Source organism: Legionella sp. 227, from assembly GCF_043161935.1.
Lineage (GTDB): Bacteria > Pseudomonadota > Gammaproteobacteria > Legionellales > Legionellaceae > Legionella > Legionella sheltonii.
Genome location: NZ_CP171155.1, coordinates 57,672 through 115,342 on the forward strand (window position 1 = coordinate 57,672; position 57,671 = coordinate 115,342).

Consider the following 57,671-nt stretch of genomic DNA (forward strand, 5'->3'; position numbering starts at 1 on the left):
AAATTAGGTGAAAATTTTAGAGAAGTTAGGTGGTCGCAATTTGCGACTACCTCCTGTTTTTCTTGTTCGGTAAGTTCAACCAAATAACCTTCAGGAAATTTTTCTGGATTTCTGCTTACAGCTTCGTTAATTCTTTTAGTTTCTACACCATATAACTGAGCGACATCACTATCTATAATGACATGTTTGTTTCTGATTTCGATTATTTTATCTTCTACGTCTAATTGGCTGATATTCATTATTAAATCCGGGGTTAAAGCTTGATACACCATTATAAGGCGCGCTGAGTTTTTATCCCAGAAAAATTTATAAAAACAGGGGAGATTTAAGTTGGTGTAGGATGTGTTAATATTTGGGGTAGATAACGTACCTTATCTACCCCAAATAGGGTATTATTGAAAAAACACTCATGGAGAAGGCCTTGAATTTCCTGGATGACCAAAATGACAAAAATCGAAAGTTTGGGGTAGATAAGGTTTTTCATCCCTTGGATGTTCATTTTGATACCAATTCTTTGTCGGCCTGGTTGTCATTTTATTTTCAGGTTCATGTCAAAGGCGCACCTGAAAAAACAGTTCAGGCGAAACAAAAAGACTTATCTAAATTTTTAAATTTTTTCCAGGTCGAAGTAGGGCATGACCAGGTGGACAATTGGACACCAGCAGTCAGCAAACAATTTCAACGCTCCTTGTGTAATACCATTTCTGAGAAAACCGGTAAAGGATACAAGGCGACTTCCATAAATCGAACCATGGCAACCATTCGTCATGCAGGCCGATGGCTTTACCAACAAAGACCCTTAATAGCTGGTGATCCGTTATCTGGGGTTAAGGATTTACAAACCGATGCGCCAGAATGGAATGGTTTAAGTTCGAAACAGCTTATGCGTTTAAAAGCAGCCTGTGAGCAGCGTGCCAAAATGTGTACTCGAAAAAATCAAAATGCATTACTGGAGACGGCAGTCTTTTATGTATTGTTAGGAACTGGCTTGCGGGAATCTGAATTGGTCTCATTAAATATACACCAGTATCATTCAAAAGGGTTTCATTCTGTTGTTCGACATAAAAGTAAACGGGTGACTACTAAAATTGCGTTACCGCAAGAAGCCAGAGAACATTTGGATAATTATTTAAAGAGCCGAGTTTCAGAGCCTAACGAACCCTTATTTATAAATAGGGCAGGGAATCGTATTAATACACGGAATATTTTTCGAATATGTCAGCGTGTTTTAAAACAAGTGCTTGCACTTTTACCCGAAAATGAGCGATTTGAATTTACACCCCATAAACTTCGACATACTTTTTTAAAGAAAGTGACCGACAAGCATGGAGTGCATTTTGCGCAAGAGTTGAGTGGGAACGTTTCTATTAAAGAAATTTTTCGATACGCCAAGCCCAGCCAAGAAGAAATGCAGTCAACAATTGAAGATCTTTTTGCATAAAGTGAATGCCCTACTAAAAATTCACTTTACATAATTATGAAATATGACGAATTTTATCGCCATATTTCAGCTAAGTTAACATCTTCACTATCTGGTTGATGCTGTCTTTCCAATTTGTCTACTTGGACTACGAGTGGCAGATTAAAAGATGTACCTGTTATTATACAGCAGCCTTTTGCTAAGTTTGGGATCATACCTTTTGATAATGTATCTAACGTGCTTATAGTATTATCTAGTAAAAATAAATCTTTATCATTTACGAGGCGATGTATAAAAAAATTATGAATCTGAGACATTATTGTTGCGGAAATATCGGCGGGTCGTTGGCTTGATAATGTCAAAAAAACACCAAATTTACGTCCTTCTTTAATTATTTCTTCAAATAATTCCAAACGATAATCTTTCCAGCTTTCTTGTTCACGTGTTGACTGCAGAGATAAGACATTATGGGCTTCATCAATGATTAAATGTAAAGTCTTTTCCGGTGGGCTGTTAACAGTTTTTTTATGAGATTCATAATAGTATTTAGCTAAAAGTAGAGGAATAATTTTTTTAATATCTTGATTGCATTTTCTTAATGATATGATTTTCAAAAAGTGAGTATTATGCTTTTTCGAAGAAACAGATAAAGTTTTTTCCAAGTCTTTTACTGTAGATTCTATTCTTTTTAATAATGGTTGTATGTGCTCAAATTGAAAATGACTTGAAGTTAAATCATTAGTTAACTGTAAATGAACACGAATAATTAGCTCTTTAAAAAAATCAATATTTTCAATCGTTATTTTATCAACATTGGCCTTCATTATTAGTTTATAAGACTCTTCACTACCATTGAAGTGTTGGTTACTATCAGTAATAAAATGTTCCTGAGTAGAGTGCCACGATATTTTATTTAGAAACTCTTCCATATCCTTATTATTAATATTTACCATTGCAGTGAGAAGTAAATCTTTAACTTCCTTTTTTTGGGATGATGCGGAAAATGATTTTTTAAAGGTGTATTTTATATAGGCGAGAAGATTACTATTAGTGTCTTCGTCATAATATTTTTTCCAAGAATTAACTAATCTATCTAGGAAAGGCTTTTGCGTATTTGAGGTTGCTTTAAATAATAAGCCTAATACTTCTGAATCCAATAAATTCTCTGGACTAATGGGAAATTTATTTTTTTCCCTTCCAGTTCCTCGAGTATTTAAATGGTAAACGGTTTTGTCTTTTTCTTGGACCAGCTGATCATTCGTATATTCACCATTGAAATCGATTAATATGAATTGGCTTTTATTTTTAATTTCATTTAATTTTGAATTAAATAAAGTTGTATATAACTTTGCTAAAGTATTCGACTTACCACTTCCGGTATTTCCAAATATACCAATATGTGTGTTGAACAGTTTTTCCCATTGAAGATAGACAGGTATATTTTCTTTTAACATTTTGCCAATAACAAGATCATGATTTGCCATGTCATTATGATAGATTTTAGATATTTCTTCTTCAGAAATAAGAAACACCGGATCTTTAATCATGGGTAAAAATTTAATTCCTTCGGTAAAAATATCTTTTTTAAAGTAACCAATAGGTTTAACTTCTACCTTTCTTATATATGTGATTTTGTTGCTCTCTGCCTCAAATCTAGATTCGTCAAGAAATTCCCCTTCAACAATACAGGCAATATTTATAAACCCCCTTTGAATAATTAAATGTTCTCGAATAGATACACCTTTAAACTTATTCCCTTTATAAAATATAGTATCTTTACTTGATTCATCGAAAATTTTTAAAATTATTTTTATACCGTGCACCGCTATAACCTCACCTACTAAAATGGTCATTATTGTCTCTCTGGGTTATTGGGTTCCAAAGTGAAAACATTGGTATTAAATATTTCAAAATTTAAATTTTCCTTGCAGGAAATAAATTGTATGTTCTTATATCCAAGAAACTTTTTTTCCAGATTCTTTTTTTCTTGATCATTAAAACAGCAAACGAATAACTGCAGTAGATGATTTGATAAAGAACGTTTAATCAAATTAAGTATATGTTCATCAGCAAAAGAAAAACCAAATGAGATAAGTATGGTATGATCCTTTTCAAGTTCATAACTTAAAGCCCTGAGCATTTGATAATAATGTTCCTCAAATACCGTTTCATGAAACTTCCACTTTTCAGGATTAACAATAGGTATTTTTTTGTATTCCTGCCAGAACTGTTGTTCCAAATCATAACTTAAATCATCTAAGCGCATAGAGTTTAAAGATGAAAATTCTGATTTATCAGAAGAAATTATGTCTGTGAATTGATCTAATAGAGGACTCATTTGAGTAACAATTTGGCCTATTTCTGAAAATTTACCTGATGATTGATAATCGACAATTATGCGATCATCTTCTTTCTGCCAATAAGCCGAACCATGTAGATGAATTAGATTTATTTGAGGTACATCGATATAATTTTTCTCAAAAATTCCTGTCTGGCATAAAAATGTATTAAAGTTTTTGGCTTGTAAATATTTTTTTCTAAACCCTCTTGTTCCATCATTTAAGATAAAATCGCGTTGCCCTTGTTTTAATATTTCTTCCGATGAAAGAGCTATACATCCATCATAGTTTGTTGTAAAAATATTACATCTTCGTTTAGGCGATGTGCGTTTATATAAAATACTTAAAATCGTATGGATAAAATTACTATATTGCAGTATTACATTTTGTTTGGAAGTCTCTAAATTATGTATACAAAATTCTAAAACAGGTTTTATACATGATTTAAAATAATACATAAATAGTAAAGTTTTTAGTTTAGGTTGATTTTGGCTTTCAAATTTTTCCGCTAAAGTTTCGATAGTGAATCGGTTACCATTCTCGCCTTCTAACATTAATTCCAAGGTTGGGAATAAGCCATAAGAGGCTCCCGCACCAAGGAGTATATTTATATTTTTATCATAAATATATTCAATGTTTATTTGGCTTTCCATTGTATATCCTTTCACAATTAATTCAGTTGATTATAGCAGGAGATATGGCTAGTTTTAATTATTCAATTAACATTCAATATACTTATATAAACATGTCATGGTTAGTCTCTAATTAATAAGCATATACTTTCAGGAACAACCCCATTAGGGTTGACAAATAACCCCTTTGGGGTCATAATGTCATTATGAAAATAATAAAAAAATTACAAGTTGTGGTTGAAACGGCTGAATATTTAAAGCAAGCAGAATCTTGTATGGATAAGAAAAGCAGAGAGGACTTTGTAAGTCATATTGCTCAAAATCCTACGGAAGGAGATCTCATCCCCGGCACTGGTGGGGCAAGGAAGATTCGTTGGACAACTGATAGTAATCAGGGTAAGAGTGGTGGTGCTCGAGTTATATACTATTATCATAACCAAAAAATACCCATTTTTTTATTTACTGCCTACGGAAAGAGCAAGAAGGAAAATATTTCCGAAAGCGAGAAGAGCATATTAAAAACCATTATTAAATCTATTGTTAAGGTTTATGGGGAGGTTGAACATGAGTGATTTAGGTGAAAGTTTAATTCGCGGCGCCCAAGAAGCTCTTGAGTATGCCAAAGGTAATCAGGAAGGCGCAGTTACACATGAAGTGCTGGTTCCTACTCAAGTAGATGTTATGGCTATTAGAAAGAAAATGCATATGAGCCGACAAAAATTTTGTGAAGAATTCGGGTTCAGTGTTCGAACATTAGAAAAATGGGAGCGGGGTGAACGAACGCCGGAATCATCTGCAAGAGCTTATTTAACTGTTATTGCAAGCAACCCTACCGCTGTTATTAACGCGTTACATAAAACAAGTTGCGACAGAGGATAGGGCATAAGAAGCCGCCACCTATTGATCTATTATAAACCCGATCTTGACTTGGTAATGCATTTGCATTGCGATATATTATATGAGGTATTTAGGAGAGAAATTGTGGCCAACCTATTACACATTGAATCTACTTTAACAGATAGATATCAAATTATTATTCCTGATACTGTTCAGCCTGATGGGCATGTATTCCTTTCGAAAATGGAAGAAAATCAAGATGCCTACTATAGATAATTTTCTGGATTCTATAGCTGAAGATATAAGAAATAACCCCCAGCATTTAACTTCAATAAATAAAACATTATTCAATCGAATTGAATCATTTCTGAATGGTGTTGAATTTGATTTGAATGAAATGTTATTAGATGAGGAAGAAAAAGAATAACCAAAGATTGAGGATAAAACCTTTGGAAAGCCTCTATGAATAATCCACTCATCATTAGTGATTGGATTATACTGGCACATCCTCTTTTTATAAATCAAATTGCTTCTCTGGTAGAAGAAGTAAGGGAGTTAAAGTCAAAAGATCCATAAATTATCGTTCAAAATCAGCAACCAAAAAATTAGCCGCTATTTTCATTTGATCAGGACTTACGAAAAACTCATTAAAACAGAAGGATTTTTTAGTTCATTGATAAGATAATTTTTTAAGAGGTTTTTTTTTATTTGATAGACAGTTTGTGCCGTTTGGTAAGCAATTTTTTTCAAATTAACCCAGACATAAATAGCGCAGGCGATGTGATTTCGTTGTATGCGTTGCTTGCGGCACTGACATTTATCAATACCAGTAAGCTGCTTCACTTCGCGATGAAATTGTTCCACATACCATCGTATGGCACAAATTTTCTTCGTGTCATTAGCGCAAGTTTGTGACGTATCATTAGTAGCAATAAGATCTGTTCTATTAGAAGAAATAGCAACAGAAAACAACTTCATCTGTAAATGCTCAGGCATCCCTTTAAGCCTAATGAGCTTGCCGTGTCTTAATTCATCTTCGCTCCATTCAAAGCTACGCAATGGCTGGTAGGTTTCATCAGACCCCTTGAGTTTAGCTAATCGATTTTTTCTCATGGGGCAATAGAATATTTTGTTATGATCATTGATAAACAACATCAGCGTGCTGGTAGCATACCAGGTATCCATTAACACCGTTTTAAACGGTAATTTCTTGTGGTAAACAATATTATTAAGCATGTCTTTCACATGGTCTGCTTTACCTTTCCCGTCTTTTTCCGGGTCAAAAATTCTAAAATCGATAACCCAAAATTGCTCGGTCTGTGGGTTAACGTAGATGCAGTTAACCAGTCCTATTCCGCGAATAACGCCATGGGCATTACCACTGTACTGCCAACGTACTGATTCGATATGGCGGGAATGGCTTTTATCTAGAACCGTATCATCGAATACAATAAATCCTTCCTCACTTGCCACAAGCTCAGCCTTAACTTGTAACCAAACGTCACTGGCTGTTAATCGCTCTCTTTCTAGGTACAATTTTACCAAATCATGGCTTACATCAGATACATGCTCCGCATAATTGGTGAGCGTATAATTGACTTGGCTACTTAGCAAATATTGGCAATATTCTAATCGGCCAAATGACTTTCTTGGGCGGGCTATGGCTGCGCTCTGTCGGAAAAAATATACGCCATCTTAGATAAATAAAACTACATTGCAAATGATCTTTTCGACATCCTCTCCTTGAGAATTCTCTTGTTTTTCTTTGATCTATTGGCCTAATAGGTGGGGTTTTTCGTAAGTCCTGTTGATGCTTAAGTGGCACTGAAGTTTTAAAAAAATCAATAACGTAACCACTTGATTAATATATAAATTATCTGATTATCCTGATAATCAGACCTAAGGATATTTCCGTCCAACGTGTACAACGTCGAAATTATGTCTTATTTTTAGATAACGTTGGAACATATATATGAAAGTACAAAAAATTAAACTGAATTCTTATGATGTCACATGGATCGTTGATAATAATCATTTACCAATCAAAACAATTATGTGAGTTCTTGCTAATGTTAGACGTAATTACCGTATAATTAATATGGTGTCAGTTAAGGGGTAAAAATGAATGAAGAACAGCGAAACTGTGTATTAATGGATGAGCATTGGCTTATGTTTGATGCGTTACATAGTTATGAAGGCTACAAAGAACTGCGAATTGAAGCGGATAAATTAGGTGTTTCAATAAAAACAGCCATTATAGACAGGCTGGGAACAGAGAAAAACCAGACTGTATTACTTGTTGAGTAATAAATAATCTGCCCGATCCATAGCAATGATAATGAATCCGCTATATCTTAATGGGCTTGTGCTCCTGTCGGCTGTGGTTCCTTTTGAAAAGTCCAAATCAAGCCTAGTAGAATAATCCCCATCCAAGTTATTGATTTGATCCATGAGGCATAATAATAAAGCTGTATGAATTGTTGAGGCTGATTTAGATGGGGAATTACATTAGGGGCTGAAAATAAACTGATATTGTTACTTATAATAACTGGTGCTGTAAAAAGGAAAAACCCTTTTAAAATAAACTCATAATTCTTCATTTTAACAGAAGTAAAAATAATCAAAACAAGAGCAGGCGCTAGAAGCAAAGCAAACCTTGGCCAGTAAAAAATATGGGTTATTGGGGTAAATAAATCGCTATAAGAGGAAAATACCCCTGATTTTAAAGCGGTTTCAAAAGAAAGCGACAAATAAGACAAAACCAACAGTAAAAACGATAAGTAGTATATTGGTGTTTTTAGATTTATGCGCATTATAACAGTTCCCTTTTTTGATCATGGTGTGAGTGCTTTAGCTCATCGTTTATTCTTTAGGGTATAGTGTTCTTCCAGAAATGGTCGCTATTGCTTCTATAGGAATCGCATGTTCCTCATCATTAGAACAATTTAAGCTGATAATTTTAGCCATAGCAGTTGCTGTATCGTAATCAGGTCTAATATGTGTATCTGACGATGCGATACATGTTGTGTTTCCAATAAATAATTTAAAACGTCTTTGGCTTTGTTTTTCTGAAGCGTAAAACGGTTTTAGAGTAACTCCTGATAACACTGTCCCAGATAAAACTGTTTTTTCCTTATGAGCCGTATCAGATGGAAGCTTAAATTGTTTTGTTACTATAATATGCGCCGTTTTACCTGCTTCAACATAAATTCTATTGGGTTTTACTGATGAAATAGAATGGGTATTTTTTTCTTTGTTTTTTATTAAAAGGAGTTCAGGAGGCATTGGGCCGATAATTTTTAGTTCTGGTGAAGCCCAATAGATGGCTTTATTATTGTCCAAAAGTTTGTAAGGCAAAAACACCACATCATGTTCCCCCATATTCCAAAAAACACCACAAAATAGATGCTTATCACCTACTGTAGAGCGGTTTAATAAATTACCTTTGCTGTCTGTAAAGCGATCGCAATAATGGTTATTTTGGTTCTTTGGCACTTTTAATGGTGAATACGCTAATTGAATTTCACCATTGGCACCCATAAGAAACAATTGACGCGAAGCAGTCGCATAAAAATCATAACTTAATTTAGCGATGAATGGAGATAGGAACAATACCAAGATCCCTAGCTTTATACCCAAACGCTGCGATGATTTTTCATTGAAAATAGAAAATAGAATGCACCACGTAAGCACAAGGCCTAGCAAAATGATAAAGACGTTTGTAAATGTTAAGAACACTATCAATACCTCTCTTGTAAAAATTATCTATGCAAATGGTTACTATTTTATCATATTGATTTTTTATAGCATTTAATCTTATTAATTAACTCATTTTTATTGAGCGTATCTATTTTATGCATGATGCTCTCAGGACTATGCTCTTGATCGAGCAATTGTTTAGCCCATAGCATAAACACATCATCCTCGGTGAGAATCTTAAAAAGCATATCGTTTTTTTCATCGAGCAATACTTCAACAGCACAAGCTACTAGCCATTTTGATGGCGTTGTTTCTCCACCAGCCATGCCTTTAATAGCCATAGGAGAATAGCTTTTATCCTTATCAAATAAAGTCTTCGCTTTGTGGTGCAATTTTTCAGAACGATTAACAACGGCTTGTAATTCTGAAAAAATAGATTTTATTTGATTGCTAAAATCCTGCTTTTTATATTCGGCAAGATTTACCCGATTCAGTAACGTTAACGCTTGTTCTTTGCTGGAACCTGAAAGCTTCCCTACTACAACTTTAATTTGCTGTATCATACTACTAACCATGGGTTCAAAGATGTTTAACTCCACTTTTTGTTCGTCACAAATAATTTCAATCTGCTCCAAAACATCGATAAATTCATAAGGCAATCGAAAGCGCAAATCGAGCAACGTGCTTGTTGGTGAAGGATGCAAGTGCTGATGAATGGCCTTAAGATTCTGCATGAACTGTTTTAACTCAATCGTTTGATTAATTGAAAGATTATCCCAACCATCAAATAAATCCGGCTCATTCATATGAAAAGAACCATAAATGTTCTTCCCATCCGTTGATTTGACGTAAACCCTTGAGGGTCTACGCAAATTTTGTTTCACTTCGAATCGCAATAATTTTTTCATTAATAAGCCTCTAATAAAATAAGTGATGAACTGTTGCAGTATTGAAATGCACAATCTTTTGCATCATTTAGTCGCGTGTACGTTTTGTTTGTTGCCAAATCGATGTAATATTTTTTACCAGCTTGTTTGTAATCGTATTTAGAACGAAACGCAAACACGGATGTATTGATGAATCCTCCCAACAAATAAGTTCTCATTGTTGGGGTTATTGCTGTTGTATCCTGTTTTGTCGCATCAAAATAGTGACTTAATAAATGGTGTTCATTTAATTCATGAAGGTTTTTTAGTTTTTGTAATCGGTGGCCATGATAATGCATGAAATAAGGAACACCGGAAATATTTATTTTTCTGGCACGTGTAGTGTACTGGTTATAGTAATTTGTTCTTCGCAAATAATAATAAGGTTTAAAAGCACGCAATACAGGCACTGTTGTATTTTGTCCGTACAGGTAAACGAGCTTATTGAATTGAGCATCAAGAGTGGCTTTTTGAGTTCGTGCACCCAATAATTTATTTTTTATTGTCTCTAAAGAATAGATCATCGACTCAATACCCTGCTGATTCATCTCAGGAATATCCCCCAGAGAAAGTTCTACCTGATAATCTAAACGCTCCAACCGCCTTAGTGCATTGCACAGCTGGGGGTAATGAACAAGAGTATTTAATTCCAAATAAGTGCCGATGGCTTCTTTAATGGACAACCTATTCCAGTAAGAATAAGAAATATCCTGATTTCTGGTAGATGAAGATGTAAGCATTAACGCTCTCAATAAATCGTTTAAAGAAAAGGCCAGCTCAAGTGGTGCATTGGTTTGATTTAGATGAATCATAATTACCTCGTTTTCTTTTATTGTCCTAATGACACTACTTAGTTTATTTACAAGAACCAAATTTGTCAACAAATAAAATCCATAAAATAGATAAATTAAAAACATCTATTATATTGACTGTTTTGTTATGGTCTGCCATACTATAGATGTTCACTTAGGAACATAATAGATAAAATAAGGAATAAATCATGATTAAACACCCTCTTCAAATCGGTTCCATTCTCTATGCTTCTTGGGGTTACGAGCAAACTAACATTGACTTTTATCAGGTCATTGAGCTAATTGGAACTTCCACTGTGGTACTCAGAGAAATTGCTCAAGAAAAAGTCACTGACAGCAACGATGCTTTTTGCGGAAAAACAAAAGCCAAACCTAATTGTTTTATTGATGAACCATTTCGAAAAAGAGCAAACGCGCAAGGCATAGTACGCATGAACTCCTTCTCGCATGCAAGTCTTTGGGATGGCGCCCCTCTTTATTATTCTTCTTATCATTAGACTTCGAAAATGCTCCCTGCATAAGCAGGGAGTTACCACTAATTAACTGTTTAATAAAAAATTGGAGATTTTGATGAGCAATATATCAACAGCCGGAACAAATAGTTTAATACAAGAAATCAGCATCGTTTGGTCTATAGATGATGTGTTGGATGTGAGGCCACTACTCAGCAAAGAGCAAGCAAGTATCGTATTACAACACCTTAAAAAAAATCATGATGCCACAATAGGCATTAATTGGGATGTCATAGAAATCGTTTCAGACGATTTATTCTTAAAGCCGATTAGAGTGATTAAAACACTTCGTTATAAAGAACACGAAATAGAAATTAGTTATCAAGAATCCGATGAACGCTATATAGCGGATATTCGCATCGATGATTGTGATGGCCATACCGTCCAAGGATTTTGTGGTTTAAAAACTGAATCAGAGGCCGTTTCTGTAGCTCAAGCCTTTATTGATGGGTTGCACTATACCGAAGAAGAGGAATTCAATTAAGTAGGCTAGATTTTTTCTAGCCTACTCGCTATTAGGAGGGAACACAATGGATTATTTAAATTTATGGCACCAATTAGTGGATGTACCAATAAACGATGATGATGAAATTTAAGAAGATTTCCTTCATTTTGAAAAAGGAACGAATAAATTCGAACTCTGGAAATGGTTTGATAAAAAATTACCTAAAGGAATCGCACATGAGTTATTTAAGAAGTTATAACTATTTAATTGCTATAAATAGGCTTTTTGCCCTCACCCTATTCATGGGGGCTTCTTTATCCTTTCCTGCTCATTCAGGGCCTTCTAAATCATTTAGAGTAGCTCATACCCATGGGAAGACGAAACCGCAGCGAATATCGCCCACGGTAAAACATTCTAAATTTTTAACTGGGTTAGCTGCAGGCTCTATTTTATTTTCGCAGAAGGGACATCCGTTCTCTTACAATAAGCCGGATTTTGAGTCACCTGATGGCGAGCTGTATAGTGAATACGAGCGCAATAATCAATTATTGACTCAAGGTGGCTTGCCTCAGGATAAGCGATTAACACTAGAGCGCAGAAATCAACAGATAAAAAACAGATTAATTGCGTTAGCTGAAAAAAGATACATGAGCGCATTCACTCTTCAATTGGTTCCACTCAAAGAAAAGGTAATTGAATCAAAAATTGAAAAATCGTATAACCCTAACGAAAAACCGGATATTCAAGTAAAACGCAAACAGCTCCTTTATGAGCTCAGGTTTTCAGATGAAAGCCCAAAACCAATAAGTGATTTTGATGTGGTGAATATTAATGAAATGAAACCCAATAACACACATCCCTATCAATTTACCTATTCAGAAACGTGGGGAGATAACGCCATTAAAGTAAATTTGAGAGATAAAAAGGATAAAAAGCTCGTATTAGAATTATCCCACGCCTACTACGTTCCAAATGCAGCAAGAAAAGACATTTTTGAATCCATGCGAGAAAAATTTGTCAGTTATTTCTTATATGTATGGCCGTTTCTATTCCTGCCGTTACTGCTGAATTTTTTTTTTAAAACTAAATAATAAATTATAACTATAAGGAGTTATATAAATGATGATCGAACTATTAATTGGTATCGCTGTTATCTTGTTAATTTTTATTTTGACAGGTCTGTTTATTGTCAAACAGCAAGAAGTTGCACTTATTGAACGCTTAGGGAAATATCACTCTATTGCACATGCGGGGCTTAATTTTAAAATACCCTTTATTGACTGGATTGCCGGTAAGTTATCGTTACGAATTCAACAATTAGATGTCAAAGTCGAAACCAAGACAAAAGATAACGTGATTGTCCAAATTCAAGTTTCCGTGCAATATCGCATCAAAGATGGCGGAGTTTATGATGCTTACTATAAATTGGAAGATCCTACGCAACAAATTACAGCCTATGTCCTTGATCTAGTTCGTTCTGAAACGCCAACAATGATCTTGGATGATATTTTTGAAAAAAAAGACAGCATTGCTAATGCCGTTAAAAGCCACTTAACCGACACAATGCAAGACTTTGGATTTGAAATTATCAAAGCATTAGTAACGAACATAGAGTTAGAAGCCAAAGTAAAAAATGCAATGAATGAAATTAACGAACAACAACGATTGCAAGTTGCCGCTCAAGCCAAGGGAGAAGCAGAAAAAATATTGATGGTCAAAAAGGCAGAGGCAGAAGCAGAAAGCAAGCGATTACAAGGTGAAGGAACAGCCAATCAACGAAAAGCAATTATCAATGGGCTAAGCCATTCTGTAGAAGATTTCCAAAAGTCCGTACCGGGGGTATCGTCTGCAGAGATAATGAACTTGGTATTGATTACTCAATATTTTGATACATTAAAAGAAATAGGGTCACATAACAAATCCAGTACGATCTTATTGCCGCAGTTACCGAATGATATCGCATCGCAATTGCAGCAAAGTATTATAACTGGCAATGTAGCTAGCGCAGACATAAAAAATTAATAACGGAGTTATTGGGGTTGTGCTCTATAACCCCAATAACAAAAGGTATTAGGTGTTCCCATCAAGTGTTATCGAATTGGTTTATTGAGATTATCTATTCCAACAACCATAAACCATCTTGTTCCCAATACTCAGAAAATCCCATTTTTGAAAAGGGTATAGAAGGATGATTTTGCATAAGATGAAACAATTGTTTGCGCCAATGATTGCCTGGCGAGCTGTTTTTTAATAATGCATGAATAATATAAGCTTGAAGATAGAAAGGGCTTTCGTTATGTTCAAAAGATATTGTTATTTCTGAAACCTTGGGTTTATTGACGAAAAACCGATTCCATAAGCGAGAATGGTGAGCACATAAATTTCTGGTATAAGTCAGTGAGCGCATCCATGATTTGATGATCTCACTATATTGTCCAAGAGTATCACCAATTTCTTTTCTTACAGTACGATCTTTAATATTGGCATAGAGCTTGGACACTGTACCAAAAGAAATGCATTCCATGACCATCCAGTTTGGTGGGTGTTCTGGATGATTATATTTAGCATAATACGTTTTAATAAAGTCTTCGTGTGAACGTTTCAGATGTGATTTAACCTCCTCCAAAAACATTTGATGTTGCTCAGCCGAAGAAAATAAATCCATGCTTAGATACCAATGTGCGCCATATTTCAAACTCATGGCATTTGATATAGCGGTACGAAAAGAAACCTCTATTCGCTCTAGGGCATCGATAACTAATAAGCGCAGCTCCCTATCAAATGCATACAAATTTAAAAGATCCGAAAATCGCGTGTTGGGTTTAAATTGGTGAGAGCTTGTCGCAGAGCTAATGAGAAAAGGTTTAAAATAAATCATCAAACGATAGTAACCAATGGTCGTCAAATACTGACTAGCTTCTTGTTCATTATCCAGCAACAGCCCTTTTTGCCGTAAGTGATGTATTTGTTCTGGTATGGAAAGAGGTGGTTTATTAAAAACCATTTTTGAATGCATAAAATAAATAACCCGCCCTGGTCCGCATTGTTAAGAGGCGTGGCGGGTATGGTTAATTATATTATAACCCGATTGCACTCAAAATCAAATAAGATTGATTGTCATTAATGTAATTTTAACAGAATGTGCAACGTAACTGAATCACCGTACACGCCAATTACCCATAAGAATGTTATAATTAACCGATCGTTAAAAGTCCTCATTTAAAGATTTTTGATTTAGGAATTATGGAGTAAGCAATGGATGTGAGTGTAAAAGAGTTTTTGATAACGCTATATATAGTAGGTGGATTAATTACCCTAAGTTATTCTATCCACAGCTTTCTCAATTTTCAACGCTTAAAATTATATTACAATAATAATTTGCTGCTAAAAAGGCCTGATATTAAACGCTATTTGATTCTTAAACCCCTCCTTTGACCATATTTTTTTGTTATCGAAAAAAGCCCCTTAGAGCGATTTTCCGAACTATTTTTTAAACATTATGGTGACGAGAGGCATACTTATTTTAGAAGCCAGGGGCTTAAAAATTTTTTAAATGACCTATTCAAAGGAAAAAATCATTATAAAAACGATCAAATACACACACCTTGCTGGCCAATTGACAAAAACTCTCAAGATTGGATTGAGCATGAGCGATTTTTTAAAGGCAATAATTTTCTATGCGCATATTATCTATATAAAAATACAGGATGAATACCTTGTGCGAGTCACTTGGGAACAAGAAAGCCCCCTCACCCTGTTGCATCTATAAGCAGGTTTGAGCTAGATCAAGGTCAAAGGCTTAGCGCGTCTGAATTTATAACAAGAACGCAACAAATCAATTCCGATGAAGCTAATAAATTACATCGTGGAATGAAATAGCATCGTCATATAATAACAAAAAGCGTCAATTTAAAAGATGTATTTTGTTGACAAAATTACTGGTTTTTGCCATAATGTATTTGTTCACTTAGGAACATAATAGAAAACATTAAGGATCAAAAATGACAACAATCATTACTTCAAAACTAGTTAGCGATCAGCAACGCCTTTCTTTTTTGCCTAAACATTTTGGCACCATGATGATAAGGGCAGAACAAGCAATCTACAACACATTAAAAGTGATATGCTCTTCTTACGAAGGCGGCTATTGGCATTTTTACGAATTGAGCAATCGTGGTTTTTATTTAGCTCCCGACATGGACGAGCCACTTCCCATATATGTGGAAGGCAACGGCTATGATGGTGAAGTGAGTGCAGATGCTGCTGGAATTATTACAACCCTATGTGTTCTTAATCAACTGTGTTGGAAAACTAAATCGGATAAAACAATCCATCAATATTATTTGTTGCGGGATTACATCGAATACCACAAAGAAGCTACTGACATTTATGCCGCGATTGATTAAGCAGATAAAACAGGCCGTAAACTTAAATTACGGCCTTTACATAAGGGGCGGTTCTATGAATATTATAGAAAAAATTACTCAGGCCATTTTTGAAGATGACGAAGATCCGAACAAACAATCTGAATACTTAATTGAAACCTATTTAAACAGCACCAATCAAATAGAAATTGATGCTATTTTTGTATGTTTATGCTAAAAACCCTAATCGGTAATTGTTCAGCATAATTTGCAGTATTCGCGTTAAGCTTCACCACAAAAACTAAGCTTGGGCTGTTTGTACTTACATTACGTGATATTTAAAGTCCGTACACATTGATTGACACTCTCACCAGCTTGATTGGATTCAAGAGCATGCCTTTTCTGATCTAATAGCTCCAAGCTGGCTTTTCATGTTAACTATCTATTCCAATAATCAAATGAATTAAATTGGTTACTCGTATGTATATTGCTAAAGCTGGTATGATGATTAATATGATGATGCATGGAGTGATTGTAATTAAAACCAAATGGATTCCCTCCCGCATCATAGGAACCAATCATAGGCAGGCCAGTGACAGGATTTACTCTAAAAGTATCTTGTGAATGGTTATTAAATAATTGCTGCTGATTAATGGAAGAATGGTCGCCCTGATTTACACTATGACCTTTAATCATGTAAGGTAAAATATGCCGTTTAAAATATTCATTTTCCATGTAATTAAAATGTTCATTTTTTGATGCAATGGCTTTTTGATATTCAAGATAACCTGGTGGTGGTTCTAATACAAAATCTTTAATTCGGATGAGTAATTGTATTAATTTTTTTATACGATCAATTATCGCATCCTTTTGAAAAAATAGTTTCATTTTTTTATCCTATTTAGATAACTAATTTATTCCTTCACAAACGCGCAAAGGCTCGCGCTCTTTATTTATTCCATAATCCATCATTCTAACTATACTAATAGTAGTACTTCACAAGGATTGTGCCTAGTTGTATTTTCTGATTCTACACACACCACGCAATGTGATTGCTTAAAAAACGTGCACATAACCATATGATTTATATTGAAATAATTCAATACCATTAAAAAACGAGTAATTTAAAGTAAAACACTCATGTATACAATTGTATACATGAAACCCTTGTAAATCAATGGATATCAACTTAAAAATACAGTTGTATACATAAATGATACTATTGTATACTTGTTTTGATTCAATAAATGAGCCTCTCTATGAAAGAAAATGATGTCATTACCTTACGTATTTCAGAATATGAGCGCGAGTACTTAAATAAAATTGCACATCAATTTGAGTTACAAAAACGAGGCTCATCAGACGCATCACCTGCAAAAGCATTAAAATTTCTTTTAGAATTTTGTTTACATAATGAGATTTCACCGCAGAGAAAAAATGAAAATCCATTACAAGATATAAGAAAAATGATTGAACAAATTCATGCATCCATACCCCATTTGATGTATCACAATCATTATCAAAGTTTAGTTATTTCATCCAATATTAATGACGACTCTTTGAAAGAAATAAAACAAAAAACCATCGAATATTTAAACGATAATTTCTCAGGATTTCAGAATAATACTTATAAAGAAGTTCGGTTTAAAATGAACGGAATTGGACTTAAAACAGTCCCTATAGAAGAAGGTGAATCGTTATGGAAATAACTATTGATATTGGCGCAGATACCCTTCATTCGTTGAATAAAATAGCAAAAATGAATAACAACGAATTAAATGTGACTGCAGCAGAAATGCTGTCATTTGGCGCACGTATTTATCTACAATCTTTAGAAAAAAAGACAGATGAATCAACCCAATTATTACTCGAAAATAGTGTTCGCTCCATACAAATTATTACTGAAATTTTATACAGTGTATATAACAAAGATTTGTCTAAAATCGGTGCTTATGATGCAGAAACTGCATTAGCCATGATTGAACGGATGATTCCAAATTTGTTAAAAGGTATTTCTTAAATCTCTCGCTCCATTTCTCGATTAGACTGTGATTTATTAAAAGTACGAGTATTTTCTACAAACTCTTTGTTGTACACACGGTCTTTAATTCCATTAATTAATCCTTGATTGAGTGTTATAAACTCATTATCACTTTGTGCATTAAGTTTGCGTTCTTGCTTTATCAAAGACTGAATTTGTGTATCCCGATTTATTTTTTTTAGCTCCGATTCCTTGTTTTCTAAAGCGCATTGTTTTTTAAATTCCTCGAAACTCAGACATCGGTTTAATTGTTTTTTTAGCTCATCCTTTCCTTCCTTAACAAGAACATCATTTAAATCGGTATTTTCTTTCTTAGGAATCATAATGGATACATGGATACCAGAATCATGTAATCTCTGAGCTGCTTTTATAATCGTATTGGTTTGTTCATTTTTTGCGTATTTATAAGTGTCTTTTCCATCATTATCCAAGCAAATAACCACCTGTTTGGGTGTATTTTTTGGATCAATATTTGAAAAATTTGCTTTACCCAATACAGCATATACACGCGCATGTTCATTGGCTTGAAGTATACTTAATCCTGTCTCAACCCCTTCAGTAAAATAGGCCATATCGCCTTTACCATGGTGATTTAAGTTGACAAAATAATTACTGATTGAACCAAACGTTTGTTTCACAGGCTCACACGACTTATCTTTATGTGCAGAATGAAGATCTAATTTTGTTATCTGAGCATGATGTATATTACCCTGTTCATCTTTACTAAAAGCCAATAACGCGGGAACATGCTTTTGCCCATCATGGGTCTTGGTGTATACCGAATTACAAAACCTTAGATCAGCATGCTCATAATGAGCCAATCCGCGATGGATGATTAAATATTTTTCAGCGATTGTGCCTTTAATAGGTTGTGATTGTTGAAATAGCTTTTGGGCTAATTGACGTTTCCCTTCTTTTACTGACATCTCTTTTTTCTCATTCAATTTTTGTGGTGCTTTACGCTCATATTCAGGGATGTAATGGATGTATTGCGCCGCATGCTCCAAAGTTTCTTTAAAGCCGGATAAACCCTTTTCACGTTCAATGAGATGAAATAAGTTACCGGACTCCCCTGTCTCAAAATGGTGCCAAAGACCTGAATCAAGATCAATTTTCAAACTGCCTTTGGCTCCATATCGATATTCAGACTGCGTTGATAATCGATGATTAGGCTCGCCAAAAAGGCTTTTAACTAAAGAATCAGATACGTTCAATAATCCTTTATACAGTTCATCCGCATTAATAGACGGCTTTTGAGCAGACTCATATTTTTTTGCGGGTCGAGAATCGTTTCTCTGCTCCTTAGCTTCGTCCAGAATGTGTTCTTGAGCACGATCCATTAACTGAGTACTGATTCTTTGCTGTTTCTGTTGCTTCAATCGATAATCCTCTTCGGTCAATACAGCAGAGGTTTTATCCGCATCGCGTTGTTTCAGGGGATCTTCAAGTCTTTTAACCAATCCATCAAAATTATCGGTATAAAAAGTTGCTTGATGGCTGGCACGAGTTGCATCAATTTCATGAGATCGATGGGTGGTTACAACAAGACGGTCCTCCAATTCCAAGGCAATCATGAACTTGGATGTAGCACCCTGACTTGAATAAGCCGTATTCGTATAGGAATAATCCCAATGAAGATCTGATTGTTTTTTTAAATTAAGCGTGACCTGATTTTTACTGTTGCTTAAGCCTACTGTTTCACCAAAAACCTGTGTGACCGTATATTCTTCATTGGCAATAATGCCGCGAACGTCATCATTTCGTTTTAACCGAATCCGATCCCCTGAGGCTAAAGGCCGTTCGTGCAATTTATAAAAGGAAGGCATTGTTTTGGGTAAAATAGAAGCACTGATTGTAAACGCAACCTGCGACTCATCAACACAGAACAATTTATTTGCTTCACTATCAATGGCTTTGACGGTGAAATACTCGTCCTTTTTAGCCACTGAATAGTTTTTACCAAACCGAATGACATCGCCTGGTTCAAAAGAATGTGCTTGTATCTGGTCGGCCTGATCCAGGCTGATTGGAAATAAGCGCTTACACAATATATCTTGACTGTGTAGTTGATGTTGCTTGCGCAAACCATCGCGTAGTAACACTTCAATGGGTGTTCTATCCTCATGCGCATGAGCAACTATTAGCGTATTTTTTTGACACTCATGGGTTCGGCTGAGAAAATCATCAGCGATAGCACGATAAATGGATTTATAGTCCTTCTTTCCTTCCTCATCAGTACAATTAATTTCAACCAGTGATGAATGATTCAATCCCTGTATCGATGTTTTTCGCTGCACATACTCTTCAGGATCGATGTTTTTTATGAGTTCAAAAGCCTTGCTAATTTCTCTACGTGATGCAAACTCCGCTGCTTTTTTTAATTCAGGGTTCGGATTTTGACGCACAATCTCCGTCATAAACGCTGTTTTTTGCGATTGGCTTTTGATAGTGAGCTCGTGAGGAATTCCTGAAGCTAGAGATTGCAACTGCGTAATATCCCCTGTAAACACCATTCGAGATTGAGCGTCAATGCACTTTTGCTGTAAGGCATGGTACTTCTCATTATCAATCATGGAACTCTCATCCACAATGACTAAGTGACTGGCACCCAACCCACCGTCATTGCGTAAAAAACTATCCACGGTTTGTGCCTGGATACCATTTGCATTGAGCTCTTCTACGGCTTTATGCGTCGGTGCAAGTCCAAGGACTTGAAATTGATTGTTTTCAGCAATGTCCTTCACATGCCGCATCATTGTGGTCTTACCAACACCTGCAAGCCCTTGAATGGATACAAACCGGTCGGAAGTGCTCACCACCAACGTGATGGCATCTTTTTGCCCTTGTGTTAAGGTTTCAGGTAAAGACAAAAGCCTTTGCGATGACAACTCAATGGGCTGTACCGTATTCTGCTCTTGGTAATTAGCGCGAAGAATCGCCTCTTCAATATGTAACGCCTCTTTGGTCGTCCAATAGGTATCCATATACACCAGCGACTCGGCCATTCGCGATTTAAGTAATGGGGCAATGTCTTCAAAATCGGCCTCTCCTAATGCATGCATCAACGCATGAGTCATTAAATCACTGTGTTTAAAGGCTGCATTGCGTTCTGTGCATTTCGCAAGCGCATACGTGAGCGCTGTAGCCGCAATGCCCTCTTTGTCTTCCGATTTAAGCTCAAGATGATGAATTAACGAGTTGATTTCTCGCGCCAAAGCCTTATTGGCATAGGCTATATCACGGTAGACTAAATCGGGCTTTTTTTGTTGCACATCATAAGCAGTCCATTTCAATTGCACACTCTCTAAAAAGCGCTGTGCTTTTTGTTCATCATCCGTAAATAAAAGCACCTGTTGTGCGTTTTCACCAATTTCTCCGATGAGATTACGATTGAGCTGGTACGGTCTTGCCGCTATAAACACTTGTGTGGTGTCTGGTTTTATCTCATGCGGTTTTTTACAATAATCATAATCAAAATGATGTTCGGACAACGCTTTATTAGTCAAAAATAAGGTGTTGGACTCATGGCGAACATAAATTCCCTCTTCAGTAATTTTTGACACAACAAACGAACTCTTAGGCGCATATTTAACGCGCTGATGAACTAGGGATTGTTCATTAATTAACCGCTCACCAACAGCGACTTCCAGTATTTTTTCTCGTGATACACGAAAGTCTTCTTTGGTGTTATAAGAAAACAGACTTGTCTTGCCTTGGGCATTTTCTAAATGCAGCCCATTGGTATCAACTTCACACACCTTATAGTGCTTCGGTATTCGCCCTTCATTATAAAACGTAATTTTATCACCCACTTTATAAGAGTGAGCGTATCCTTTTTCCGTTTGTGTCAAGGAAACTGTCGTCAAAACAGAGACCTTTTTCATAAATCTTGATAACTGACCCTGTTGCACCAGCCCTTCTCGTATCTGGCACGTTATGGCCTCTTTTTGTTTGTTATTCAAGGCAACCAGCGCACTTTTTTGCTGTTGTTCTGGAGTCAATTGAAGCCAAGCGGTACTCATGGATTCATTAACTTGTTTTCCAATCGAGAGCTTGAGCTCCCCTTTGATAGGCGCTGTTAACGATTTATACGAATGAATGCCCTGCTCTTTTAAAATCTTAATAGGATTTCCTGCACTAAAGCCTAAGGTTCCTGCCGAGTTATTCAATAAAATGAGTTTGCTTCTGTGTGCTTGAGTAATATCGCTTAACGCAGATAAATCATCAAAAGAAAGTTTTTGTGCATCATGGACAATCACCAAATCTTGCTTTTTTCTCAAAAACGGTGACGATTTGATGTGTTTCCCATAATGATATTGAAACCCAGACACCGTATGTACAATATCGTCTTTAAACAAATTTTTAATCCTGGAAATAAATCCTGTATCCAAATGCTTGATATCTGCTCGAAGTTGCTGCGTTTTTAGGCTACCAGGGTGAAGTACATAAGAATTGAGAAAATGCGCTTCTGCAAGATGCACCATGTCTTGAATCAGCTCTTTCTCGCACCGAAAACCGGCTACATCAATGATTTGAATGCGTTCGTTATTTTTAAATACTGAAGATGTGAGCCCGTGATTTGGTACGGACAACGAAAAACTTACTTTTAACTCGTTGGTAGTTTTTGCAATAAACTCCTTCTCGCGGGCAAGAAGAGGCGCCGTTGTATAATATTCCAAGGGTTTCCCCTGGAGTGTCCTTGCCGCCAAAAGCGATTCAATTTCCCGCTCAATGTCCTCATGCCCCACAAGACCTGCTGAAAAAGTCATGGCCTGGCGTACCAAAGCCCCATGCTGGATTTGCGTAGAATATTCGGACAAATGAGCTAGCGCATCATTCACGGCTTTTTGCGCATCAGGGCTTAAAGGTGTAGTGTGAGTGCTTTTAACCGCTCCTCGTCCGTTATTTAATTTGGAATCCTGGATTATCGCCCTCAAATCAATACCAAGCTCTTTAATTTCGTCTACCCACTGCTGATGCAGCGTTTGACTGTTTATTTCAGTTTTGGGGTTGCGCGTTGATAAATTAGATTTTTCAGCAGCCTTCGCACTACTTGTGCCACGTTCCTTCATATCATCAAGAATCTGTACGCGCCTTTTGGACGTAGCAGTAATAGCCTCATCACTAATACCTACAACCTCAAAATTACCGTACCTGTCTTTAATGCGAATATCGTAGCCCAGCTCCTTAACTTTTTTCGCTAAAGAGGACATGTATACCAATCCCAAATAATGTTGATTAGAATAAATTAATTCACGAAAACCATGATCCAGATGTTCTTTATCATTTTTTGCTCGTGACGATAAAGAACGCCATAATCCATCCGAACGTTCGGTCATGTTGAGTATGGGTACATGCGTGTGCAAATCGGGATCTAATTCACGAGAGGTTGTATGGACAAACATGGCTGCTACTAAATTACGGGTTTTTTCAAAGGTGGTTTCGCCATTAAATGTAATGCGTGCTTCTGCTGCCAGCTGCTCAATCCGACCAAAGGTAATGTTCACGGCTTCTTGATGGGCTTGAAGCAAGCGCGCGTCCTGCCCCACCAGGGCTAAAATGGATACAGACTTAGGCGCTGATAAAGTCACATCGGTTCCAGGACGATGCAGACGTTCTCCTTTATCAATAATACCCAGCAATTGCCCACTGGGTAATTGTCCGTCTAGTAACTGCAAAAATTGCGAAGGCTCAATTTGACCGGACAGCTGTAACTTTTGTGCACCATTCCCTATCCATCGTGACAGACTATTAAGCGAATCTCGATCGCTTAAATAATAATTATCTTGATTGGTGTAATAATGCACCGCGTCTTTAGCTGCACTTATTTTATTTAAGGTCAACATAATACCTCCCTGGATGACTTAAAAAATTTCTTTTATAACAATGGACGCCTCACGCAACTCAATAGCATCGGTGTCGTTTTTGTTAGCTGCAGCTTGGTCTTTGGGTTCCGCATAAAGTGATTCAGGAGGTACTAAATCCTTATCCGATACCTCATGCGCCAATGTTTCAAATTGATGGATTTTTTTAACGTCGTCATTTCTTTGAGGGTTATTCTGCACCATTAACGCGCGGTGATTTACTTTTTCCAATGCATCAAAATTGATGGTTCGCTCAATAAGCGGTACGCAAATTTCTTTACGCTCAATGTATTTGTTTTTCAAGCGGGTAATGGGATGGTTTCCTACCAAACGAACATAGCATTCCATGTCATCAAGAGTCATAATATCGCCCTCTTCGACCGTATTTCGCTTGGTGCGTTGCGAACCCACCGTATTACCATCACGAACAGAATCAGGACCATAAGACTGACTTTCTTTCATTTCATTAATCACTTGTGGACCTAAGTCCTCGGAAACCCACTTAGCCACTTTCGATTTTGGACTCCTAAAATAAATGGATGTATTGAGTAGATCCGCAATGGCTCCGGCCTCATGGGTTCCATAGATAAAATCTAATTGCGCAATGGATTGAATGCCAATGGCAACACACCCTCCAAATTTACGAATGTCTGCCAGAGTGTCTGAAATGGTTTCTAAACGATGCAGGCTTGCTAATTCATCCATGACAAGCCATATACGCCCTTTATTATTAGCCACCAAGGATTGCACCCCTTGCATAGCTAGTCCTAACCACAGAGAAATTAAAGGCTTTATCTCTTTATGGTATTTGGAGCGTGAGGTAATAAATAACCACCCTTTATTGTATTTTTTAGAATCGGTTGTATTTTCAATCCATTCTTTAATCGAAAAGTCTTCTTTACCCGACTTCTCAAGTCCCTCAAGAAAGCGAAGCGCCTTGGTATAGGTTGCCAACACGGATTTAATGGAAATGGCCGTTTTTTCAATTTCCTTACTCACCAGATTTTCAGATTCAGTCCCTTTGAGAATGTTCCTGATTTCCTCCAATGAGGTGGTGAGTAATAACTGCAGAAGAAACACCGGATCTTTTTCTACATAATCCCTGATTTTCCACGCCATCGAGGTAAAAATGGTTCTTGCTGAGTCAACCCAAAACGGATCGCTACCTTGAACTGATTTAGGAATTAAATACGTGGCAAAGGAACCAAACTCCAACGGATTGGCGCATTCTCGCCACATTTTCCAATTGGCACATAATTCTGAAATGGGATTGAGTTCAACATCAATGCGCTCATCAAAGAAATAAGGTTTGATGGTACATTCTTTATCATAAATGATTGCCGGCTCGCCCAGCGCCCTAATTTGCTCCAACAGCATCATCATGGCTTGCGTTTTTCCAGCCCCCGTTGTGCCATGAAACAACATCCCTTGTTTTTCAGAATACTTAGGCATAGGTAGGCGATTCAAAAGTTTAATTTCTGAAGCACCACGTTGTGATTCATTGACCGATTTGATGGTTTCTTTAGGCGAAGACGCTAAGCGCGTACCAGAAACAAATTGATCTTTGGTGTATTTTTCACCTAACTTAATAAAGAAACGGGAAAACAACTGCGTAATCAACAAATACACCGCTCCACCAAAAAATAAAGAAACTTGCGCTTTTCTCCAAAGAGCGTCCTGTGCCTGCTGCACGGATGCTTGAATAAGGGGACTTTTTTGATAAAAAAGCGCTGTAATTTTACTCCCATTCAGATTGGTCCATAACACATACTCCCCATAATGGAATTTAACCAAGAACCTTGAAATGTGGTTAAGCACCACCAGCTTCAATTCAGACGATGCATAAAACGCCATAATCAGCGAAAAAAGCACGACAAAACCTAAGACAGCCCAGTGAAAAATACGTTGACTTACCTGAATCATCATTTTTGTTTTATAGTCAAAAATCTGACCGCCACTCATAAATTGCCACATATTTTGCAAGGAGCTTTGTTTCATGATTTTAAATCCATCGGTTTGACCACTCTTCTTGAAGAAGCCAATGCACTGGGCGCACACGTAAGCGCGAGTTTTTGCTTATTCATAACGCCCTTCCTTAAACCCGCGATCATTGTCTACATAATCTTTTTTTTGTTTTGCTTGGCGATTCGCTAAATCCGCTTCAGATGCCTTAATCTCCTGTTGGGTACTGCTCTCTTGGTGTTGATAGGCCTTCGATAAATCCTCTCGATTATCCATACGCAGATCGTGCGCTTGCTGGATGGTGTTGTCTTGCACCTGGCTTAAATGTCTCTCTTGCGATTTATTTAAAACGCCTCCAGCACCATCCTGATGAGCTTGGTTGATGAGTGCTTTTTGATGAGCAGTCATCGAAGCACGTTGCGCTTCAAATTGACTTCTCACTTGATCAGATGATGAGTGGATCATACGGCTTACTTGCGCTGTTACTGCCGATTGCCCTTGGGAAGATCTCATAAACTGATCAGCCAACTGTTGTTGCGTGTCTAAGCTCGAAGCGTCTGTCCCCATCAATGCTTTTTCAGCTTGCACCCCATGATGCTGCACCGCCCAATCGTGAAACGCTTGATCCAATACTCTATCCATCCCGTCGGAGTGCTCTTTCACACGATTAGCCATGTGCTGATAATGTTCTCCCTTACTGTATTCTGCTGAGGCCATATCGGATAAAGCATGTCCTTGAGATAGGTTGGCTGCGATTTGTTCCGATTTCGACAAGTTAAACGAATCATTGGCATCCATGTGGTGCGTCTTAGCTGTAGACTCCATGTGGTTCAATGCGCTAGAGAATGATTGACCTTCACTGGAGTTAAAAAAGGCTTGAACCGAGTTAGAAGCAGACAAACCTGTTTTCAAACTCGTGCTCGCCTCCCCAGAAATACCCGTTACTGCGTGGGCGAACGATCCAAATACCCCTTTGCGTGTATCAATCCTGGCCGAAACCGCCGCATCCCACGACACTTGTCCTGATTTGTCATGATGCTGATTGTATTGGTTAACCGCGTCTTGCATTTGACGAACATCTTGATTCAACGCATTACTGAGCGTTCTATTAATACCCGTTCCTTCCCGTACCTCACTGGCATCGCTTTCATTAAATTGAGAGAGTCCACTCAAGGCTTGTTGATAATGAGAGTCTGCACTGGTTCGATGCGATTGGGCATTCTGGAACGATTGGCTTGCACTGTCTTGCAATGAGGCACTGATTCGGTCGGATGCGTGTAATCGCGTTGCCATCTGACTCATTGCAGACTGTGCATTAATCACGCGCGACCCATCCAATCCTTGCGAAAGCAAGGCACCATTATCCGTTTGAACAGTAGCCCGCCCTTCCATATGCTGATAATTGGTATCCCATTTATTCGCATGCGTGTTGTTGTAGTTCATGTTCCAACCACTGTAAGACGCCATGGAGATATTTCCTTGCGTGGCCGATTGAGCCTCTCCTGTAGATAACGATTGCGCCATTCCTCCTAGATGTTGAGACGCAGCACTTAATAAATTAGGTAAGCCTTTGGCAATAAAAAGGGAAATCACTGGAACACTAATAGCCAAGCCCCCTGCCGTATACGCAAAGCTACTTTGAATACTGGCGATGGAATCAATGGTTGAAAAAGTAACCCCACCATTTTTAGAACCAAATAAAGTCAGTGTGGTAGAGGAAGCTAAGGACACAAAAAAATGAATAATGATAAACATCGGAGGCCAAGACCATAAAAACACTTGGGTTTGCATGTAGATCATGTATACCCCATGCATGGCGGGAACCAGCGCTAACAACATCACTAAAGGAAAAATACACAGAGTCAACATCCAAAAGACGGTCATATAATAAGGAAGCCGATACCCTGCAAGCCAAAAACTGTTCGCTTCAGCCACATGCATTTTTTGCAAACTGGAACTGTTGGTGTAATTCATCAGCTCCGCATCCGCACCAGCAAAAGCAAAGGCATCAAGGGCTGATTCTCGGGTGGCATTGATTAAAATATTTTGTGTGAGTACTTGGGCTGCATCTTTGGACACGTTCATAAAATAGGAATGAGCTGCCGCCAAACCATCACTAAACTTCTCCTTGTCGCCCTTGGTCATAATATTGGATAAATGAACGAGTTGTTTTTCTATTCCCTCATTAAGTTCTGGTTTTAAACGTGCTGCAGCCTCAATACAGCTCAAATTAGACCCATCATGAAATAAGACACGATAAATGGGAGATGGATGCTCAAAATATAGCCGAATTAAATCAGAACTGTTCTTCATCTCATTGGGTGCAATTTGCTGACTCCCCAAAAGTTTGGCTGAAAAAATGCATTGCCTAATGTAGGTGGATAAATCACGAGAGAGCTCAGGCGACAAAGACAAATTAGAACTGGTGGACGCTAAGAAGGTACGTGAACCAAACAACATGCCAGTTCGGGTGTAATCTAAATCCTGCGGCATATGAAACACGTCACTAAATACTTGAGTAATCCCATACCCAATGCCACTAATAAGTGCCGCAGGAAGACCAACGCCTAAAGGAACATGATCTACGGTTAGTGCAGGTCCCGCTGAATCCGCTGTTTGCATGTCAATGATAGCTACCGGCGTTTTGATTCCTAAAATACAGAACAAAAAGACAAACGTGCACAAAACATAACGACTAATGGCTTGAATCCTTTTACCACTCACGTATTGAAACCCGACAATGCCTACCGCAAGAATACTCACTATGTCCTGAGCCGATTTGTAGGTTGACGTGCCAAGCAGCGTGACCATGGCATCCAGTACTGTTTTTAGATACTCTCCATTTTGAGGCGTATAAATGGTTAAAAGACTCATTGCGCGTCTCCATAATAGGCTGTTCTTAAAGTGGGTGTTAATGCACTTAATGCTTGTTTGACGTTGTTGCGAATTAATTCATTCGTCTGTAACGCTGCATTAAACCGCTCACGGCTCTCCGTACTAAAACGTGCTACAAACTGTTGTGCTAGTTGCAGGTTTTTGTATAACCGCTCTTCATTGTGAGCACCCAGTTCTTTTCCTGAGAGAGAGGCACGAATAATATCGAGGGAATTGGAAAGGTATTGTGCTAAAAGGTCCGTTGCCACACTTTGAGCCAACTCATAACTGCCTTGAATACCCGTGTTTTGTTGCGCATTGGCAGAAATAAGATTAAAAACGGCAGGTTGTGTTAATTCAATCAGTCCCTTTTGCTTATCGGATAACTCTTTGCCCATTTTAATGTTGTCATAAATTCCCTGCAGTAATTCCTGGACTTGAGCCACCAAAGCTTTTTTGGCACTGATTTCTTGTGTGCTTGTGGCATCAATGGATAAGCAATGCGACTGTGGCCCTGTATCAGTACAGTGGTAACTAGGTAACTTTCCTCCATACAACAAGGCCTTAATAAAATCTTGATTGGTTGCAAGTGAGGGGTAAGTCATTAACGCCCCTTTCGCGTTAAAGACAATGGTTCCTGAAATGGACATGTACACTTCGGCTAATTTAGGATCTTGTGCAATAAACTGATTAATTTGTAAGGAGTCCCAAACAATATTGGTGTTAATTAACACACGGTCTTTGTATTCAGGATTATTTTTAGCCTCAGCTAATATGGAATCGGCTTCACCACCTGTGGAACATTTCTGACGTGCCATGGCCCAATCCGTAAAGGTTCCTTTGTGGCGACCTAAATCTTCGCAAAGACGCTGTTGTGCCGCCCTATTTCGCGGCCACACCGCAGCACTTAAATTTTCACCCATTTCACAGGAATTAAAATTGGTGCCATTAATTTCATTCGCCAGTTTTTGCATAAACTGCATCGCATGTGCAATTTCAGGCAATTCTGTTTCTAAGGCCAGGTTTAATGCGTAGCCTGCTCCTCCTGATAAAATATTTTGCATGAACTTCACAATCTGATCCGACTTGATGAAGGAAAAACCGCCTGCGAAGAGATCGATACCGCCACAACCAGAACGCATCCCAGGCACATCCACATGCGCAAGGCGGATGGTACGTACTTGATTACGGGCATATACAGAACCAAGAGCCGCGAAACCCGCCGCTTGTGTTTGATAGGCATGCGATCCCGTCACATTGGCATCAAACCCCAAATTATTAAAAAAATGGGATAAATCAGATTCTGCATTCGCAAAGAGCTGACTGGTCCCTAACAACAAAAAAGCGGCAACGGTTTTTTTAAACATAGTCATCTCGCGAAGTTGTGAATCTACTCATCATGAAATTTTTCCTCCAAATGCGTCATCAGTTCATCCACGCGGTTTGCAAGTTGTGCAGGCTCTGCCTCACCAAACAACACGGCATACGCTTGATTGGTAGGACGATTCACGAGATACAGGGCTGGCACTACGGGCTTGTATTCACCAGACACATATAGGGTTTGAAACAGTTCGGGTGTTAAATTGGCTGAATCAAATCCATCCAAAGACTCTCCATCCAAACTGTAAGCCTCTACAGGGATATGAAAACTGGATGCAAAATCACGAAGTATGGGCGCAAATTGATGACAATGAGGGCATGTGGAGCGGTATATAAAAATAAAGTAATGTTGTTCCGAAAGCGCATTGATTCTTTTGTTCTTGGTACGCGCCATTTCCTGTTGCTCTTGTTTTTTATTTAAGAGCTGGGTTAATTCATTCAGTGCTACATTCGCAAACGCCTCTGTGCTGAGAAGGAATAGCACGATTAAAAAGAACCTTTTTTTCATTCATTCACTCCTTCATAACTAAACCGTTTAAACTGCGTCATCACATCAAAAATGCGCTCTCTCAACTCTTCTAAAGATAAAAACCCATAAGACACTGGCGACATCTTGTTACTCTTTAAATCCACAAAATAAAGAGCGGGCATGTACTTCGCCTCAAGTGCTACTTGTTTTTGAACCATTTCCAGAGGAATTGATTTAGGATTAGGAAGTCCATCAATGAGTTGGCCATCCGTACTGACTGAAATCATGGAAAAACCATATTCTTTAATAAAGGGAAGCAAATGCATGACCATTTTTTGTGAAATGGAGCTCGTGCCACGATAAAATAAGATAAAGCCGAAACGCGCACTGCTTTCATGAATGACTTTGTTGATTAATACTTTTTGTGCATCATTGCGTACTGCAATCGCTGAGTTATCGGTTGGAAAATTAAGCGTGCTATCCAATTCAGGATGGACTAATAAGACTTGTTGCCAATAGCGTACAAATTGCTGGTTATTTTTTGAATAATCCATCTGCGCCTTCATGTATTCATGTGTTGAATCAAATGAAGGAGAGAGCAACGCCTCGGCCAACTTATTCAGTGTGGCCTGACGTTTATCCATTAAGCGCTCATAAGGGGATTTCGCAACGGTTGCAGGTCGTGGCTGCACTATTTTTTTAATCGGTTTGGGCGCCTCTTCAACGCTATACCAATGAAATCCTTTTGCATGCTCCTGCACAATGTCTGCATGAAGCGATGCCACGAACAGTCCCCATACTATCAGCATCAACAGGCGGCTCATAATTCACCTGCCTTTTTTTGCATTCGCAGAGCTACTTCATCAATGGATTTTTTAGGATCTTGAGATTTGATCTTTAGATCGCCTGCAATCCCTGCCGCTTTATTGGGTGTCCCATGACCAAAAGGATAGATGGGCTCAACAAAATCAACCCGACCCAAATCCATCTTCTGCAGTTCCGCAACACTCATTCCTGAACAGGTTGGATGCTCTGCATCACCCAAACCATGACCATTAATTTGTATAAGGCGAGCCTCCTGGATAATTCGCGCCATTTTGCTTGGAAAGACGCAGTAAGAGCGTTTGTGTTCTAAACAAACCCCAGCCACTTTTTCACTACAAAACTCACCTAGATAATGCGCAACATAATTTAACTTAGCTTTTCCTAGCGCTTTGTCTTCCTCACGACAATGAACTAAGTCAATGTCTTTTCCCCATCCTTTATCATGACAGCAATCAATAATATCTAAGGGCCATATTTTGCATTGCACTGCCTGTCCGCCAAAAAGAGATGCATTGGACTGTTGACTTAATTCATGCCCCGCTTCCCCCACAACCGCTAAAGAAGAAACGCTTTGCCCAAAATCACTGTTTTGGGTTTGGGAATGCTCTGTACAGTCACCATCGGCACAAAATAAGTCTTTAATGCATTCGATAGGTGCTTCACACACATTTTCCTGACAGCTGTACGTTTGCTTATACAGGGCACAAGCCTGCTTATCAAAACGAGCACACTCAGAGCCTGTTTGAAAACACCCTTTGTTTTTCTGTACGATGCATTCATCAGCGGCGCTACTGGAACAGGAGTACGTCAGTTCGTTTGCCCAACAAGCGCGTGATACAGGAAGGCCATCAATTACTTTAGGTGATTGAGTATCCGTGCATTGTTCTTTTTTTACTCGACACAGCGAGCCCTTATTTTCAAAGCTCGTGCAATTACTGTCCCAATACTCTTGGCTAATATAGGGTTTGGAGTGTGCTGTGACCGTCAAAGCAACTTGAATGGGATAGATTCGGCCCCATCCTTTATTAATATAAAAGGTCAACAACCCATTATTAGCGCACGTTGGGGTGCCAATCACCTGAACCCAATAAGCATTCGCACCATTATTTCGTATCGAATGAATAGTGGCACTCATTCCATCACAAGGATGCTTCATCCGAATGGGATAAGGAACCGAGCCCGCCACGGCATTAGTGATTGCTCCAGTCACCAAATTCACACTAATCACTCCGGTCCATTTTTTAGCGACCGAAAACGAAAAATCAGCGCGTTGCACCACTTTTTCAGAATCCACCAGCACCTTAAGGTGCTTGGTGCACGTTTGATCGGGTAATAAACGAGAGCTAAAGCATTGTTCTTCATGCGTCTTCATCGTGCAGACAGGCTTTTGATTTGAGCATTGAACGCGATCATTGGAAAGACCGTGCGTAATCGCATAACTTTCATCCTGAATCAATTGGGATTGAGCCAATACGGAATTGGCAAGATTGAGTTCAAATTGGTTTGTTCCAAAATGATCAATGACTGTTTGGGCACCAGGATCATTTTTAATCGCCGCTTGAGCTTGACTGGATAAATCCGTTTGTTCCTTTTGAACCCCTTGATAATACCCTTCTTGTTCAGGGTGCTCTGTGTACTGTTCAAAAAGAGCATGGGGATCAAACCCGTGCATGGCATCTTTAGGTTGGGCGTTTAACGATTTGGCGTAATTATTAAAGGTTTTAAAATCCGTTCCTGTTTGATTCGCAAAACATCCCATAGAGAGTAATGTCATAAACACAACCCACTTAGACATGAGCGTTCTCCAAAAGCGCCTGCGCCACCTCGTTTGCACTGTCACCTTTCTGTGCAATGAGTTGTAAACTGTTTTTTATAGATGCATTGCCATACACCACATCATAAGTCTGTTCGGGACAAAGTAATTGCTGTCCACAGGAGCTCGGCCTTTTGCTCACAACAAGTGCAGGCACCGCAGTGATATGAAACTGTTCAAACCATAGAGGATCAATCGATACCCCATTAAACGCCCATTTGGACTCCTTGGCCTTAGCATGAAGCTTGGAAAACGCTGTTATGGTTTTTTTAAAATCCCCCTCAATCAGACCATTAATCACAACTGGAATTTTATAAGAAGCCGCCTCATTGCTCAGTGAAAACAACAAGGGCTCTGGCATGGAAAAAGAAACAAATAATACGGCTCCATCAACCGTTTGGCCTTTTTGAGCAACGGGCACTTCTTGACGTGAACGTTCAATAATCTGATCAATCAAGGTCTTATTTTGGGCACTTGATTGATTGGATGTCGCATTCCAATGAGCCAACGTGACCTGGCTTACTGAATCCTGCGCAGCCTTCCCCATTGTCGATGCCGCATTAATAAAATCATTCACATTGGCATGGCTTGCCGTGACTAAAAACAGGCTACTTAAAAAAATTCCAAATGCATTCATGATTCATCCCCATCATTTAAAGAAAACAACAGTTTCTTTTCTTCCAAATCAAAAACCCAAAATTGTCTCCATCACCTGGATAGGTGTGCCCTGCTTCCCACCCAATCACCGATTGCCCAAACGGATGGCATTGACGCGCTTCAGGCAAAGTATTCACCAACTGATAACGATAACGGTCTTTGGGCATAATGCTCGATGCATAGGTATGACATACAGCAGGCCAATCTTGGCCTATTGAATCGCGAATCGCAGGTGTCGGTGGTCGATGCAATTTAAAGTCAACGCGTTCTGCAAGTAAGGCTGCGGTACTTATAGGACTTGCTTGATGCGCAACAAACCCCGTTAATGGATACGTAGAGCCTTGGGCACCTTGACACCAAAAAAGACTGTTCACGGCAGTGCCTGCAAGTGCTTTGGTCGCATCAAAGGCACAAGAAGCTCTTGCAGGCGGGGAGGTAAATAAAACGGCTTCAGGATTTAGAACAAAGGCCAGTTCTGAATCATTCCAAGTGGGGTCTAACTCCGACGGATATAAGATGTCAAAATCTTCAGTTTCCATACACCCTAAGGACGTTAACACTTGCAACCAATAGACCAGAGGGTATTTGTACCAATGAACGTAATAAAACGCACCGCGTCCATCCGTCTCCGGCATTTGTGAGCCCCCGAACCCTTTTTTAGTGACATTCAGTTGCACTCCTAAATTGACCATGCACCATGGTTTAGGAGTTACATCAACCAAGGCCGCTGGTTCCCAATAACCAATAGTGACGCCTAAGCGTTCTCCAATGGGTGTAGGGCATAAACACAAAGGATTACCTGGATTTTTTGTATCAGGATAACTGCTTTTAACCACCTCACTACTGCCAATGGTGAGTGGAAACAAACAATTCCAGCAGACATCGGTAATTGGATTGACGAAGTGCCCTTTACACTGCGAGGCATAGATGCCGCTAAGCGGGCTCAGTAAAAAAAGCAGTGCTATTAGGGAAATGAATCGACGCATCATAGTAATCCACCAATAATTTGCAGACGATTGCGTCTTCTCATTGCAAAGCTTAAGAAAAAAACAACACCCAAAATAATTAATGAATGATTCAATGCTCTTAGCGATTCGGCATGCTGGATTAAGAGTGCTGGGAGCAAAATCCAGGTCATATGGACTAAAATTTCTATATAAAAAGTAACCTTATTCCAATCAAAGATTCGGTATTGATGGTTTGCTGTTCCCTCACAAAATGAAAGGCAGGAAGACAGGGATAAATAAATTCCAATCACAACACCCGCTACAGCTAAGTAAGCAGGCCATGAGTTTACGTTTAATTCATGAAGTAACTCATGAGGATGTTGAGAAAAAATGAAGGTGAGAATTAATCCAATAAACAGATGATAAATCCCATACACGCTAAGCGAACCAATGCCTTTGGTTATTTTAATCACTGTTTTTTTATTCATAGTACCTACTCCTATTTGTGTAGCTCGTGTTGCCCAATTTCTTGAATACGCCAAACCAATCCCTTCTGGCTGACTATTGAAGGCACATGCTTTAAGTGAAAATAACGACTCAAGCGCCCTTCCAAATCAAAATAAATCGAACCCAAAGCTTCAGAGGCTTCCTTAACATCCCCTCCGGTTAAAATAAATTTCACCTGATCAAAATGCTTATAATGCGCTTTGGCCCAGGCAAGTTGCTTCGGATCATCAGCATCGAAGAAAAACAGCGTTTTAGAAAAGGACACGCGTTCAAAAGGATTAAGGTGTGCCCCTTTCTTCGCAATCATCGCCCCATCATGGGTATAAAGCGTATGATTCACGACGATACTTGGATCTAATTCATGCGTTTTAGGAGTGTTCGTCGTAGGTAAATGAAGAGGTTTTGGTCTTCTCACGTGCTCCTCTACTCGCGCCACCATGTGTTGCTGATGCTGTTTCAGGGCGCCTGTTTGCTCTAAGCGATGCAGCTTCGCCATGATGACCTGGCGGATGTCCTGCTCAATAACAGGAAAAAGCTGGCCGTAATTGCCTAAGTTTTTGGCATATGCCGGAGCTCCGTTCATTAAGAGTGCTGCAATCAAACCCGCTACTTTCTTCATAATGCACCCAACTGTTCCAAGGTTGCTGCAATCACCTCATCCGTCACATCGAAGGGTCCACTGGAGATCACTGTTGCGGTGATTAAGGTCACATGATGAGAAGCCCCATACTGAGACAAGGTCTGAGGCAACAACGACGAATACTGCTTTAACACCCTCTTTTGTTCTTGTTCTGATAAGTTACTTTGGCTCAATAAAACTGCCGGCTGATTCAGTAAGCGCTGCATATCCACTACAGCAATCGGTGTGGTCTTGTGCATGCTCCATAACACCATGCCAGACAAAACCAAACCCGCTAGAATTAAGAGTTGGGCTTTATAATTACGCAGCATCGGCAAGACCTCCCTCTACCAACACACTTTTGGATAAACCATAATGTTTGTTGGCTACCAACATGGCTGCATGAATATACGAGCGCCCTTGTGCGATATAATCCATTACTGCCTGATAATCGCGACCATCGGAAGACAATAGGACCCGTGTAAACGGATCAACAAAAAGTCGATTAAACGAAGAAATACCGTCTGCACGAATCAGAACTTGTGAAAATCCAGCCTCCTTCGCTTTAGGAAATGAAGAAAGTAATTTAAATTCAAAATCAGAAAACGTGTTATGTTCTTGTTGGTGTTTGGCCAGCGAATCTGCATCTTGAAGAAAAATGAGTTTGATTGCAGAATTTTCCCAAGCAGCACGTGCTTCAGGAAAGGCGTAATAATCATCGATACCTTGCGTAATCGTCACAAAAGAAGCATTATGCCGCCGTCCTGTACGAAAACCTCGGTTAATGAAATTAACTGCAATTTGATCACCAGAGAATAAGGACCAGGCTTCATCAATGATGCACATTTTTTGACGGCTGCGATCAGAATTAAACATACGGCCTTGAAACTGAGACAAAATAGACAGTAATACAGGCGCACGAATGTGTTCATCGTCCTCAATTTCTTTTAAATCCACGACAATAATGCGTGCATCAGGCGCTAATTTAGATGGCGCATTAAAGACCGTCCCATGCTCTGAATGAGTACAATAAGGATCAAGATTTTTCGCCAGAATTTTTCCTGTAGGGTATTTTTCTCGGTCGTTCTGATGCAATTCCAGAAGCTTAGACTGCACATGATCAATTAAAGTGGTTTGTTGATGCTCAAAAAACGCCTGCAGTATTGCCTCTCGTAACGTTCCTCGGGAATCATCACTGGCCCCATCCTTAGAGCACGCTAATAATTGAAATAAAGAAAGAATATGCTGTATTTCTTTGCCAATGTTGGTGACATGGGTAAAGGGGTTCATTGCCAAATTGGAGTATTCCAGATAAACACCACCTAAGGCATGGCATAACTTCTTATAACTTCCCCCTACATCGACAATAAAGAGATCCCCTCCGTTAAACAGCACGTTGAGCATTAGCATTTGAATGAAAAAACTTTTACCTCCACCGGACGTGCCGGTCACAGAAATGTTGTAATTCGTGCCCAACTTACCCGAGAACGGATCGATACAGGAAAATTGGTTGCGTAGTGTCGGCAATAAAATGCCCCGCCCAGTCCCCGCCCAATCCGAAAGAATGGGCATGTATTGAGTCGCATTCCATGAGGAAATAGGCCACATCATCGTGGGTAGCTGAAATCCCTTTTGGAGATGATTCGTAAATAAAAAAGGGAGGGTTGCCAAAAAATAGGGGGATTGCATCCTACGGCTTAAAGCAAGCTTAATACCATTGTAGGCAAAGCATGTACGCGCCGCTTCTATATCGCGGGCATATTCGGAGCGTCTGGAAAATAGCACGACGTTATACAGCATCTTACAAGAGCGGGTCTTTCCGGAAGCCAAATCATCACGAAAATGACGCCATTCACGCGCTTTTTTTTCGGTACCTGCAACATGCAGCGCATAATCGCCCTTCGCTTTTTTATCCAAATCACTGGTCTTGCGATTCGCACGCCCCTGCGCTTTGTTTTGCTCGTCAACCAGGTAGGTAACAGAAATAATGTGATTACAGGGAATGCTTTGCTCTGGGTGAAAAATATTGGCGCTGTTATTAATATTGTCCCAAAGATGGTATTCACCTGGCAAGCCATCAATGGTCATCACGGAAGCCACGGTTTCAAAAGCCACTCCTTGATTATTAACCCCACTAAAAAGCAGGCCTTCTTTGGCTACCTCTATATCAAAATCACGGCCAACCACCTGATGTTTAATTAATTGTGTCGGATCATAAGAAGAGGATTTTGGGTAAATATTATCGGGTTCATGAGCCAGATAAAAATGAAGTAAGCGTAATAACTCTTCAGCATTACAGGTTCTAAAACCAATTTTGGCTGATATGAGCGAGGCTTCAAAAGCAATACGAAATTGAGCAAAGTGGGCTTTAACGTCTTCCTCGTTTTTTCCATTGATTTTATCAACTACGACATAACATTCGGTTTGTGTAATCCTAGGATTGACATTGGTATTGGTTTTAAATCCATGAACTGCGGCCTCACCATAAAACGAACGAAGGCTTTTACCCATCACACTTAACTGCTCAAAATCGTGAGTCATGAACTGATTTGAAAAAGCATCCAGCTCAGGTCCCACTTGATTGTGTTTGACTAAGATGAGCTGTAAGCTAAATTCATCAGAAACCTTCGTTCTTAAAATCGAATCCAACTGCTCTGCAATTTTTTCATTCGCGCCGGTTAACGGTGTGATGCGATACAATAAGCCTGAGTTCCAGCGATTAATAAATAAGTGCGATTCCTCATCATAATAATGATAAGGAAGTTCCTTACAAAAAAGAGGGTATTGGTGATCGCCAACATTTAAGGCATTTTGGGAAGACGACTCCTCCTCCCCTTCAACCAAATAGTCATCGATTGAATCCCTAAAACCCTGGACGTATTTTTTTAGTGTTGCGAACATAGGTAATCCTAAAAAAGTTCCGTTTCATTTATTTTGAGTAGGTGCTGCAGCCTACACATTGCTCTTGTTGCACGTATTGCCCATCCGGTGTAAATCGCCGTGCATCCACCATACGATTCACCTGCTCCATGCTTTGGCACCCACCACGCTCGACAAAAGGACAGCGAACATCTTGATGATCAAAAATGGATCGTGAACACCCCGTAAGCGTCACTGCCGAACAACAACAGAGCAAAACAAGCCATGCTTTAACCATGTACGTCTCCTGTAGGATTAACGGTTGAAAAGAGGGGTTGATTGGGCATCCCATTCTGATTTAAAAATTGCTGTGCCGTTTGCGTATCGGATTGAAACGGGGATTGCGGCGTTGAAGGCTCTCCACTCCTACTCTCCCCTGCTTCACCACCTGCTCGGCTAATGGTTGTTGTAATCGCAGCTTCATTTTGAGCCGATTGATTATCAATGGATTTACCCGATTCAAAGGATTGGTGCGCCCTATCAATCCAAAAACCTTTAGTAAACATGATGGACACACGTCTTCCTGCACGCGCCACCACCAGAGGGTGATAAATATCGGCGATTTTCATAATGTAATCGGAGATTTTATTGGCCGGATTACTTACCGCTCCTCCTGCTGCTGATTGCATGAGGGTGGAGGCCTGACCATAAGTCGTAATGGTGCCCGCACCTGGATTAATGGTCTGAGCCGTATTGAGGTTTTTAAGCCCATCCCCAAAGCCTGCTAAAATCCCTGCAGCCGCACTGTATTCTAAAAGAGGTTTGGTTTTTAAAATGGACGTACCGCGTAAGTCTTGCATCGCATCCAAGTCATACACTGCCCCATACACCTTTTGCTCAAAACTTAAATTAGGTTTCGCACACGAGAGGGTTTCAAGGTGCATCACTACCGCATCATCAGACAAATCACCATACGTAGAGACAATAGCCAGACAGCCATTAAGGCGTGAATGACGGTTGTTGGGCATAATTCCATTAGAATCCAAGCGAATCAGTGCCGTTCCCATATTTTTAGCACCATTAATCCCAGCATCCCCTTTTGCCCCGCTGAGTAAAAATCCTTCAGCATGGGTTCCTGCCCATACGTAATTATCTGGTGTACGCTCTTCTTTTTGCTGACGGCGGTAATTAAAATGAACCGTTTCAAGGCCTGCTTTGCCATAATAAGCTTTTTCATCCAAAATCCGTTGTTTATGACGGGCCTCTATTTCTTCACGCGTAGGCGGTCTTGCGACCACCGCCGCTAAACTGGTTTGTGAATTTTTAAGAAGCGCCACCTGTAGTTTTCCGTTGATTTCTTTATTTTCAAGCGCAAGCTGCTCTAATTGTTTTTGCATGGCGCTTAATAAAGCTTGGTTTTCGGAAACCAGATCGTCTGATTTATTAGGTGTGCTCTTTTTATTTTTTTCTACCAAGGCTTTGAGTGCATCAATTTGGCGTTGTTGTTTTTCAAGTACGGCCTCATCACTTAATTTACTAAAGGCGCTGTCTAATACCCCATCAAACACAGGCTTTTTATTTGCAGGAAGCCTAGATTGTGGCTTTGACGAATAAAAATAGAATCCATAACACAGTCCACCAAGCAGTAGAAAAACCAAGCCATTACGAAGCTGCTCCATTTTGGCACTTTGATTAAGATTGGCTTTTTTACTTTTATTCATTAACTTTTTAAACGGTTTCATCATGACACGCTTCCTTATTACCCGATGTTGGATTGTTCACGGTAAATGCCATAAAAATAGGCGGTTTGACTGGGTTGCAACATTTTTTCGGACAACTCCATCGTTATCAGTTTGGAGTGTTCGAATAATGTTGGCGTTAATTCCATGGGTTTACTGGATTGATTTTCGATGCGATATACATAGCCCGAAGACTCTTTGCCTCGGTATTGTTTCACCAGGGTTACTTTTAACTGTTTATTTAGACGGAAAGTTGCGGGTTTAATCCCCACTTCTTGAAAACCAGAAGGTGTGGTTCCCTCCATAAGCGCTGTCATTAAATCACTTTGTTGGTATTGGCTCTGCTCTTGCACCTTAGCATAATCAAACCCTTTTAATTTTTTAGATACCAATTTAATGGTCTTACCTAAATCCTCAGTGGGAGATACAGTGGCTGAGAAATGATGATTCAGATTTGTTGTGAAATAGACGGTTAACGGAATATGCGCTAAGGGCTTTAAAACCACAGCACCATCTAAATCATTCTCAGATTCTTTGCTTTGCTCTACAATAAAGGAGTGCTCAGGGAAGCTGACTTTAACTATTCGTTCACCTTCTACATCAATGCGATTAAAGTTAAGCGAAGACAAAGACAGCGTAAATCGCTCTCCTTCTTCAAATTTAAGCGTGGCTGCCGTATTGCCTGCATGCAGTGAGGTAGCAAACACGCTACTTAACACGAGGATTTGAAGTGCGTTCATTGACGGATCTCCTTAATAGTCTTAGGCCACATCATCCCGTTAAAGTGCGCAAACTGGACTAAATACACTTTCTTTTGTGGTTTCACTTCAAGACCATGACTGGTTCGATTTAACGTTCCATCTACCTTGGCTTGCAGAGTGGATTCATCAATGTGAATGTTCTTTTCATAAAACACGGAACTAATATTTTTTTCTTTCACCACTAAAGACTCTGAGTCCAGAATGGTTTTGAATGCCTCTTGATGAGACGCAGGAATTAAATGGACTAATGAAGCAAATCGAGCTGCTACCGTGTCTGGATTGTAGGTTAATCGTAATTGAAGGACCTTTTTAGTCATGTCTTTAATATAAGAAGGTGAAAAGGAGGAGTTACTCAAGAAGTAACCATCCTCAGTACAGATGGGCAACCAATGAGTTTCTTTGTTATTAACAACATGAACACAAAGCCCACCCAAAATGAACACCGCAATGGTGGATGTGACTGCCCAAGCCAATGTCAGATGAAGCAATACTTTATTTTTTGAAAGCACATTGTCACGAAATACACGATTCATAAACTCACCCCACGTAGATTCGATGCGCGGAATTAGGGAATGACCTAAAAATAAGCGTCGTCATGGCATGCGGTAAGGACCAATAAATAATGCCTAATAAAACCCGTAAAGGCAGCCCACCAAACTGAACATGCATGATTAAACTTAAAACGGCCCCAATCACAAAAAGCTGCGGTGCATAACCAATTAGTAATCCAATACCCGTGAGCAAATACACGGGTAATCCAGTGGTCAAAGGAATCCCTGCTATGCGTGGTTCCTCTGACAACATAAATGTGGAATAGTTATGCGACATAACTTAAACCCCAATGCGTGAAGATCATGAGTAAAGGCAATCCCACAAACACCCAAGGACTTTTGGTTTTCATCCAGGTAACGCCCGCCACCAGCGTTTCTCCTGCATACAAATACCCAGGCAAATCCGAATTCTTACCGAAGGTTGCACTGACGTCGCTTTTGACCCCACTCAAATAATTTTGACCTTCTGCATGACCTATATTGGTAAGGCATAAAACAATAAGCCAACTTAATACCAGCAAGGGCAGAGACCACCTCATAAATTCATAGAGCTTGATACTGCTCTTTCTGATTACTGCACTTACATTCATAATGCTCTCCTTTAGTTTGATGAACGCTGATTGAGTGAATCTAATTCGTGAATTAAATGATTGATTTTTTGTGTAAAAGGTCGTGTCATTGATGAGAAATAAGGACAATCGTTATAATTAGATGCAACGCGTGCTAATGTTCTATTCGCAAAATCGAGATTATCCCGTGCAAGTTCCATGCGTTCGCCTCGAATTAAGGAGGCAGACTGCTCCACCATGCTTCCTGAATAACCTACATCGATTGTGCAATACTCTTTGAGGTTGGCTTTTGCCAATTGGCTCAAACTAGCTCCCAAAAATTGGCACTCTGAAGCCAACTCCTCTTTATCCAGAGAGGCCGAAAACACGGCTCCCGATAAAAGCAAGGTGCTTAGGAATACTGATGATTTTTTAAGCTTCATTTGTTTCATTTTTAATAAATCTCCTTTTTTTGGGTAAAGAAATCCCCTGAGACTAAATTAATGCTCATTTTTTATTCTTTCCTACTTAATGAATAATATTTTTTTGTAGCTTTAAAAGGATTGCTTATCCATCCATAGCAACTCCTTTATTGGGCGTATTCTTGCGTAATAATTGATTGTTTTTTTGCATTTCCATTAGAAGGCGTGACAGAATTTGGTTTGTAGAATTAATCTCATTGAATAGCATTACAAACTCCGCTGTTTTTGCTATATCAGGAAGCTCTGTGTTCATTGAAAGCAAAAGAGCATAAAGACCGCCACCTTTAAGAATCTTGTTAAAAGTGTCGACTCCTCTCTGAGCAGTCATTTTATTATAAGTTAAGGAGAAGAGATGAGTCTTCCGATTGTTTTCCAGCGTTGATTCAGTCTCAGCAAAAGCAGCCCCATTCATGACTATTAGCACTGTGGATAGCATGAGTGTTTTTATTATATTCATTAGTGATCCCTTTTATATCCTGGTTATAAACCAAACCAACAACTTTAATTCGATGCTTTTTCGATTCTGTGTATAAGTATTAGCATGCTGTGTTCCTTTTATTAGTTAATGAATTGAATGCTCTTTTTTTTGTGAATCAATCTCGAATCGAAGCGCTTCACATGCCAATCGTGCCTCCATCGCAATGTGCCATAAATCGCATTCATGAATTTCCTGGTAGGCCAGAGCCAAAGACTCAGAGCAGGCGTTTAAAAGACAGTACAGCTCTTCCTTTGTAAACAGTTTTAAACATGGAATTTGTTTCATCATGCAACCCCCAATAACTGGCGTATTTTTGCAAGATGTGTTGTTGCAATGTCTTTTGATTGGGGCTTTGCGAGCAACACCTGCTCTTTAATTTCCGGGATCTGGTGACCTTGTCTCATTAAATGACATACCTGTTCATATGCCTCCTTAAATACCGAAAAAGAATGACCTTCATTATCAATTTCCAAAAATTTAACCCCTAATCGTTTAGCAGTAAATTTAACAATTGCGTGACTCCAGTTTGGGTTCGCTGAATAGGCGCTGTTTAAAACCTCTCTATGCGCCTGAGCAGCAGAAGGCAGGCGCAAATCACTGTAGAAACCAAGGCACAAAGCACGAAACTGAAGGCAGTTGGGTGGAAATTCACAAAACTTATCACTTTTACTCATGGTCATTAATCGCTCCACACCACTGTCTAATGCTTTTGGAGTTAAATCTTTAAGTGCAGCGAACCAAACACCCGTATCCTTTTCCCCATGCTTACTAATAAAAAGCTGTCCGTAGATTGCAGTCAGTCTCATCCAGAGCCTGGACAAGTGTTCCTTCGATAAATGCACCGGAGTTGAGTTCATCGCCGGAGTTGCCCCAGAGTGATTCGATTGAAATGCCATGCTGCTCGCTGACTCTCTGGAGTGGTGTTTGGTGAAGAGTGCTTTGATTGGTACCACGCTCATTGTAATGACTCCTTAATTGTCCTTGTGCCTTTTGTTGTTTGTTTTGAGTATATTGGGCATCCCTTTCCAGCCAGTTAATGAATACTGGATTAAAATCCGCCCATTGAGTGTTTTGCTTCTTGTTGTGTTTGATGAAAGCCTGAATTTCGTGAAAATCGGTGACTTTAGTTAGCCCCATGGAAAATGCTATTTCGATGGTTTTTGCGTTTGGGTAAAAGTTGTCATCAATTTGTTTTTTTCTGCGACAAAAATCATTATTCGCAATGTCAGTTTGTTTGTTTGAGTTAGTTATATTAAATATATTAATATTCTTTGCAGAGTTCTTTAGTGTGTTAGCTTCTCTGTTAACTTCTACGTTAGATTTTGCCTCTAAATCTCCTTCTCTATCAGAATCTATAAGGGATTTAGGTGAATTAAGATCTGTGTTAAATTCTTTCCTTCTAATCAATTGATCATAGATCTTAGGAACCTCTGGGAATATAAATTTTAAATTTTGCCCTTCAGTTATAACTTGAAAGTATTCACCACACTCATGTTCTATAGACTTTATGAAATTTCTGATGGTTTGCTTAGATGGAACACCACTGTTGATTCGACCTGGAGCGGTTTTAATCTCTAAGGATCTTGATAGATCACGATAACTAATGTCAGATACAATTCCTGTAAAAGGATTTGCAAGATTTAATAGCTCATAAATAATTAATCTAGGACCATAGGGCAATAATTGAAACTTTTTTTCTATTTGTTTCCTAGCATTAATGTATAACTCAACATCAAACTTCATCAACAAATCCTTTTATTTATCTAATTTATTTAGATAAGACTATCACTCAATGGTAAAAATTACAATAATTTTTTTACCAATAAGGTAAATTTATAATGATTTGTTACACCTTATATGCTATGACGCATTGTATTTTGATGTTTTTTATACTATTTTTTTGGTAAATTCTTACGAAGATTTATTAACCATTTTGGTATATCATAGAATAAACATGCACCTGACTGAATTATTTAAATATGAGCAATCCTGTAATAGACAATGTTTCATCCCCCGAGTCTCGGGGCAAGAGAATAAGATTCATACGCGAGCATCTCCTGTCTTTTACACGAGAAGATTTTTGTCGCGATTCTAATTTTACTGCTCAATCATTAAAGGGATGGGAATTGGCCTGGGGAGGAGGTTTATCCCAGCAGGGAGCTGTAAAAATCGTTAAACGAGCTAAAGAGTTAAATATTTATTGCACAGAATCATGGTTAATGCATGGCATTGGTAAAAATGCCACAATAATCACAAAAGATCTAGATATCCAAGAGGCTGACGAAAGCCACATAGCTAAAGAATTACTCCTATTCAGAGAACTACAACACTCTATTGACACCGTTATAAAAGATGATGGCATGATCCCTTTCTTATACCCTGGGAATTATGTTGGCGGTATAATAGTCAACAATATTGAGAGTGCCATTGGCAAAGATTGTATTATTATTGCGGACAATGATGAAGTATTTGTCAGGATCTTAAGACATGGACAAGAACCAGCTCGCTATGACTTAGTTTGTTTAAATGAAAAAACTACATTAGTGAAAAAAGAAATAAAAAATACCGCCATTAAATTTGCTGCCCCAATTGTATGGATCCGCAGAATATTTCGAGAAAATAATTACTAATGAAAGCTTACAAAAAAGATATTTTGCCACATCAAGAATTTTATATAGTCAGATTTACTAAAAGCTCCAATCTACCTTATGCTCTTTTCATTCATGGTGGCCCAGGTCTCAATTGTGGAACCATAGAGTATCTTATTGATCATCATAATTTATTTAATTCTCTGCAGTGCAATATTATTCTATATGATCAACGAAATTGCGGTAAATCTAATAAAATTAAAAAGCTAGTATTACAGCAAGATAATATAAATGATTTGCAAAAAATAATTCTATACCTTGATGACCATTTTAATCTTAACATCAATGCTTTGATTGGACATAGCTATGGTGCAAAACTTCTTTTTGATTACTACAAAAGTTATGAGTCTACCATCCCTGGTGTTTTTGTTTCTACCGCTCAATCAATACTAACACCTCGTTTGAATAATTTAATGCTAGACCTATCCTATCTGAAAAAAAGTAATTTAGAGCTATATAACAAAATATTAAATGAAATTAATAATCTTGACCTTAATAAAATCTGGGAACTATCAGAACAATTAACTCCAGTTTTCCAAGAAAATATAGAGAGACCTTATTTATATTGGGCCAATTTAGAATATTATGATTTGGTCCAAAATGTCCAAAAAAACATCAACTTACCATTAGATATGAACACATTTATCAGTGTAAGAAAAGATCTTTATTCAAAAGAAGCGAATTTTTCTGTTAATATTAATGAGCTTAAAATCCGTAAATTATGGATAAATGGTTTTCACGATTTTGTCATGAACGGACACCAAATAGCATTGGCGAACAATCATGAAATTATAACTTTCAATAAATCTTCTCACTACCCACATCTAGAAGAGAATGATCGTTTTAGTGAGCTTTTAAATGAATTTATTAAATAGCTCTAAGGCAATCATCTTATTGTTTTCTATATTAATATCCACTGTTGTTCACGCACAATCTAAAATTAAAATATGTTTAACCGGTAGGATTGTTGAAAATTTAAAATCATATGGTCAGTCTTTTTTAAATGCAGCATATCTTGCCAAAGAAGAAAATGATCCCTCTAACAAAGTTGTGATTAAGAGCTATTTTTATAATAACAGACCATTAGAGCCAATGCATATTTATAATCAAATGGTAAATGACTCTTGCTCTGCAATTATTGGGTTTGAATATCTATCAGACTTGTTATTAGCTGTAAAAGAACAGAAAAATGACACCATACCTATTTTTACTTCCTACGCTAGCACCACCAACTCTGATCAACTACCTAAGAATATTTTCATCTTTATGCCAAGCTATAATTACCAAGCTGACAAAATGATGAGCTACTTACATGAGCGCTATAAAAATATAAACAACGTGTTGCTTATAACGGAAATTAACCGTGATGAGATGCTAAAGTATAAGGAAGTGTATTCCAGCATTCTAAAAAATGAACACGTACAATATTCTACATTCGATTTTCTAGAAAATGACAGCGATATAGAGGGAAAATTGAGATTTTTTTTGAATGAACGAAAATATCAATATGTTTTTTTATTGTCAGGTGCAATAGCATCAGCAAAAATTGCCAATATTATGAATAACCATAGCACTGTTTTTATTGGCACAGAAAACTTTGGTTCTTCAGTTAGTCAAACATTTTTTATGCGACTAAATGATAAAGTAATTCACTCTCATTTTATCCGCAATTTGGATTTTATACAGCCCTATGATGCTTTAACTAAATTTGAAAATATTTATATTCAAAAATTCCATGAAAAACCCACTGTATTGGCAGCATACACTTATGATTCGATGAAGATTATTTTGAAAGCATTGAATAGAACCGGTATCGTCAATACAAACAGCATATTAAGTACTGATTATATTGGCATTACCGGGGCTTATTTACATAATGGTCAATTTCATCGATCGACCAATTACGTTATTTTATCAGTTAATAGCAATGGATATGCTTATGAAAAATAAAAGCTCTTCAATCAAAGCAATTTTTATCAAGAAAATGGCCTATTCTGCTCTAATCCAATTTATTATTTTTGGATTTATACTCATGCTTGCAAAAGATTATTTTCATAATCAGATGAGTGTTTTTTCCAGAAATTTAATTATTAATGACTCATTTACCACTGATGAAATTGGTAGGTATCTGCTGCTTAATAATAAGGATGCTCTCGATTTAGTACTATACAATTTAGGTAATGAACGCAAACTAGACTCAATAACATTTGTTCCTTTAAAAAATAAAATAGAAGATGTAGGTACTTGCGAAGAAAACAGCAAAAGCAATTACCTTCTATGCAAAAAAGATAATGGGCAAATTTCTGGTATAACATTAATTAAAAATGATGAAAAGATATTGGGCTCGGTGGTTGCAAGTAAGCAATATAATTCTATCTATACTTTGCCAGTGTCCTATGGTCTTTTGTTAATTTTATTGATCGTACTTGGAATATTTCTTTTTAATTTCTTATTTCTATTCCTTTCTATGAGAAAAAAAATAGCAAACAATACCGAATACTTGCTTGATTTTATTTCATCACATCAAACTAATAATGCTGTTGATTTTGCAAAAGTTGAAATTAATGAATATAGACAAATTGCTAATAAATTTATTGATGAACATCGAGAAATAATCAATTTACAGAAAGAAAAAGCCTATTACGAGGTAAGAAAAAATATTGCTGAGCTTGTTGCTCACGATATCCGATCACCATTAGCGGCAATAAACACCGCAGTATCTGATGTAACATCGATTCCTGAAAATAAACGCATTATGATCAGAAATGCAGCTAAAAGAATCAATGATATTGCTAATAACCTACTCTTACAATCAAAAAATAATTTGCTTGACTGTAAAAGTAGCGAAATATATATGAATAATTCTCCAGAATTAATATTTGTAGTTTTAGATAATATCGTTGCAGAAAAAAGATATGAATATTACGCAACCAAAATCCAAATCAACTTACTTGGGTCTGACCACTCATATAATTGTTTTTCTAAGATACACCCTGATTCTTTTAAGCGCGTTCTATCCAATCTCATTAATAATGGTATTGAGGCAGTTAATTCTAATGGCTCTATTATTATCTCTCTAACATGCAATACTACGCATGTCGAAATTATTATTGAAGATAATGGCTGCGGCATTCCTCCCGATATCTTGCCAAAGGTTACAGAGCAAGGATTTAGCTTTAATAAGAAAACTGGTGCTGGTTTTGGTTTATCTTATGCTAAACAATATTTAGAGCAGATCAATGGTTCAATGTATATTCACTCTGAAGAAAAAGTTGGGACAAAAATTCATATCACTCTAATTCGGTCTAACCCCCCTAGTTGGTTCTGTGACTCAATGAATATTAGGTATGGTACTAATATTGTCGTATTAGATGACGATATATCCATCCATGACGCATGGAATGAACGGTTTTCAAATATTTCACACGTTAAAATGTTTCATTTTTATAACGCGATCGACTTAGGTCAGTATAAAGTTGATCCAGAAACTCCAATATTATATTTAGTGGATTATGAGTTGCTCGCTGATGTTAAAAATGGTTTAGATGTGATTGAAGAGCTTAATTTAAATGGTAAAGCTATTTTAGTTACAAGTTGCTTTGAAGATATTGCTATACGAAATCGATGTGAAAATATTGGCGTTAAAATCATACCAAAATCTTATGTACCTTATATTAAAATTATTGAGACTCCAGAGAAAGAACTTATAAATACGGTGGTTTTTATTGATGATGATGAAATGATGCGAATGACTTGGATCTTTGCGGCTGAAGAGGCTGGACAAAGTATTTCAACCTATTCGTCATTTGATGAGTTCGTAAATGAAATAAATAATTATTGTAAGAATACTCTTATTTATATTGATTCAGATCTAGGAAACAATGTTAGAGGCGAGGATTGCGCAAAACTCCTTTTTGATAAGGGGTTTATTGACGTTCATCTTGCCACTGGCCATTCGCGAGATCGATTTCGCCAAGTGCCATGGATTAAAACAATTGTTGGTAAAGAACCACCTTTTCAATTTGCACACGGGAATTTAACATGAACTCTACGGATAAAGATAAATTAAAACACGATTTTTTAAACTCAATTGTTATCATCAACAACATGACAAAATCTGCTTCGAGTTTCATGAATACAATTTCACAGTCAATGGATACCGTTGATATTAACCAAAAGCAGATGGAAAAATTTTTATATTCCATGAGCGCTATACGTGAGCAGACTTCAAAGATTGAAAATTATTTTCTATCTCTTTTTAATGAATAATTGTGACAAATTATCTCTCTGCTAGATATGAGGAATATGAAACCACCCTTCCCCAATCTATAGAATCAGTTAAATGATCTTTGGTAATACTATAGTAGTAATTGTTATCTAGCTTTTGCGCATCAAATAAATAGTTAATCCACTCAGCTATTGGTTTTTTATATTCTTTTTCTGATAACAAGAACAATATTTTCTCTTTTTTTACAACAGCAGCCACAGTTTGTTCAGGTAGCTCATATCCCTGCATTAAATCTAATTGCTCAGATAGCTCTTTTGCATGTCTAATGATAAGCCATGTAGGTTTGGCGTCTTTATCAAGAAATAAAAAACTACCTGAGTTATCAACTAGATAATACTCAACAGCCTGTGCTTGTATTAGAACACTAGCAAATAATTGTTGATATAATTCATTATCAAATAAATCATTAATGGAGTTTTCATACGCATTAACTATATTTTTTGTTAACTCTCTGAAATAGCGCTTAGTTAGGTCATCCACAGCTAATGTAATTTCTGGATATAGATTTTCACTTGTCTTGAGTATAAATTTATCAATTAAACCGTTATTGAAAGCTTTTATCGCAGTATCTTTATCTGCTTCAGCCGTTAGCATAATTTTAAATATTTTTTTCTCTTTAATTTTTTTGCAAAATTCAATTCCGTTAATAGCGGGCATTTGATAGTCCACAACTAACAATGGTGCATGCTCAAACCTTGCTTTACTATAAATCAGATTTAACATTTTACTAACATCAAAGCCAATAAATCGATCATTAGTAGTATCTAAATTAACATCATTCATTAATTTGAAAATTGATTGGGTGACATCTTGACTATCGTTATCAATAAGATGAAAAGCCATATCTGAGCTTGTAAGTGTTAGTATATTAAGCTTTTCGCCAAATTCTAAATCTAACGCATCCAAAAATGCTCGGTTATCATCTAAAAAAATGACTTTTATCGGATGATAAAAACAGGTAGGTCTTGCATCAATAATAGTCATATAATAATTCCTCTACATTACAGCCACAATTGCATCACCCATGATAAGTCGCCAATATTCCAGACCTTTAATTATAATGTATTGGCTGTTACGAAAAAATACTTAACATGGATGTCGCTTTGTATAATAAATGATTCTTCAAATTTTTTCCTCCCCAATTTCGTATTTAATCACTTAAGTTATAGTGGTTTATCTTTTTGCGATTAAGTTAGAATCCTTCCTTGTTAATTTTCTTCCTCATAAATCTACACCATCCATAACCGTGATTTACAGAATATATTATATTTTTATTATTAATAATCAATGAGTTAGCTAAATTATCCCCCGGGGACAATTTATTAAATCGATAATCCATGGCAGTGGTCCCGTGAAATTTAAAGTGCCATTTAAAAACAGATCTGGATTAAATTTAATAAAATTTAAACGACCTAAAACAAAAAAACATCACCCTAAAGATAATTAACCCCATCATAAAATCAGGATGGAACCCTATTAATTAACTTTTCAAATAATTGATTCTCTATCCACCTAGTACAGTTATTGTTTTAACATTTAAAAAGCTTGTTTAAATTAGGAATAAATTTATTAGAGACATGAATCTATTCCATCAAAATAATGAGTTAATAAAATACCGTAAAAGAAATAGGGCTATTGTTAAATAGGTTACTGAAAAATATTAAACGATACAGCCATTTATCTTGATAATAAAACGCATAGTTATAAAAAAAGGGATTTGTGCACTAAGTAGAAGAACCAATCTCAGCCCCGCCACTACCGATCAATACCCGCCAAACAATATATTCTTCACTATGGGTAAAGACAGATACAACAGATTACCTCTATACGTAGGCCAATATTACTAACAAATATTGCTTAATAACCAATACTCTTAACATGAATTAATCATATACACTGACGTAAGTGCGCAAACAGTATAATTCTTTAATTGTAAATAAAGTTATTCATTTTAAAATTAAAAATGATATCTAAAGCATAAAAAAATAACATTATCTTATATCCATTCCTGAATTTAGCATATTATCAAAATCCATCAATAAATTATTCGTCAAAATTCAAAAAGTATAGTTTCATGTAACTTTGACAATATTGCTCAGCTATCAAGATAATCACATCCTATTTCAGAGTAGGGCAGTGAATACAAATAACAAATAAACCCAAAGAAACTTCAGAATATTTTTTGACAAAATTCGCAATACGAGTTGCCAATCAAAATTTTAAAGCTCCTAGGGTAAAAATCTAGCCGCCAAAAATCCAGTATCCCCCAGCAGTTTCCGGTATTGGTATTAGGAAGTATGGATAAAAGTTAAAAGCGCATCCCATAAAGCTACACCATAACCATATAACTACACCATAACACCCCATAAAACTACACATAAAATTTTAAGACCAATTAATCCCCATATTACTACACAGAAAAACTCATAAACCTACACAATCATTCCCAAATAAATACACAATAATCATTTCTTAAATACTTTAAAATCAATAAGTTATTGTGATTTCATTTAATGAACCTATGAATAGAAGAAAAAAGATATATATTTTCTTTTTTAAAAATTTAAATAATAGTACAAATTACCGCTTGCAAATTCATTTCAATAAAGTTAGTCTAAAACAAATAGTACAGAGCACCTTATTGTAAAAGGGGGATGGATGAAAGTAATTACAACAGCCGGGAACAAAGGAGGGATTGGCAAATCAACTATTGCTCTCACTCTTGCACAATATCTAGCTAAATGTAAAAACATGAAAGGGGCATTTATTGATTTAGACCCGCAAGGCAACTCTTCATCTAGCTTAATTCCAACTACAAGAGATCCAGCTCACCCAACTGGCTACATGCCAAAAGCACATCCAGAGTGGGATCCGAATAACTTACCAGAAGATGATCCGCATTGGGATGGTGTTAGTAGTATTGCAGATATATTCATAGGTAAATCTATTTATCCATATCCAACATGGGTTGACAATTTACATTGTTTTCCTTCTTTTGCTTCATTACTGGAAGATGCACAACGTGTTCTAAAAGTTGATGTAAAAGAAAAAGTTATAAATCGTCTTAAAGAATTTACCGAAATGCTGTCAACCCACAGTGATTACCAATTTGTTATTATTGATACGAATCCACAGTTTGGCCCACTAACAATGGCAGGGTTGCGAGCAGCAACTCATGGACTATTGCCAACTGAACTAGAACAATATGGTATTAATGGAACCATAGGTATGATCCAAGCAATTTCACAAGAGCAACTTAGAAGAGTAAAAGATGACACAATCAAAATAGCGGGAATTTTACCTAACCAAGTTCGTAAAACAGCAGTACATACTAAGTTCCTTAATGACTTGCGTTCGATAGAGAAATCAGAAGAATGGTTGTTACCTCCGATCGCCCAAAGAACTATTTATTCAGAATTAGTAGTAGAAGATGCAAAACCTAATTGTGTATTTAACCTACCGCAAACACATCTAGCTAGAATTGAGAGTGAAAAATGGTGTTCTTATGTATATGACAGGGTATTTCATAATGTATACAACAAAATAGAAGAAAAGGAGGCTTCTTATGGTTAGTAAATTCAAACTAAATCCAGTCAAAACCGGAGAGACAAAGGAAGCCATATCAAGAACACTGGCGATTGCCAATGATTATGCCGGGGAACTGTCAATAGAAGTATTATCCTTAGATAAAATAGAACTTGATCCAGAAAACAATCGTGAACTAGCACTCACTCTTCATGATGCTATGAATGGAATAGATCCTTCTGATCCTGACTATGCAAAAAAGAAAAATGATTGGAAGTCACTTGAATCATTAGCAAAAACTATACTAGATGATCAGTTAATTAACCCCATATTTGTATACAGGTTTGGGAACAAATGTCGTTTAATCGCTGGTGAACGTAGAACCTTGGCCTCAGCGATTGCTGGTAAAAAGGAAATTATAGCAAGAATTGCAAGTCAACGACCTGTTGGTACAAAGTTAAGAGTTCTACAGTGGATTGAGAATAATGAGCGTGTTGACTTATCTCTGGCTGAAAGAGTTGCGAGTATTGAGGCTATTGTTAAAGAGTATTTAAACGAAAATAAAGAAAAAAGTGATAGCGAGAAAATAACATCAAAAGTATTAAGTGATTTAACGGGAATGTCTATAACACAATCTCGAAGATATATCCTGATTTTGCAAGCTAGTCCAGAGATAAAGCAGGCGATTGCTGAAGGAAAAATAGAGAATGTAAAATTAATTGAATTAATTATTTCAGTTGAAAACGCAGAACATCAACAAGTTCTCTTAAAGGCAGCCATAGAAAATCTATCCTTTGATGCAATTGTTAAGCTAAAAAAAGAACTTGAATTTTCGTTAGTTACAAAAAAAGAAATAAGAGGACGTAAACAATTAAATGTTAGTTTAGGTAAGGTAAAACCCAATATTGCCAAAATTATCTTTGATGCCTTAGTTTCAAGCAACATTCTACACGAGAGCATCGTCGAGCAAATGAATATGTTAAGCAATAATGTCCAATGGAATAATGGTAAATCAGTTGAGGAGTGCTTTAAAAAAATAATTCCTCTAATTGCTCAGGAAGTGTGATTAAAATGAATAAACTGAAACTCAATAATAATGAAGACGATAAGAAAATTATTACATTTACTATTAATAAAGAAATTAAAGAGTCACTCAGAGAAATTCTGTTAAATTCTGAAAAATATAATTTAAAAAAGAAAACTGATTGGGTAAACGAAGCCATCATAATGTTAAAGGAAAATCCTGATTACAAAGAAATGGTACTCAATGCAGAAGGGAATAGTGAAAATTTTGTATTTGATAAAATTTATATGACATTTAAGCAACGATGTTTTTTTTCTGATATGAGAAATGAAGTTGTAAAGGAATATCCTGATATAAGAGGCCCTCAAACTGCCATAATACGCGCTGCTATTTTGAGTAGAATGATGAGGAAAAAATAAGAAAAAAGGCCAAACGGAATGGGTAATGTTCGCTGAAAAAACAATACGTAAACATGTAACAATTATTCATGCATACTCTTTAATGAGTGTATTGCAACGGAAAATTGTCAATGTGCTTTTGTATGAAGCAATAAAAGGAGATGGCCGCATAAATAACCATCAAAATTCGGTCGCTGTCGAATGCAATATGCCTTTTTCTATGCTGTTAAAAGCAGTTAAGTTCAATAGTAATAATACCCAATATCTAAAAGAGTCCATTGATGGGTTGGCATCATTAAAAATAGAATGGAATTTATTGAAAGATAAGGTACCTACAGATATCTCTTTTTTAAATTTACGAGTTTTACATGGAGCACCTACGTTCTATCAGGATAATACCATCAATTTTTCTTTTCATAAAATCATGCTTGATTTACTAGTTAATCCATCTATATACGGTACTATTGACATTGATCTGCAATCTGAATTTGAATCGAAATATGGTCATGCTCTTTATGAAAATAGTACACGGTTTATTAACTTACAAAAAAATAAAATTATTTCGTTAGATACATTTAGAAAAATTTTAGGAGTTCCTGAAGATAAATATCCAAGTATGCGGGAACTTACAAGAAATGTCATTTCGCCTTCATTAGAAGAGGTTAATGATCGAGCTAATTTTGCTGTTAGTTTGGATCCAATAAGAGTTGGTAGAAAAATTACTGGATTTGAGGTGTTAGTCCAGAATAAAAAAAATACAATAAAATCAGAAGTCAGCTGTATTGATTATGAAAATGAGAAGATGCATAAAGAAATAAAAGTAACTTTTGGTATATTAAATGAGTCTATATTAGAAAATATTATAAATAACTACTCAGAAGAATATATTCAAGAGAAGATTAACTATACCAAGAAATATGCAAAAAAAGAGCGCACAGGTTTTTATCCAATTCCATATTTTATTAGTGCTTTAAAATATGATTATAAATTCAAGGAAGAATCTAAGCCAGACGGTTCTCAAGAAAAAGAATCTAATGAACAAATTGAGTGGGAAAAGAAATTATTCGCTTTACAGGCAGAGCTTAATCATTGGGAAAAACTATCAGGTTATACTAAAGCTGGAGATAATCAAGAGCATGTTAAAAACATGCAGAAATTTGTTCTGGAAACCCGAGAAAAATTAAAGCAACATTATTTAGAGAAGCCAATTAAAATGGAGGCGGTTTAATATGAAATTTCCTGCCTTTGAACCAATTAATCTAAAAAATGACATACAATCCTTGGAAGCAATTGATCTGTGTTTATCAAAAATTTATCCAGATCAAAATCAGGCTAGAAAGTTTTTTAGCGATGCTTCACTAGAAGAACTGGCCTCGTCAATTCGACAGCATGGGATTATACAGCCTATTCTTGTCAAAGAAAGAGATCATAATAGGAATGAATATCAAATTATTGCGGGTGAACGGCGTTGGCGTGCAGCTAAAATAGTAGGATTAGAAAAAATCCCTGCAATCATCAGAAAATATAATAAAGCAAACGGGATGGCAGTTTCTTTAATTGAAAACATTCAAAGAGAAGATTTAAACCCATTGGAAGAAGCACAAGCTATACAGCGGTTAATAGAAGAGTGTTACATGACGCATGGTGAAGTTGCTGAAACTTTAGGTAGATCGCGAACAACAGTTACTAATCTTCTTAGATTGCTTACTCTCACGGATGAAGTAAAAGAAATGTTAAAAATGGGATTACTAGAAATGGGGCATGCCAGAGCTTTATTAAGTTTGTCGAGCATACAACAAGCAGAAACAGCAAAAATAATTATCAATAAGTCTTTATCCGTTAGGGAAACTGAAAAATTGGTTCGGCGCTTAAATATGCCAGAAGATAAACAAGAGTTTTTTCTAGATCCCCAATTTGAACAAAAAACGAAAGATTGGATGGCACAATTATCGAAAAAACTTTCATCCAAAGTTAACATGCATTTTAATGATGGAGGAAAAGGTAGGGTGGTGATAAGTTTTGACTCTTTAGAGGAAGCAGATTGGTTAATGGCCCATCTTAAGGTGGAAGGGTAGGGCTATTTTTTTATTCACAAAATTAGTGGATAACTATGTGGAAAAATTAGAAGATGTTTGCCCTCGAGTCTGTAGTTATAATTTTACTGGTATACTGGAAAAAAATGACCTCCAAATTTTACCTTCAAGAGACGATTGGACTACGGCGAATGGTAAAGTGTGGCAAGAGCTCAGCTTCTTTCTAATCACTATTAAAGCGCTCTTAAATCTGTCTGATTATTTAATGATCACTTTTCTTTTTAGAAATTAAAAAAATAAGTCAAGTTGGAATGCTTTTGTATGAGATAAGTTGTTTTGAACAGTCGTGGAACAATTATTTTGACTCAACTCGGATCTTGGTTTTCTCTTGCT

At 37.3% G+C, this 57,671-nt stretch carries 62 protein-coding genes (2 of these 62 cut by a window edge); 26 read left to right on the top strand and 36 right to left on the bottom strand.

Annotation, left to right across the window (positions count from 1 at the left end; all coding sequences use genetic code 11):
* Positions 1-239 carry the 5' portion of an ORF6N domain-containing protein gene (locus tag ACF8MK_RS17180; protein ID WP_058478573.1) on the bottom strand. 310 nt of this gene lie to the left of the window's left edge, so only the first 239 of its 549 coding nucleotides appear in the window; it begins with the start codon at positions 237-239; its stop codon lies off the left edge, out of view.
* Positions 240-421: 182 nt separating this feature from the next.
* Here ACF8MK_RS17180 and ACF8MK_RS17185 point away from each other — a divergent pair, with 182 nt between their 5' ends.
* Positions 422-1,441, top strand: a complete 1,020-nt coding sequence (locus ACF8MK_RS17185) for a tyrosine-type recombinase/integrase (RefSeq protein ID WP_058478648.1) — start codon at positions 422-424, stop codon at positions 1,439-1,441.
* A gap of 53 nt (positions 1,442-1,494) precedes the next feature.
* Here ACF8MK_RS17185 and ACF8MK_RS17190 read toward each other — a convergent pair whose 3' ends face one another.
* A complete protein-coding gene (locus ACF8MK_RS17190) occupies positions 1,495-3,273 on the bottom strand; it encodes an ATP-binding protein (RefSeq protein ID WP_058478572.1) in 1,779 nt (592 codons plus the stop codon).
* Positions 3,273-4,412 carry an SIR2 family protein gene (locus ACF8MK_RS17195; protein WP_058478571.1) on the bottom strand — a complete coding sequence of 380 codons (1,140 nt, stop codon included), beginning with the start codon at positions 4,410-4,412 and terminating at the stop codon, positions 3,273-3,275. Before ACF8MK_RS17195 ends, ACF8MK_RS17190 begins: the two co-directional genes overlap by 1 nt.
* 185 nt (positions 4,413-4,597) lie before the next feature.
* Between ACF8MK_RS17195 and ACF8MK_RS17200 the strand changes: the two genes are divergently transcribed.
* From ACF8MK_RS17200 to ACF8MK_RS17220, 5 genes are all read left to right on the top strand, one after another.
* Positions 4,598-4,963: a type II toxin-antitoxin system RelE/ParE family toxin gene (locus ACF8MK_RS17200; RefSeq protein ID WP_058478570.1), complete on the top strand. Its 366-nt coding sequence runs from the start codon at positions 4,598-4,600 to the stop codon at positions 4,961-4,963.
* On the top strand, positions 4,956-5,270 hold the full coding sequence (locus ACF8MK_RS17205; protein WP_058478569.1) for a DNA-binding transcriptional regulator: 315 nt from the start codon (positions 4,956-4,958) through the stop codon (positions 5,268-5,270). The genes ACF8MK_RS17200 and ACF8MK_RS17205 overlap by 8 nt, the downstream gene beginning before the upstream one ends.
* Positions 5,271-5,372: 102 nt before the next feature.
* A complete protein-coding gene (locus ACF8MK_RS17210; RefSeq protein WP_261341902.1) occupies positions 5,373-5,504 on the top strand; it encodes a hypothetical protein in 132 nt (43 codons plus the stop codon).
* The gene (locus ACF8MK_RS17215; protein WP_230849074.1) at positions 5,488-5,655 is read left to right on the top strand and encodes a type II toxin-antitoxin system PrlF family antitoxin; all 168 of its coding nucleotides are present in this window, start codon (positions 5,488-5,490) and stop codon (positions 5,653-5,655) included. The genes ACF8MK_RS17210 and ACF8MK_RS17215 overlap by 17 nt, the downstream gene beginning before the upstream one ends.
* Positions 5,656-5,690: 35 nt before the next feature.
* Positions 5,691-5,804 carry a type II toxin-antitoxin system YhaV family toxin gene (locus ACF8MK_RS17220; protein WP_147286496.1) on the top strand — a complete coding sequence of 38 codons (114 nt, stop codon included), beginning with the start codon at positions 5,691-5,693 and terminating at the stop codon, positions 5,802-5,804.
* Positions 5,805-5,861: 57 nt separating this feature from the next.
* Here the strand turns inward: ACF8MK_RS17220 and ACF8MK_RS17225 are convergent, their stop codons facing one another.
* Positions 5,862-6,890 carry a transposase gene (locus ACF8MK_RS17225; RefSeq protein ID WP_058478568.1) on the bottom strand — a complete coding sequence of 343 codons (1,029 nt, stop codon included), beginning with the start codon at positions 6,888-6,890 and terminating at the stop codon, positions 5,862-5,864.
* A gap of 459 nt (positions 6,891-7,349) precedes the next feature.
* Here ACF8MK_RS17225 and ACF8MK_RS17230 point away from each other — a divergent pair, with 459 nt between their 5' ends.
* Positions 7,350-7,535 carry a hypothetical protein gene (locus ACF8MK_RS17230; protein WP_058478567.1) on the top strand — a complete coding sequence of 62 codons (186 nt, stop codon included), beginning with the start codon at positions 7,350-7,352 and terminating at the stop codon, positions 7,533-7,535.
* Positions 7,536-7,582: 47 nt separating this feature from the next.
* On the opposite strand, the gene ACF8MK_RS17235 is transcribed toward ACF8MK_RS17230, so the two are convergent.
* From ACF8MK_RS17235 to ACF8MK_RS17250, 4 genes are read right to left on the bottom strand one after another with little or no spacing between them, the layout of a single operon-like run.
* Complete coding sequence (locus ACF8MK_RS17235) at positions 7,583-8,041, bottom strand: hypothetical protein (protein ID WP_058478566.1); 459 nt, start codon at positions 8,039-8,041, stop codon at positions 7,583-7,585.
* A 49-nt stretch (positions 8,042-8,090) separates the two neighbouring features.
* Positions 8,091-8,966 carry a hypothetical protein gene (locus ACF8MK_RS17240; RefSeq protein ID WP_058478565.1) on the bottom strand — a complete coding sequence of 292 codons (876 nt, stop codon included), beginning with the start codon at positions 8,964-8,966 and terminating at the stop codon, positions 8,091-8,093.
* Positions 8,967-9,016: 50 nt separating this feature from the next.
* The gene (locus ACF8MK_RS17245; RefSeq protein ID WP_058478564.1) at positions 9,017-9,835 is read right to left on the bottom strand and encodes a hypothetical protein; all 819 of its coding nucleotides are present in this window, start codon (positions 9,833-9,835) and stop codon (positions 9,017-9,019) included.
* Positions 9,835-10,665 carry a hypothetical protein gene (locus tag ACF8MK_RS17250; protein ID WP_058478563.1) on the bottom strand — a complete coding sequence of 277 codons (831 nt, stop codon included), beginning with the start codon at positions 10,663-10,665 and terminating at the stop codon, positions 9,835-9,837. Before ACF8MK_RS17250 ends, ACF8MK_RS17245 begins: the two co-directional genes overlap by 1 nt.
* Positions 10,666-10,853: 188 nt before the next feature.
* On the opposite strand from ACF8MK_RS17250, the gene ACF8MK_RS17255 reads away from it, so the two are divergent.
* The 4 genes from ACF8MK_RS17255 to ACF8MK_RS17270 all read left to right on the top strand — a co-directional run bounded on the left by ACF8MK_RS17255 (position 10,854) and on the right by ACF8MK_RS17270 (position 13,644).
* Entirely contained in the window at positions 10,854-11,162 is a 309-nt protein-coding gene (locus tag ACF8MK_RS17255) for a hypothetical protein (RefSeq protein ID WP_058478562.1), read from the top strand.
* 73 nt (positions 11,163-11,235) lie between these two features.
* Positions 11,236-11,661: a hypothetical protein gene (locus ACF8MK_RS17260; RefSeq protein WP_058478561.1), complete on the top strand. Its 426-nt coding sequence runs from the start codon at positions 11,236-11,238 to the stop codon at positions 11,659-11,661.
* 197 nt (positions 11,662-11,858) lie between these two features.
* Complete coding sequence (locus ACF8MK_RS17265) at positions 11,859-12,713, top strand: hypothetical protein (RefSeq protein WP_230849093.1); 855 nt, start codon at positions 11,859-11,861, stop codon at positions 12,711-12,713.
* A gap of 28 nt (positions 12,714-12,741) precedes the next feature.
* Positions 12,742-13,644 carry an SPFH domain-containing protein gene (locus ACF8MK_RS17270; protein ID WP_172462864.1) on the top strand — a complete coding sequence of 301 codons (903 nt, stop codon included), beginning with the start codon at positions 12,742-12,744 and terminating at the stop codon, positions 13,642-13,644.
* Between the two features lie 94 nt (positions 13,645-13,738).
* Here the strand turns inward: ACF8MK_RS17270 and ACF8MK_RS17275 are convergent, their stop codons facing one another.
* Positions 13,739-14,638, bottom strand: a complete 900-nt coding sequence (locus ACF8MK_RS17275; protein WP_058478560.1) for an Abi family protein — start codon at positions 14,636-14,638, stop codon at positions 13,739-13,741.
* 985 nt (positions 14,639-15,623) lie between these two features.
* On the opposite strand from ACF8MK_RS17275, the gene ACF8MK_RS17280 reads away from it, so the two are divergent.
* Both ACF8MK_RS17280 and ACF8MK_RS17285 read left to right on the top strand, forming a co-directional pair.
* Positions 15,624-16,028, top strand: a complete 405-nt coding sequence (locus ACF8MK_RS17280) for an antirestriction protein (protein WP_058478557.1) — start codon at positions 15,624-15,626, stop codon at positions 16,026-16,028.
* Positions 16,029-16,083: 55 nt separating this feature from the next.
* The gene (locus ACF8MK_RS17285) at positions 16,084-16,224 is read left to right on the top strand and encodes a hypothetical protein (protein ID WP_156413874.1); all 141 of its coding nucleotides are present in this window, start codon (positions 16,084-16,086) and stop codon (positions 16,222-16,224) included.
* Between the two features lie 200 nt (positions 16,225-16,424).
* Here ACF8MK_RS17285 and ACF8MK_RS17290 read toward each other — a convergent pair whose 3' ends face one another.
* Positions 16,425-16,874 carry a hypothetical protein gene (locus tag ACF8MK_RS17290; protein ID WP_058478556.1) on the bottom strand — a complete coding sequence of 150 codons (450 nt, stop codon included), beginning with the start codon at positions 16,872-16,874 and terminating at the stop codon, positions 16,425-16,427.
* Between the two features lie 371 nt (positions 16,875-17,245).
* Here ACF8MK_RS17290 and ACF8MK_RS17295 point away from each other — a divergent pair, with 371 nt between their 5' ends.
* Positions 17,246-17,695, top strand: coding sequence for a hypothetical protein (locus ACF8MK_RS17295; RefSeq protein ID WP_058478555.1), 450 nt, complete (start codon positions 17,246-17,248; stop codon positions 17,693-17,695).
* Positions 17,686-18,006 carry a hypothetical protein gene (locus tag ACF8MK_RS17300; RefSeq protein WP_058478554.1) on the top strand — a complete coding sequence of 107 codons (321 nt, stop codon included), beginning with the start codon at positions 17,686-17,688 and terminating at the stop codon, positions 18,004-18,006. The genes ACF8MK_RS17295 and ACF8MK_RS17300 overlap by 10 nt, the downstream gene beginning before the upstream one ends.
* On the opposite strand, the gene traI is transcribed toward ACF8MK_RS17300, so the two are convergent.
* From traI to ACF8MK_RS17420, 24 genes are all read right to left on the bottom strand, one after another.
* Positions 18,003-23,873, bottom strand: a complete 5,871-nt coding sequence (gene traI, locus ACF8MK_RS17305; RefSeq protein ID WP_058478553.1) for a conjugative transfer relaxase/helicase TraI — start codon at positions 23,871-23,873, stop codon at positions 18,003-18,005. The genes ACF8MK_RS17300 and traI overlap by 4 nt on opposite strands.
* Positions 23,874-23,891: 18 nt before the next feature.
* Positions 23,892-25,889: a type IV conjugative transfer system coupling protein TraD gene (traD, locus tag ACF8MK_RS17310; protein ID WP_058478552.1), complete on the bottom strand. Its 1,998-nt coding sequence runs from the start codon at positions 25,887-25,889 to the stop codon at positions 23,892-23,894.
* Between the two features lie 78 nt (positions 25,890-25,967).
* Positions 25,968-28,727: a conjugal transfer protein TraG N-terminal domain-containing protein gene (locus ACF8MK_RS17315; RefSeq protein ID WP_058478551.1), complete on the bottom strand. Its 2,760-nt coding sequence runs from the start codon at positions 28,725-28,727 to the stop codon at positions 25,968-25,970.
* Positions 28,724-30,094, bottom strand: coding sequence for a conjugal transfer protein TraH (locus ACF8MK_RS17320; RefSeq protein WP_238585458.1), 1,371 nt, complete (start codon positions 30,092-30,094; stop codon positions 28,724-28,726). The genes ACF8MK_RS17315 and ACF8MK_RS17320 overlap by 4 nt, the downstream gene beginning before the upstream one ends.
* Before the next feature lie 23 nt (positions 30,095-30,117).
* Positions 30,118-30,615, bottom strand: coding sequence for a type-F conjugative transfer system pilin assembly thiol-disulfide isomerase TrbB (gene trbB, locus ACF8MK_RS17325; RefSeq protein WP_058478549.1), 498 nt, complete (start codon positions 30,613-30,615; stop codon positions 30,118-30,120).
* Positions 30,612-31,361 carry a type-F conjugative transfer system pilin assembly protein TraF gene (gene traF, locus ACF8MK_RS17330; protein WP_238585457.1) on the bottom strand — a complete coding sequence of 250 codons (750 nt, stop codon included), beginning with the start codon at positions 31,359-31,361 and terminating at the stop codon, positions 30,612-30,614. Before traF ends, trbB begins: the two co-directional genes overlap by 4 nt.
* 35 nt (positions 31,362-31,396) lie before the next feature.
* Entirely contained in the window at positions 31,397-33,196 is a 1,800-nt protein-coding gene (traN, locus tag ACF8MK_RS17335; protein WP_058478547.1) for a type-F conjugative transfer system mating-pair stabilization protein TraN, read from the bottom strand.
* Positions 33,189-33,851 carry a type-F conjugative transfer system pilin assembly protein TrbC gene (gene trbC, locus ACF8MK_RS17340; protein WP_058478546.1) on the bottom strand — a complete coding sequence of 221 codons (663 nt, stop codon included), beginning with the start codon at positions 33,849-33,851 and terminating at the stop codon, positions 33,189-33,191. The genes traN and trbC overlap by 8 nt, the downstream gene beginning before the upstream one ends.
* 16 nt (positions 33,852-33,867) lie before the next feature.
* Positions 33,868-34,857, bottom strand: coding sequence for a conjugal transfer pilus assembly protein TraU (gene traU / locus ACF8MK_RS17345; RefSeq protein WP_058478646.1), 990 nt, complete (start codon positions 34,855-34,857; stop codon positions 33,868-33,870).
* Entirely contained in the window at positions 34,857-35,306 is a 450-nt protein-coding gene (locus ACF8MK_RS17350; RefSeq protein WP_058478545.1) for a hypothetical protein, read from the bottom strand. The genes traU and ACF8MK_RS17350 overlap by 1 nt, the downstream gene beginning before the upstream one ends.
* Positions 35,307-35,317: 11 nt before the next feature.
* Positions 35,318-35,944: a type-F conjugative transfer system protein TraW gene (gene traW / locus ACF8MK_RS17355; RefSeq protein WP_058478544.1), complete on the bottom strand. Its 627-nt coding sequence runs from the start codon at positions 35,942-35,944 to the stop codon at positions 35,318-35,320.
* Entirely contained in the window at positions 35,941-36,276 is a 336-nt protein-coding gene (gene trbI, locus ACF8MK_RS17360; protein WP_058478543.1) for a type-F conjugative transfer system protein TrbI, read from the bottom strand. The genes traW and trbI overlap by 4 nt, the downstream gene beginning before the upstream one ends.
* Complete coding sequence (gene traC, locus ACF8MK_RS17365; RefSeq protein ID WP_058478542.1) at positions 36,266-38,845, bottom strand: type IV secretion system protein TraC; 2,580 nt, start codon at positions 38,843-38,845, stop codon at positions 36,266-36,268. The genes trbI and traC overlap by 11 nt, the downstream gene beginning before the upstream one ends.
* A gap of 28 nt (positions 38,846-38,873) precedes the next feature.
* A complete protein-coding gene (locus ACF8MK_RS17370; protein ID WP_058478541.1) occupies positions 38,874-39,101 on the bottom strand; it encodes a hypothetical protein in 228 nt (75 codons plus the stop codon).
* Positions 39,094-40,548, bottom strand: a complete 1,455-nt coding sequence (locus tag ACF8MK_RS17375) for a TrbI/VirB10 family protein (protein WP_058478540.1) — start codon at positions 40,546-40,548, stop codon at positions 39,094-39,096. The genes ACF8MK_RS17370 and ACF8MK_RS17375 overlap by 8 nt, the downstream gene beginning before the upstream one ends.
* Before the next feature lie 14 nt (positions 40,549-40,562).
* Entirely contained in the window at positions 40,563-41,282 is a 720-nt protein-coding gene (traK, locus tag ACF8MK_RS17380; protein WP_058478539.1) for a type-F conjugative transfer system secretin TraK, read from the bottom strand.
* Positions 41,279-41,836 carry a TraE/TraK family type IV conjugative transfer system protein gene (locus ACF8MK_RS17385; RefSeq protein WP_058478538.1) on the bottom strand — a complete coding sequence of 186 codons (558 nt, stop codon included), beginning with the start codon at positions 41,834-41,836 and terminating at the stop codon, positions 41,279-41,281. The genes traK and ACF8MK_RS17385 overlap by 4 nt, the downstream gene beginning before the upstream one ends.
* 4 nt (positions 41,837-41,840) lie before the next feature.
* A complete protein-coding gene (traL, locus tag ACF8MK_RS17390; RefSeq protein WP_058460907.1) occupies positions 41,841-42,131 on the bottom strand; it encodes a type IV conjugative transfer system protein TraL in 291 nt (96 codons plus the stop codon).
* Entirely contained in the window at positions 42,121-42,444 is a 324-nt protein-coding gene (locus tag ACF8MK_RS17395; protein ID WP_010655325.1) for a type IV conjugative transfer system pilin TraA, read from the bottom strand. The genes traL and ACF8MK_RS17395 overlap by 11 nt, the downstream gene beginning before the upstream one ends.
* A gap of 11 nt (positions 42,445-42,455) precedes the next feature.
* The gene (locus tag ACF8MK_RS17400) at positions 42,456-42,854 is read right to left on the bottom strand and encodes a hypothetical protein (protein WP_058478537.1); all 399 of its coding nucleotides are present in this window, start codon (positions 42,852-42,854) and stop codon (positions 42,456-42,458) included.
* Positions 42,855-42,969: 115 nt separating this feature from the next.
* Positions 42,970-43,341 (bottom strand): hypothetical protein, encoded by a 372-nt coding sequence (locus ACF8MK_RS17405; RefSeq protein ID WP_058478536.1) that lies wholly within the window; start codon positions 43,339-43,341, stop codon positions 42,970-42,972.
* 105 nt (positions 43,342-43,446) lie between these two features.
* Positions 43,447-43,650, bottom strand: coding sequence for a hypothetical protein (locus ACF8MK_RS17410; protein WP_231296978.1), 204 nt, complete (start codon positions 43,648-43,650; stop codon positions 43,447-43,449).
* Complete coding sequence (locus tag ACF8MK_RS17415; RefSeq protein ID WP_058478535.1) at positions 43,647-44,168, bottom strand: hypothetical protein; 522 nt, start codon at positions 44,166-44,168, stop codon at positions 43,647-43,649. The genes ACF8MK_RS17410 and ACF8MK_RS17415 overlap by 4 nt, the downstream gene beginning before the upstream one ends.
* The gene (locus tag ACF8MK_RS17420; RefSeq protein ID WP_058478534.1) at positions 44,131-45,105 is read right to left on the bottom strand and encodes a hypothetical protein; all 975 of its coding nucleotides are present in this window, start codon (positions 45,103-45,105) and stop codon (positions 44,131-44,133) included. Before ACF8MK_RS17420 ends, ACF8MK_RS17415 begins: the two co-directional genes overlap by 38 nt.
* Before the next feature lie 383 nt (positions 45,106-45,488).
* On the opposite strand from ACF8MK_RS17420, the gene ACF8MK_RS17425 reads away from it, so the two are divergent.
* Genes ACF8MK_RS17425 through ACF8MK_RS17445 form a run of 5 tightly spaced genes read left to right on the top strand, consistent with a single transcriptional unit; the run spans position 45,489 to position 50,279 of the window.
* The gene (locus tag ACF8MK_RS17425) at positions 45,489-45,992 is read left to right on the top strand and encodes a hypothetical protein (RefSeq protein ID WP_230305524.1); all 504 of its coding nucleotides are present in this window, start codon (positions 45,489-45,491) and stop codon (positions 45,990-45,992) included.
* Positions 45,992-46,885 (top strand): alpha/beta fold hydrolase, encoded by an 894-nt coding sequence (locus ACF8MK_RS17430; RefSeq protein WP_058478533.1) that lies wholly within the window; start codon positions 45,992-45,994, stop codon positions 46,883-46,885. Before ACF8MK_RS17425 ends, ACF8MK_RS17430 begins: the two co-directional genes overlap by 1 nt.
* Entirely contained in the window at positions 46,869-47,960 is a 1,092-nt protein-coding gene (locus ACF8MK_RS17435) for an ABC transporter substrate-binding protein (protein WP_058478532.1), read from the top strand. The genes ACF8MK_RS17430 and ACF8MK_RS17435 overlap by 17 nt, the downstream gene beginning before the upstream one ends.
* Positions 47,950-50,055: a sensor histidine kinase KdpD gene (locus tag ACF8MK_RS17440; RefSeq protein WP_058478531.1), complete on the top strand. Its 2,106-nt coding sequence runs from the start codon at positions 47,950-47,952 to the stop codon at positions 50,053-50,055. Before ACF8MK_RS17435 ends, ACF8MK_RS17440 begins: the two co-directional genes overlap by 11 nt.
* Complete coding sequence (locus tag ACF8MK_RS17445; protein WP_010655315.1) at positions 50,052-50,279, top strand: hypothetical protein; 228 nt, start codon at positions 50,052-50,054, stop codon at positions 50,277-50,279. The genes ACF8MK_RS17440 and ACF8MK_RS17445 overlap by 4 nt, the downstream gene beginning before the upstream one ends.
* 10 nt (positions 50,280-50,289) lie before the next feature.
* Here the strand turns inward: ACF8MK_RS17445 and ACF8MK_RS17450 are convergent, their stop codons facing one another.
* Positions 50,290-51,282, bottom strand: a complete 993-nt coding sequence (locus tag ACF8MK_RS17450; protein ID WP_058478530.1) for a response regulator — start codon at positions 51,280-51,282, stop codon at positions 50,290-50,292.
* 1,674 nt (positions 51,283-52,956) lie between these two features.
* On the opposite strand from ACF8MK_RS17450, the gene ACF8MK_RS17455 reads away from it, so the two are divergent.
* The 6 genes from ACF8MK_RS17455 to ACF8MK_RS17480 are packed head-to-tail and all read left to right on the top strand — an operon-like array spanning position 52,957 to position 57,570.
* Positions 52,957-53,871: a ParA family protein gene (locus tag ACF8MK_RS17455; protein ID WP_010655313.1), complete on the top strand. Its 915-nt coding sequence runs from the start codon at positions 52,957-52,959 to the stop codon at positions 53,869-53,871.
* On the top strand, positions 53,864-54,889 hold the full coding sequence (locus ACF8MK_RS17460; RefSeq protein ID WP_058478529.1) for a ParB N-terminal domain-containing protein: 1,026 nt from the start codon (positions 53,864-53,866) through the stop codon (positions 54,887-54,889). The genes ACF8MK_RS17455 and ACF8MK_RS17460 overlap by 8 nt, the downstream gene beginning before the upstream one ends.
* Positions 54,890-54,894: 5 nt before the next feature.
* Positions 54,895-55,266 (top strand): hypothetical protein, encoded by a 372-nt coding sequence (locus ACF8MK_RS17465; RefSeq protein WP_010655311.1) that lies wholly within the window; start codon positions 54,895-54,897, stop codon positions 55,264-55,266.
* 25 nt (positions 55,267-55,291) lie between these two features.
* Positions 55,292-56,473: a replication initiation protein gene (locus ACF8MK_RS17470; RefSeq protein ID WP_058478528.1), complete on the top strand. Its 1,182-nt coding sequence runs from the start codon at positions 55,292-55,294 to the stop codon at positions 56,471-56,473.
* A gap of 1 nt (position 56,474) precedes the next feature.
* Positions 56,475-57,320, top strand: coding sequence for a ParB/RepB/Spo0J family partition protein (locus ACF8MK_RS17475; RefSeq protein ID WP_058478527.1), 846 nt, complete (start codon positions 56,475-56,477; stop codon positions 57,318-57,320).
* 37 nt (positions 57,321-57,357) lie between these two features.
* Positions 57,358-57,570: a hypothetical protein gene (locus ACF8MK_RS17480; protein ID WP_082650880.1), complete on the top strand. Its 213-nt coding sequence runs from the start codon at positions 57,358-57,360 to the stop codon at positions 57,568-57,570.
* Here the strand turns inward: ACF8MK_RS17480 and ACF8MK_RS17485 are convergent.
* Positions 57,567-57,671: the end of a hypothetical protein gene (locus ACF8MK_RS17485; RefSeq protein ID WP_058478525.1), read on the bottom strand. It continues 363 nt past the right edge of the window; 105 of the gene's 468 nt are visible here — the last part of the coding sequence; its start codon lies off the right edge, out of view — the gene reads right to left on this strand; it ends in the stop codon at positions 57,567-57,569. The two genes, ACF8MK_RS17480 and ACF8MK_RS17485, sit on opposite strands and share 4 nt — an antisense overlap.

Coding starts and splice junctions, on each gene's coding strand:
- ACF8MK_RS17230 (WP_058478567.1), top strand. CDS start 7,350: ATGAATGAAGAACAGCGAAACTGTGTATTAATGGATGAGCATTGGCTT.
- ACF8MK_RS17385 (WP_058478538.1), bottom strand. CDS start 41,836: ATGAATCGTGTATTTCGTGACAATGTGCTTTCAAAAAATAAAGTATTG.
- ACF8MK_RS17405 (WP_058478536.1), bottom strand. CDS start 43,341: ATGAATATAATAAAAACACTCATGCTATCCACAGTGCTAATAGTCATG.
- ACF8MK_RS17350 (WP_058478545.1), bottom strand. CDS start 35,306: ATGAATAAAAAAACAGTGATTAAAATAACCAAAGGCATTGGTTCGCTT.
- ACF8MK_RS17205 (WP_058478569.1), top strand. CDS start 4,956: ATGAGTGATTTAGGTGAAAGTTTAATTCGCGGCGCCCAAGAAGCTCTT.
- ACF8MK_RS17460 (WP_058478529.1), top strand. CDS start 53,864: ATGGTTAGTAAATTCAAACTAAATCCAGTCAAAACCGGAGAGACAAAG.
- traC (WP_058478542.1), bottom strand. CDS start 38,845: ATGTTCGCAACACTAAAAAAATACGTCCAGGGTTTTAGGGATTCAATC.
- traI (WP_058478553.1), bottom strand. CDS start 23,873: ATGTTGACCTTAAATAAAATAAGTGCAGCTAAAGACGCGGTGCATTAT.
- ACF8MK_RS17295 (WP_058478555.1), top strand. CDS start 17,246: ATGAAAGAAAATGATGTCATTACCTTACGTATTTCAGAATATGAGCGC.
- ACF8MK_RS17195 (WP_058478571.1), bottom strand. CDS start 4,412: ATGGAAAGCCAAATAAACATTGAATATATTTATGATAAAAATATAAAT.
- ACF8MK_RS17250 (WP_058478563.1), bottom strand. CDS start 10,665: ATGATTCATCTAAATCAAACCAATGCACCACTTGAGCTGGCCTTTTCT.
- ACF8MK_RS17265 (WP_230849093.1), top strand. CDS start 11,859: ATGAGTTATTTAAGAAGTTATAACTATTTAATTGCTATAAATAGGCTT.
- traN (WP_058478547.1), bottom strand. CDS start 33,196: ATGTCTAAGTGGGTTGTGTTTATGACATTACTCTCTATGGGATGTTTT.
- ACF8MK_RS17465 (WP_010655311.1), top strand. CDS start 54,895: ATGAATAAACTGAAACTCAATAATAATGAAGACGATAAGAAAATTATT.
- ACF8MK_RS17275 (WP_058478560.1), bottom strand. CDS start 14,638: ATGCATTCAAAAATGGTTTTTAATAAACCACCTCTTTCCATACCAGAA.
- ACF8MK_RS17285 (WP_156413874.1), top strand. CDS start 16,084: ATGAATATTATAGAAAAAATTACTCAGGCCATTTTTGAAGATGACGAA.
- ACF8MK_RS17455 (WP_010655313.1), top strand. CDS start 52,957: ATGAAAGTAATTACAACAGCCGGGAACAAAGGAGGGATTGGCAAATCA.
- ACF8MK_RS17290 (WP_058478556.1), bottom strand. CDS start 16,874: ATGAAACTATTTTTTCAAAAGGATGCGATAATTGATCGTATAAAAAAA.
- traL (WP_058460907.1), bottom strand. CDS start 42,131: ATGTCGCATAACTATTCCACATTTATGTTGTCAGAGGAACCACGCATA.
- trbC (WP_058478546.1), bottom strand. CDS start 33,851: ATGAATGCATTTGGAATTTTTTTAAGTAGCCTGTTTTTAGTCACGGCA.
- ACF8MK_RS17300 (WP_058478554.1), top strand. CDS start 17,686: ATGGAAATAACTATTGATATTGGCGCAGATACCCTTCATTCGTTGAAT.
- ACF8MK_RS17255 (WP_058478562.1), top strand. CDS start 10,854: ATGATTAAACACCCTCTTCAAATCGGTTCCATTCTCTATGCTTCTTGG.
- ACF8MK_RS17475 (WP_058478527.1), top strand. CDS start 56,475: ATGAAATTTCCTGCCTTTGAACCAATTAATCTAAAAAATGACATACAA.
- ACF8MK_RS17415 (WP_058478535.1), bottom strand. CDS start 44,168: ATGAGACTGACTGCAATCTACGGACAGCTTTTTATTAGTAAGCATGGG.
- ACF8MK_RS17410 (WP_231296978.1), bottom strand. CDS start 43,650: ATGATGAAACAAATTCCATGTTTAAAACTGTTTACAAAGGAAGAGCTG.
- ACF8MK_RS17215 (WP_230849074.1), top strand. CDS start 5,488: ATGCCTACTATAGATAATTTTCTGGATTCTATAGCTGAAGATATAAGA.
- ACF8MK_RS17190 (WP_058478572.1), bottom strand. CDS start 3,273: ATGACCATTTTAGTAGGTGAGGTTATAGCGGTGCACGGTATAAAAATA.
- ACF8MK_RS17320 (WP_238585458.1), bottom strand. CDS start 30,094: ATGTTTAAAAAAACCGTTGCCGCTTTTTTGTTGTTAGGGACCAGTCAG.
- ACF8MK_RS17430 (WP_058478533.1), top strand. CDS start 45,992: ATGAAAGCTTACAAAAAAGATATTTTGCCACATCAAGAATTTTATATA.
- ACF8MK_RS17245 (WP_058478564.1), bottom strand. CDS start 9,835: ATGAAAAAATTATTGCGATTCGAAGTGAAACAAAATTTGCGTAGACCC.
- trbI (WP_058478543.1), bottom strand. CDS start 36,276: ATGCTGCGTAATTATAAAGCCCAACTCTTAATTCTAGCGGGTTTGGTT.
- ACF8MK_RS17445 (WP_010655315.1), top strand. CDS start 50,052: ATGAACTCTACGGATAAAGATAAATTAAAACACGATTTTTTAAACTCA.
- traK (WP_058478539.1), bottom strand. CDS start 41,282: ATGAACGCACTTCAAATCCTCGTGTTAAGTAGCGTGTTTGCTACCTCA.
- traU (WP_058478646.1), bottom strand. CDS start 34,857: ATGCGTCGATTCATTTCCCTAATAGCACTGCTTTTTTTACTGAGCCCG.
- ACF8MK_RS17450 (WP_058478530.1), bottom strand. CDS start 51,282: ATGACTATTATTGATGCAAGACCTACCTGTTTTTATCATCCGATAAAA.
- ACF8MK_RS17375 (WP_058478540.1), bottom strand. CDS start 40,548: ATGATGAAACCGTTTAAAAAGTTAATGAATAAAAGTAAAAAAGCCAAT.
- ACF8MK_RS17270 (WP_172462864.1), top strand. CDS start 12,742: ATGATGATCGAACTATTAATTGGTATCGCTGTTATCTTGTTAATTTTT.
- ACF8MK_RS17280 (WP_058478557.1), top strand. CDS start 15,624: ATGACAACAATCATTACTTCAAAACTAGTTAGCGATCAGCAACGCCTT.
- traD (WP_058478552.1), bottom strand. CDS start 25,889: ATGAAACAAAGCTCCTTGCAAAATATGTGGCAATTTATGAGTGGCGGT.
- ACF8MK_RS17315 (WP_058478551.1), bottom strand. CDS start 28,727: ATGAGTCTTTTAACCATTTATACGCCTCAAAATGGAGAGTATCTAAAA.
- ACF8MK_RS17470 (WP_058478528.1), top strand. CDS start 55,292: ATGTTCGCTGAAAAAACAATACGTAAACATGTAACAATTATTCATGCA.
- ACF8MK_RS17200 (WP_058478570.1), top strand. CDS start 4,598: ATGAAAATAATAAAAAAATTACAAGTTGTGGTTGAAACGGCTGAATAT.
- ACF8MK_RS17440 (WP_058478531.1), top strand. CDS start 47,950: ATGAAAAATAAAAGCTCTTCAATCAAAGCAATTTTTATCAAGAAAATG.
- trbB (WP_058478549.1), bottom strand. CDS start 30,615: ATGAAAAAAAGGTTCTTTTTAATCGTGCTATTCCTTCTCAGCACAGAG.
- ACF8MK_RS17370 (WP_058478541.1), bottom strand. CDS start 39,101: ATGGTTAAAGCATGGCTTGTTTTGCTCTGTTGTTGTTCGGCAGTGACG.
- ACF8MK_RS17400 (WP_058478537.1), bottom strand. CDS start 42,854: ATGAAACAAATGAAGCTTAAAAAATCATCAGTATTCCTAAGCACCTTG.
- ACF8MK_RS17420 (WP_058478534.1), bottom strand. CDS start 45,105: ATGAAGTTTGATGTTGAGTTATACATTAATGCTAGGAAACAAATAGAA.
- traW (WP_058478544.1), bottom strand. CDS start 35,944: ATGAAGAAAGTAGCGGGTTTGATTGCAGCACTCTTAATGAACGGAGCT.
- ACF8MK_RS17235 (WP_058478566.1), bottom strand. CDS start 8,041: ATGCGCATAAATCTAAAAACACCAATATACTACTTATCGTTTTTACTG.
- ACF8MK_RS17395 (WP_010655325.1), bottom strand. CDS start 42,444: ATGAATGTAAGTGCAGTAATCAGAAAGAGCAGTATCAAGCTCTATGAA.
- ACF8MK_RS17220 (WP_147286496.1), top strand. CDS start 5,691: ATGAATAATCCACTCATCATTAGTGATTGGATTATACTGGCACATCCT.
- ACF8MK_RS17435 (WP_058478532.1), top strand. CDS start 46,869: ATGAATTTATTAAATAGCTCTAAGGCAATCATCTTATTGTTTTCTATA.
- ACF8MK_RS17260 (WP_058478561.1), top strand. CDS start 11,236: ATGAGCAATATATCAACAGCCGGAACAAATAGTTTAATACAAGAAATC.